Raw genomic sequence first — 54,035 nt, forward strand, 5'->3', positions numbered from 1 at the left:
CTCTACTATTGTATTTTTGAATTCCTCTGTGTATTGTTTTTGACCTCTTGCCATTATAAACACATCCTTCTCTTATTTATATTTTAATGTGTTCGGCTTTTCGTGTCTACAGTATTATACTAACACCAATTAATGGGTTAAATGTTTGCTAATGTATTAACAGTAACCATGAGAATAAAACTGATTCCACCTTTAGCAGCTATCTACCTTTTTTCTATATTACTATCCCATCACAATGATCTACTTCATGTTGAATAATTTGAGCAATCCATCCTGAGTATTTTCCCCTTTGCTTCTTAAATCTCGAATCAAAATACTCTACTTCTATCTCTTTGAATCTATTAGTTTTTCTAACACCTATAAGTGAAAGACATCCTTCTTCTGTTTCATATTGACCCGATTTATTTACTATCCTAGGATTAATCATCGGAACGTTCATATCCCCCATACTGATCACAATAATTCTTTTTTTGACACCAATCATATTAGCTGCCATTCCTACACAGCCTTCTCTATTTGCTTTAAGCGTATCAAGCAAATCCTGTATCACCTGAGCATCTGCTTTTGTAGCAAGTTCTGATTTTTGATTAAGAAAGAATATGTCTTTCATAATTGATCTAACCATATGTTATCTCCTTTAATATTTGTCTTTTTTATTATGTTCTATTCTATACCTACCCACATATTAATACGTGGTCGTAGTAAAAGCTATAAGTTTTTACTTTCTACTATATAATAAAAAATGCTTCCAGATAAAATGATGGCTATGTCCCCCGAAGTTTCAAGATATTTTACTCGTACATCTCAAATTGTGTATGATGTTTTGTGAAAAAGTCTACTTTAGGTTCTAAAAACTTTAAGTTATGCTTATCAACATCTTCTATGAATGCATTATAATCCTCAAAGATGTAGGTCCAATCCCAAATTTTTTCATTTAAATTCATAAACTCCCTTATCTTTTCACAACCTATAGGTGCAAATGAATGCAATAAGGTTATTGCTACTCTTATGGCATAGAAACTATCCATCAATAGTTGACTTCTTAATTCTTCATTTTGGTCTTTATCTACAAGCTTACTACTATTCACCCAATTTTTATTAGCAGTTCTAATATAATCATCTAATATATCCGTTAGTCTATGGAAATCATGCTTATACATCTTAATCTCAAAATCAAGTATTGCCTCTTTAGATTTTTCTATAACAGAAAGGCTAATTGTTCCCTTAGGTATCTTACTTTCATAATATTTTTGTGCTGTATAAAAACATGAACGAACTAACTTATTTAAAATATTCGTCAATAAATTGCCTTCCTTTAGAACCATATCTATACCTTCATAAAAGGTATTGTCTCCCATTTTCTTTGGTTTAAAGCTTGCACCTTTATTTGCGAGTCCTAAACTTATAAAATGCATTCTAAGTTGTTCAGGAGTATAATAATCTAGTAGTTCTGAAGCACTAGGAGGTTTAATATTACTGCTACTACTTGCCTTTTTATCCATAAATAATAAATGATTGTTAGCTATAATATGTGGCAACTGAAATTCACCTTCCTTTGGATCTATTACTGGATCATTGTTTTGTAGAGCCATAAATAAGGCTGATTCTGCTATGCTATAAAAATAAATATTGTCTTCTCCTATAAACTGAAACACTTTACTATCTTTAGACTTCCACCAAGATTCCCATTGATTTTCAGGATTAGGCACAGTTTCTAAATAAGCTTTAGTAAAGGAAATTGGTGCCCACAAGGACTCAGGCCATACCCAAAAGGTTGCCCCTGACATGCCTTCCGCCTCAGGAACTGGAACTCCCCATTCAATATTACCTGAAATTCGAAACGGAACTAAGGCTTTTCCCGTTCTAAACTTTAAGCCATTTTGTGATAATATAGTTCTTGATTTCTCTCTTAATTCAAAGTTTTCAAAAACTATAACTATGGAATTTTTGCCTTCATCCACTACAGTATGCTTTGGCAATTTACTTTTCATGCCTTCAAATATATCCATCTGATTTCTAGTTATATAAATTACCGGTTTCTTTAAAAATTCACTTATTGTATTAATTAAATATTTTCTACTCTCACCCTTATCTTTTAAAAGCTCCAAATAATTTTTTAATTTTTCCGTCCAATTTTCCAACCTAAAATACCAATTTTCAATGGACTTTAATTTTGGGGTTTCTCCTGATAAAGCACTAATTGGATCAATTAATTCATTGGGCATATATTGATGACCTAATCCACACTCATCCGCATAAGCCTTTTCTGAGGAACAACCCTGCACAGGACATTTTCCTACAACTTGACGCCCATTTAGCAAAACATCAAATTTTTCATCATAAAATTGCTCCGAAAACATCTTATTTATATAACCTTTATTATATAAATCTTCAAACACCATTTTTGATACTTCTTTGTGTACTTCCCCAACTTTTCCAAGTGCTGAAGCCCCATATAAATCCAAACTTATTTGGTATGCATCCAATACTTCCTTTTGCTTTTCATGATAAAAACACACAAACTCCTCTATGTCTCCACTAAATAAATTCCCTTCTTTTGCTTTACGGTAACTTTCTAAAATAGGTGAACCATAACAATCAGTGCCCGATACAAAAATAACATTTTCACTACCTATTCTATCCCTCATAAATCTAGCAAATATATCAGCATGGACAAACACCCCACCAATATGACCAAAATGCAATGCCTTATTACCGTAAGGCATACCTGCTGTTATAACAGCTCTCTTTGGAAAAGTTGGCCTTTCTATAACCTTCTTATATTTCATTGAATCATTGTTAATCATTTAGACACCATCCTTTAATTATTAGTAAAAATAAAAAAAACTCCCACCCCCAAGATTCTACAATCTTAGGGACGAGAGCAATATTCGTGGTGCCACCCTAGTTTATTAATACGTTACCATATTAACCTTTTCGAGTACGGTAGAATTAATACATATACTCTAGTTCTATAACGTGAACATACGTCACTTCCTCCCCTTAAGAAAGATTCGGAGTGAAGCTCAAAGGCTTGTTTCAATAGACAATTCTTTGCTCCATTTCAGCTACAGGAGCTCTCTTTAAAAGAACTTATCTACTTACTCTTCTTATCACAGCAATTTCTATATTATTTTTACATTATATTACTTCATGAGATTAAAATCAATAGGAAAATTTTTGATTTTCGATCCTCTAGGTAGAGCCCTCATAACCACCTTTTCCCATGGGGTTCCTATTACTTGGTCCATGACAGCTATTGCTCCACGGTCATCCTTAGTTCTAATTAATCTGCCACAACCTTGTTTTAACTTCAATCCCATTTCAGGGTAATCAACGGTTATAAGTGGATTCATCCCCTCTTCTTCTGCTTCTTTGCGCCTCATTTCAATCAAAGGGTCTTGGGACGGAAAGGGAAGCTGCCAAACTACAACGAGAGATAAAGACTCCCCGGGCACATCAATTCCCTCCCAAAAGGTAGAACCTACTAATACAGATGTAACTTCCGCACGAAACTTTTGGACAAGGTATCCTCGCTCACCTTTATCCTCCCATAAAACTTCAAAAGGTAGCGCGTATCCACTAATTTCTTTTCTTATTTTCCTGACTTCCTTCAAAGAGCTCGCAAGTATCAGCGCTCTTCCTCCATTTTCTTTCAGCAACCATAGTAATTGTTTGATTTTGCGTGAAAACTCGGCACGGTCAGTAGCCTCAAATGATGGCTGATTTAAATAAACCACAACCTGCTGCTCAATATCAAATGGACTTCCAACCGTTGATATTGCTGGATCTTTTAAACCAAGAGTCCTCATAAGATAACCAAAATCCCCCTCATCACTTAAAGTTCCTGAAGTAAACACCACAGGCAATTTTTTTAAAAATAAATGTTTATCTAGCATATTGCTCAAATTCCGAGGAACTACCCAAAAGCTACCATCTGCCCTATCTACCCAAGTAATAACCTCTCTACCTTTATTCCTCCCAAACCTAGCCAAGGCTGTAATTGATAGTTCTATTTGAATTTCAAAGGTATGTAACGTGCTTTCTGGTATCGCGTCTATGTATAGTTCTTCCTCAATTTGTATCTCTAAGAGCAACCGATCTAGTGCCTTATGAAAAGTATCAGCTGCTTTCAGAAGTATATCATCGGTGCGAACCGCCAGACGCTCTGATTGCTCATCATCTATTACGTTTTGGTTAAGTTTTTTAAAAAAGTTAGAAGTGGCCTGGTCCAAGGCATTTGCAATTACAACCAGTGAAGTTCTTGATCCCTGGATTTCCTCTATGGAAAGGATAATATTATCAATATCCTCTTTATGAATTTGTCTTCCAGCACCCATGGCTGCCGGCAGTATGACTTTATGACCTTCATCAAAAATCACCATGGAGTAATCTGGAATCATAGGCATTTTACCGTCTGCAATTCTTTCATCCCTTGTCCACAGGTCCTGAAAAAAGATACTATGATCTGCAATAATTAAATCCTTGGAAGATCTGTAATGTTCCCTTACCTTAACAAGCTTACAAAAGCCCCTTCTGGGACAGGCATCACAGGGCATAGTATCATCCCATCCAATCTGTCTCCATACACTATCGGATATATTCGGCATTTCTGAGCGTTCACCTTTTGTAGTCCTGGCTAACCATTGATTAATCTCATCAGAGGCTGTCGCATCGCCAAACACTCCCCCTATTCCACTAACTCTCTCATCACAAACATACTGACGAGGATCCTTTGCCATTGGCGCATCTATTTCTAATCCCAATATTCGGGAAAGTGTTTGAATATCTCCCTTTGGCCCTGCCAGCTGTTCCTGAAGTGCTGTTGAGGCACATGCAATTACTACAGGTTTTCCGCTAAAACTAGCGTAGGCAATTGCAGTGAGTAAATAGGCGAAGGTCTTTCCGGTACCTACCTCAGCCTCAGCCAGATGAACTTTTTTATTACAAACTGCATCAGCAAGCTGAAAAGCAGTATATATTTGCTCATCACGTATCTCATATCCGTGTTTCGGAAGAATATCGTAAAAAACATCGCCAATCCAATCCATCAATTTACTTGGAAATTCTTTTTTTGTTTTATAATCAAAAGGGAGCCCTATTTTCTTATGCAAAATTTTATCCTCCTGTTATGCTATGGAATACCATAGAAAATATTATTCGAAAAATCACTGTAAGTTATGTACATGCACATAGTTTTTCTTTATATACTAAAGATAAACACCCTTACATTCTAAACTTTTTCAATAAGTATTATAACATTAACAACGGAGAAAAAAAAATAAGGTAACTGTGACTTGGAAAAAACATCAATTCCACTTCCAATTAAGTTCTGTTGTATGTACAAATTTTTATAGAACAAGTTGAAAAAGAAGGAGTAATTATTTATGAGAAACCTTGATTTTAAGTATATGAATTTGAAAAAGGCATATGAAAACAATATTATATCAGATGAATTAGTATGGATTAATTTATTAGAAGATAGAACTTCTACATCACATATTTATAATGAAAGTTAGAATTGTTAATCTAGGTAGATGTGGTATCTGAAAGATGCTTGTGAAAGCTCCGAAAAAAGGCATGTTTTTTTAATCTTATATCAGCAGCATGAAAAAAGCACCCTATATTAGGCTGCTTTTATAACACTCTACTTTACTAAATAGAATAATAAATCAAAAATGAAAGCTTTGCAACAATTTCTTGTAGAAAATTCAGTCATACAAGCTCTTAATTTTAACGACTTTCCTTCTTAAATGTCGTTAAAAAGGTATATACAAATTTTATAATTTCCTATAAAGTAAAAAATACTAGATAATCTAGTATTAACAATTTTCTATTCTGCGGTATATACGCGCAACGCTATCATATTTTTAATTAAAGTTTATACTATTACTATATCCAAAAAACTCTGACTTGTCAAGATAAATTTAGCATTTTTACAAAATAATGAGATTATATAACCTCTATAGGTTTTAGAGTTCTATACCTTCTTACAGTGATTTTACATTTTCACTCTAATCTAATAAAATTATATTTACCGGAATCTGTCTTCGATTAAAAATCAAACAAAACTTTAGGAGGTGAGGCTCCCATGCCTGCATACAATCATGCTAATTATAATGAAGAGCTTGAAAAACTAGACTATATCAAGAATTATTTAAGAAACTATAACGAGAAAATATCGGGCCATAAACTAAAAATTGATAAAGAGGTAGATTATGGTAAAAGTCATTATAACTCAGATAACGCAGAACAGTTTAATGAATTAATAATAAACACAGCACTTCAGGATAGTATGAGTAAAAAGCTCAAAGATGTTACAAAAGGTCTTTCTAAACCTTACTTTGCAAGGGTAGACTTTAATGAAGAAAATAGCAATAAACAAGGAAAATATTATATAGGGAAGATGTCCCTTATGAGAGAAGAGGACCACGAACTTATAATATTAGATTGGAGAGCGCCACTTGCTTCTTTATATTATGAAGGTAGGCTTGGAAATGCATCATATACCTGTCTTGATGGTGAAATAAAAGGAGATATAAAATTAAAAAGACAGTACACCATAGAAAAAGGTGAGCTTAAAGAAATTTTTGATGTAGATATAACAACAAATGATGATTTCCTTCAAGCAGCCCTGGGCTCGAATAAGGATAACAGATTAAAAGACATAGTATCCACAATACAATCAGAGCAAAACAGAGTTATAAGAGCTGATATGTGGAACCCACTTATAGTTCAAGGTGCAGCTGGAGGAGGAAAAACCACTATCGCACTACACAGAATAGCCTATCTAATGTATACTCACGAAAAAACTATAAGGCCCAAGGATTTCATGATAATAGCTCCAAATAGATTCTTTCTAAGCTACATTTCCGATGTTTTACCAGAGCTCGGAGTTGAAAATGTAACTCAAACTACCTTTGAGGATTTAGCCTTTGAAGTAATAGGTAAAAAACTAAAGTTAAATGAGCCTTATGAAAAACTCTCAACAATAATAGAAAACTATTCATCAAAGGATTCAAAACGCTCTAATAATTTAATTAAATCCTCCACTTTTAAATCCTCTTTAGAGTTTAAAGATATGCTTGAAAAATATATAAACCTTTTAGAAAATAATTTTATCCCTAAAATAGATTTTAAAATTCATGACTTCGTACTCTTTTCTTATAAAGAGCTTAACAGACAATTTTTGTATGAGTACAGTAATTTACCATTTATGAAGCGCATCAATGAGATAAAGAAAAGCTTAGTAAATAAAGTTAAATATGAAAAAAATAAAATACTGGATCATGTTGAATATCAATATGATATAAAATTAAATACTGTGCGAGACCAAATGCCTGATTGTCCTAAAAGGCGCGAAAAAATAATATTTCTTGCAGATGAACGTGATAATTTGCTTTTGAATATAAAAAAAGGTCTTAAAACCATGATAAGAGATTACATCTCTAAAATAACCACAAGTTCCGTACTAGACTACTATACTGATTTCTTAAGCTCCTTAGAAAAGTTCACTGAAAATACTTCTTTAAATGAAACTATGAAATATTTAAAAGATTACTCTCTTAATAACCTTTTAGATAAAACTGTAGAAATGGAGGATTTATCCCCCCTAATGTACCTTAAGCTTTCCATCTTCGGACTTGAGGATAAGATCTCTTTAAAACATGTAGTTATAGATGAAGCTCAAGATTTTAGCTTATTTCAGCTTTTCATACTTGAAAAAATAATAAACAGCGGATCTTTTACTATCTTAGGGGACTTATGTCAAGGAATATACAGTTACCGTGGAATAAATGACTGGAATGATATATCAAAATATATATTTGCACAGAACTCTTCAACTCATCTTTCCTTAGAACAAAGTTACAGAACTACCGTAGAAATAATGAATGCAGCAAGCTCAGTTATTGGAAGTCTTAATGACCCTCGTCTTCCAAAAGCTAAACCTGTGATACGTCATGGTGATGAAGTAACAGTTTATGAAAAAAACTCTTTAAAAGAAATTGCTGCTGATATAGAAAATAGAATCATTGAAATGAAGGAGGAAAACTATAAATCAATGGCTATAATTTGTAAAACACTAAAGGAATGTCTTGAACTGAAAAAATTATTAAAACAAGACAAAAATATATCAGTAATAACAGGTAAAGAAAAAGATTATTCTGGAGGAGTAGTAATTATTCCTTCTTACCTAGTAAAGGGACTTGAATTTGACATAGTAATAGTGGCTAATGCTTCAAAAGAAAATTATACCGAAAGGGATTTAGACGTAAAACTTCTATATGTAGCTATGACAAGACCACTTCACAAGCTTTATATTTATTCTGTGGGAGATAAATCAAAAATGCTATCCTTTTGACGCTCCTTGATGTACTAACAAAAGTTAATGGGGAAGAAAAGTAAGTAGAAAGAGGATAATCCGCTAGAATGCATTATTTATGGCATTTTAGCGGATTATTTTCTCACAGAAGGTTCTCCTAGCTTTCCTGCTTATTAACTACCCAATGGCAATATTATTCCAGAGTATGATTTGTTGCACCTGAAAATGAAGAGACATCTGACAAACTTCAATTACTATAGTAAAATAAATATGAAACTTAAAATCAAAATAATTTATATGCAAAGGAAGTATACAATGAGAGAAAATATAAAAATGCGATATCCAAGATATCTTAAAGAATTTAAATGTATAGGTGGGAAATGCACAGATAGCTGTTGTATTGGATGGGATATAGATATTGATGAGGTCACCTTCAGGCAGTATTATAAAGTTCAAGACAAAGAAATGAAGCTCATGTTACAGAAAAATGTACATATTAATGATTATTACCTAAGCCCTGATGTAGATTATGGAAAAATAAAATTAAAAAGTGGGAAACGGTGTGCCTTTTTAGATGAAGAAAATTACTGTATAATTCATTCTAAAATTGGAGAGAAATATCTTTCAAGTGTTTGCACATCTTTTCCTAGAATAACAAATAAAGTAGATAGGTATTATGAAATATCCCTTGATGTAGCATGCCCCGAAGCTGCAAGAGTTCTTTTATTAAAAGAAGAAGGAATTGAATTTACGGAAAGTTACGAGCATTTAGGAAAACATATATTATCAAGTGATATTGAAACTACATCTACAGAATATAATAACTCACCCCTTAAATATTTTAAAGAAATTAGAGATTTGAGTATTAAAATAATACAAAACAGAGAATTTAATTTAAGTGAAAGACTGTACATATTAGGTGATTTTATAAATACAGTAGAAAAAGAACTTAAACATAAGTTTAATGATGTACCTACATTTATTAAACAATATAATATGAATTCAGTTAATGATTCTTATGAAAAAAATCAATCAAGTTATATTATGCAGATGGATTTTTTCAAAAAGATGATGGGTTTCTTAAATGTATCTAAAGAAGTTGAAAGTCCTTCTTTTAAGGAATATACTAAGCAAATTATAAGTGGATTCAAGTTTGATGAAGGAGAAGACATTATCAAATACTCTGAATTGCATGTAAAAGCATTTGAATATTATACTGAAAATTTTATAAATAATAATAGCTATATTTTCGAAAATTATTTAGTGAATTTTATGTATAACTACATGTTCCCATTTAATGAATCGGAATCAATATTTGATGGATATATTTTGCTTTTAGTAAGATACTCATTTATTAGATTTTATTTAGTTGGGAAATATCTATGTAATAAGAAAGATAACAAAAAAGATATGGTTGAATTTATCCAGTCTTTCTCAAAGACCATAGAACATCATACAACATATTTAGTTGATTCGCTAAATTATATAAAAGAAAATAAATTGGATAATATGGAATTTGCTAAAAAACTTCTATAAAAAATACCTATAGGCTAAACACTTTTTTAAAAATGTCCAGTCTATAGTTACCATTATAAACACAAACTTCCAGTTTATGTCATGACCTCGGGGGACGTTACAATAACTGGAAGTTATTGTTTGCTATTGAGTAATAAAAGCAAAAGGATTAAAGCATTAATGCCTTAATCCTTTTCTTTTCATTTACGGGTATCTGTGTAACCTATATTAATAGTTAATTTTTCTTATTTATCGCTTAAAGCTTTTTTAAGGGCTTTAATTTCATCTTGGTGTATTTGCTTACTTTTGCTATCTCTTTTCTTATCATCTATAACTAATTGGGCCTGTAAGGTTTTAATTTGTCGCTTTATTTCGTCTTTATCTTTTGGAATTTCTAATTTTGACATATATTTGACCTCCTTTAAATAATCTTATATATATCTATTCTGCATTTGAAAGTTATTTCCTTGTAAATAGTCATTTTTTATTAGATAAATATAATAAGTAATTAATTAAAGTGAACTACTCATATTTTATATATCATATTTCCTAGTGTCTGAGATCCACAAGTGATTTGAGTCCACCATAATAACTTGGGTGAATGAAGCAACTTTTTCAATATCCAAGTCATCATCGAAACATTTTATTCACTCACTATTATGTCACGACCTCTTGGGACGTAACAATAGAAAGTAAAAACTTCCAGTTTTTACTATGACCTCGGGGAATACGTTATGGCTTCTTAAACAGTACAACTCCGCTACCCATAAAAGTAATTGTATCATCTTGAATATAAGCCGCACAACCATCCGGCAATGCGATTGTGCCATATGACTGCGCTGAATACTCTTGAATCCTATTTCGTTTATAGTTTGTATTATCATAATCCCCATTCCCATAATGACAACAAATGTTAAAACCTTTTACCAAATTTAGTCCTGTTGAATCTTCAAAGCCAATAGTGTTTTCACTATCATAGGTTGTACTCGTTATATCTTCACTAAAAATAATGCTTCCTGCTGATAAGCCATATACAAATCCACCTCGATTTATAAAATCAATGAGCTTTTTATCAAATCCACTCTCTTTTATTTCCTTCAAAAGCTTAAAAGTGTTGCCACCTCCGATATATATTGCGGTGTATATATCGCTTATAACTGCTTTGTTCAGGTCAATGCACATTTCTATATTGAAAATTCCATATTTATTATAAGTGCGTTTGAACCATTCAAAGCGTTGGTCGTAATTAGTTTCTTTATCAGCGACTGGTACATATAATACTGTTCGACTTAAATCAATTTGAGAAGCAAAAAATTCGTCAAGTGTGACAACGCCTTCGGCGTTGCCTCCTGATAATAATAATTTCATTTCGTATCCCTCCACAAATATAAATTAACTAAATTAACCACTCAAACCAATCATCAAATGATTATTGAGATTATATACATAATAAACTGCAAGAAATTACAAGTCAACAACTTTTACATAGTCTTGAAATTGTGACTTTACGGTGTTTTTAACTCCCAATGCCAACGGCCACACAAACCGTAACCTCAGTCCGTGTGCTACGTTTACCATAACCCTTATTCTCTCTATCGAATGAATAAAACTCACATAAATGCCTAAATTCCGCCACTTTCAAGAGTACATTCGACATAGTCCTACCACGCACTCTACGTGGCCCGAGTTGCCATTATTGATGTCAGGGTTCTCGGGAACATATCAATCAAAATATGGATTCATCACATAGCCCGCTGGATATGCCTCGATATAGTCCTCAAGCGGTGGAAAGTGTGAAAGCACATTATCTACAAAATCATAAAGATGATCAATATCATCCAAAAATTCCTGTGGAGTTCCAATATCTCTGTATCTGAACGAATGAATTGCATTCCTTTTATGCTGTACCGATGGGCTCTCCCTTTTCAAAGTGCCCCGAACGTTTAATCGTTCCATCCGGTCGATACCATTCCCAATAAGCATCAGGCTGATCATTTACCATCTTGCCCTTAGACCAAATAGTGGACCCATTTGCATGGTATTTAATCTTATACCCATCAATAACATCCAATTTCTTTTCTTTAACGCCGTTAGGATGAATCAGGTCACATTTTTCATTGTCCATAGCTTAAATTGCTCCTATTCTGATAATCATTTTACTAATATTTTCTCATATTATTCCCATTCATTTTTAATTACTCATACATGCTGTTCCACAGACTTTATAAAGACTTACTTATATTCTTAGCAAATTCGCTATGCTTCGCCCATTTATTTACAAAGACCTCGAGGAATATGAACACATACATAACTCCCTGTAATTATTTAAACTTCTATAACCTATAATTCTACATTAATTTCCAATTACCTCTAAATACAGTAACATTTCTGTAAATTAATACAAATCAATTGTTCCAATCAATTAGAGAAATCATACCATAAATTTCTGTATGAAATAAGCTTTTTAAGTTACATATAAATTACTTTTAATTGCAAACATAACTCGGAACTTCTCACTCTAAATTCTCATCAAATATCACATTTTTCCTAGTTGTCGCTCTATTGCCTTTTTATAGGTTGCCGGTGCGACCTCGTAGGAGATAACTGTAAGTTATTTTCATTAATTGTATACAACTGGTATATTTTTTTATTAGAAAGGAGAACAATGATTCAAGCAGATCAGCGTAAAGAATGGAGTCTATTATTTTATAAAAATGATTTCCAATCACCTCTTACTAAAGAAGAAGCCGGTGGGATTGCTGCAGCACACCTTGATTTTTCGTTTAAAGAAAAAGGTATTAAAGGTCATTTTAATATGGTATATGAACCAGAGCTAGAGTTGCCTGAGCATATGCTTCATCTTAGGATATACAATATAGTGAAAATCACAAGGAAACGAGGAGATGTTAAAAATGTCAAGATACGTACATGTATGCTCCAAAGCGAAGAGAATCCGACAACACCAGCAATTGCAGAAGTCATACTGCTATTTATAAATAGAGACAATCCAATTAGTGATACTCCTGCAACTAAAAAAACAGGCCACACTTTTTTACCAAGGTAGTATTCTGTTTTTATTACTATTGGATGAAAAATACCGATTATTGCGAAAGCAATTATTCCTATTGTTATACCTTGAAAATTCATAATCATACCTCCTTTTTAAAAAATTCTATATATATAATATTATAACGTATATGGATATTATTATAAATATTATTTACAGGCTATTTAATTTCTCTTGTAATCTTCTCAAATAGTCTAAGTTAAATTAGCAAACATAAACTTCCAGTTTATGTCACGACCTCGGGGGACGTTACAATAACTGGAAGCTATTGTTTGCTTTTTAAAGAAATTTCCTGATTATTTTATTTAATAATATTCTTCAACATCAAAACGGTCTGCATTCATTATCTTATTCCATGCAGCTACAAAATCTTGTATGAACTTTTCCTCATTGCCATTCGATGCATATACCTCAGCAACTGCGCGAAGTTGCGAGTTTGATCCAAATATAAGATCAACTCTTGTTGCTGTCCATTTCCTCATCCCTGTTTCTCTATCAAAACCTATAAATTTTTCTGTGCATTCAGGTAACACCTTCCACTGGGTATTAATATCAAGAAGGTTTACAAAAAAATCATTTGTAAGACATTCTTCCCTCTCTGTAAACACGCCATCCTTTGATTGTTTATAATTAGTGTTTAACACACGCATACCACCAATTAATACTGTCATTTCTGGAATAGTTAGTGTTAATAATTGTGCTCTATCAATTAACATTTCTTCTGATGTTACTGCATATTTATCTTTTATATAATTTCTAAATCCATCTGCCTTAGGTTCAAGTACACTAAATGCATTTATATCTGTTTCCTCTTGGGTTGCATCAGTTCGTCCTGGAGTAAAAGGAACAGTACTATTGTACCCTGCATTTTTTGCAGCTTGTTCAATACCAACACATCCACCTAATACAATAATATCAGCTAAAGAAACGTTCTTCTCCTTTGAATGTGACCTATTAAAACTCATTTGAATTCTTTCTAGGGTATTTAAAACCTTGCTGAGCCTTTCCGGCTCATTAATTTGCCATTGCCTTTGCGGCTTTAGGCGTATTCTCGCCCCATTTGCCCCTCCACGCTTATCTGAACCACGAAATGTTGATGCAGATTCCCAAGCTGTTGTAATAAGTTCTGATATTGGCAAGTCTGAATCTAAAATCTTTTTCTTAAGCTCTAAAATATTCTTGTTATTAATCAATTTATAGTTAATTTTTGGCACTGGATCTTGCCAAATAAAGCTTTCTGTTGGAACTTCTGGTCCGAGATATCTTGATATTGGTCCCATATCTCTATGGGTTAATTTAAACCAAGCTTTGGCAAAATCCTCAGCAAATTTTTCTGGATTTCCTAGATAATTCATTGCTATCGATTTGTAAATAGGATCATAAATAAGTGCTAAATCTGCTGTGGTCATCATAGGTCTATGCTTTATTAATGGATCATAGGCATCAACTACCATATCCTCTTCATCTACATCTTTAGCTAACCATTGGTATGCTCCTGCAGGACTTTTGACTAATTCCCACTCATATTTAAATAATGTTTTTAAGTAACCCATTGTCCACTTTATAGGTTCTGCTTTCCATGCACCTTCAAGCCCACTACTTATAGTATCTGGGCCCTTACCAGTTTTATAGCTATTTTGCCACCCCAATCCTTGCTGCTGAATAGGTGCAGCTTCTGGCGCTGGTCCAACATTTGAAGGTGATGCAGCACCATGACATTTACCAAAAGTATGTCCACCTGCAACAAGAGCAACAGTTTCCTCATCATTCATTGCCATACGAGAGAATGTTTCCCTTACATCACTAGCTGATGCCTTAGGGTCAGGATTTCCATTTGGTCCCTCTGGATTTACATAAATTAAGCCCATTTGTACAGCAGCAAGAGGATTTTCAAGTTCTTTATCATCTTTATTACGCTCATCCCCAAGCCATTCTTTTTCACTACCCCAGTAAATATCCTCCTGTGGTTCCCAAACATCCACTCTACCACCACCAAAACCAATTGTCTTGAGTCCCATAGATTCTAATGCGCAGTTACCTGTCAATATCATAAGGTCAGCCCAAGATATTTTATTTCCATATTTCTTTTTAATTGGCCAAAGTAAACGACGTGCTTTATCTAAACTTATATTATCTGGCCAGCTATTAAGTGGTGGAAAACGTTGCAATCCTTGCCCTCCACCTCCTCTACCATCACCAACTCTATAAGTTCCAGCACTATGCCAAGCCATACGAATAAAAAATGGTCCATAGTGACCATAATCAGCAGGCCACCATTCCTTAGAATCTGTCATCAAGTTATATAAATCATTCTTTAGTTCATAATAATCTAATTTCTTAAATTCCTGCGCATAGTTAAAACCTTTAGACATAGGATTGCTTAGTTCTGAGTTTTGACGAAGAACATTAAGCTTAAGCTGCTTTGGCCACCAATACTCATTAGTTGTTCCCCCACCTGCAACTCCTTTGCTTGTTCTTCCTGTCATTGGACATTTCCCTTCTAACATAACACTATCCTCCTCACCCTTCTTCTTTACCTACCTGCACACCTACTTAATCTATATATACACAAAGGTAATGTAGCCTATCTTATATAAATACTATTACTGTAAATTATATAAATATATAACTAGTAATATGAGTGAATTGATAAACAATATTGGGTAAGTTATCTGATTTGATTAGTAATTATTACACTTGTTTATTATGTAGTTATAAACTATTGCGTCTTCTTCAGTAATACCAACCTGTCCATTTATTCTGACTAAATGCTCATTAATTTCTTCATTTATCAAATCCTTGACCAAGAAGCCATCCACCTCTTAGGTGGTGGTACTTCAGAATAATAATAGTAATACCTATTGACATTAGAGCTAGTCCAAGGTTCATTATTTACTTAGATGAATTTTAATGATTCTATCAATAAATATTACAAAAGGGGAATACAATCATGAGCGGATATAACGCAGTATTAGCAAGAAATACGGAAAATGCTCCAAAAGGTATCGGTCCATATTCACAAACTGTAGCTTTCTCTCATTACAATAATCTTTCAGCTCAATTACCTATCGATCCCAAATCCGGTAAATTGGTAGCTGGTGGTGTAAAAGAGCAGGCGAAGCAGTGCTTTAAAAATATCAAGGCAATTCTAGACAGCATCGACCATGTTATGAGCGATGTTGTTAGAATCACTGTATTCGTTAAGAATATCAAAGATATTGATGCTGTAGACGAAGTTTATAAAACATTCTTTACAACCTATGTTCCTACAAGGACGATAGTCGCAGTTGCAGCTTTGCCTATGGATGCTTTGGTGCAAATTGAAGCACTTGTTTCAAACGGTGAAGGTACAATTCCAAACGCACCACAAGCAGGGGACCTCATAAAGCTTACAAATAACACGGCAAATGCGCCAACAAGTCCTCTATCTACGCAAACTGTAGCTTTCTCTCATTACAATAATATTTCAGCTCAATTACCTATTGATCCAAAATGTGGTAAATTGGTAACTGGTGGTGTAAAAGAGCAAGCTGGACAGTGCTTAAAGAATATCAAGGCAATTTTAGAAAGTATCGACGTTCCTTTTGACGATATTGTCAAAATTAATATCTTCCTTAAAAACCTCTCGGATATTGAAGCCGTAAACGAAGTTTATACAACATTTTTCCCAGACTCAGCTATTGCCAGGGCCGTAGCCTATGTCCCTGCACGAACAATAGTTGCAGCTTCAGCGCTACCTATGGATGCTTTGGTACAAATTGAAGCAGTGGTGTCACACGGAGATGGTACACCTCCACAAGCTGTTGAAGACAGGCATGGACTCATCATAGATGCAAACAATACGGAAAATGCACCAAAAAATTCTCTATATACACAAACTGTAGCTTTTTCTCATTACAATCATCTTTCAGCTCAATTACCTTTAGACCCAAAAACTGGTGAAATGGTAGCTGGTGGTGTAAAAGAGCAGGCAAGGCAGTGCTTAAATAATATCAAGGCAATTATAGAAAGTATCGACCACGTTATGGACGATGTTGTTAAAGTAAATATCTTCCTTAAAAATATCGCAGATATTGATGCTGTAGACGAAGTTTACACAACTTTCTTCCCAAGCGGTGTTCCTGCACGAAGAACAGTTGGCGTATCAGCTTTACCTAAAGATGCTTTAGTCCAAATCGATGTAGTTGTATCAAACGCTGAAGGAACACCTCCAAGAGTATAACAGGCATTTGTTTGTAAATACAGGAACTATCAAAGTTACTTGTTAATGCCGGCGGTTAATGCGAAATCATAAAAAAAGGGAGCTGAAAAAGTTTTTCAGCTCCCTTTTTTTTCAATGAATGTGAATATGGGGTACAGCCGACATGCATGTAAAAGTAGGCCACATACTGGAATCAATTAATATCATAGATTTCACATTTTTTTATGGTATGTCTCTCCACATTTTGAGTTTTCTTCTAAATTTGGTATACTATATATAATCACATACACAAGGGGGGAAACATTATGTCAATCAATAGTCAAAGAGAATTTGAACTTTTAAAAAAAATTGGTTTTGTACGAACCAGTGGTTCAAAAGAAGAATTAAAAGCTGCAAACCTTCTAATTGAGGAAATATCTTCAATAGGCTGCACGGGCCACTTAGAAGATTTTAAAGTTCCTACTTCTAATATTAAGAAAGCAACACTTACGGTAGTTGAGCCTTATGAAAAAGAATATGACATTACACCATATAACTGCTCAATTAGCACACCTGAAGGTGGAGTAATTACAGATTTTGTATATATAGAAGATGGGCTTGATGCAAATTTAATAGACCTTAAAGGAAAATTTGTACTTATAAATATGGGTCCAGATCCTAAGCTTTATAAAAAACTTATAAAAGCTGGTATCGCTGGTTATATAACCATGTGTGGTACTGCCATGGATGATGAAGATAAAACTGATATTACTGTAAGTAAAATGCGTGAAAAGAATACGAAGCACGGAAAAGTACCTGCTATAAATATGCGTATGAAAGACGGCTTCCATATGGTTCATAACAAAGCTTCTATGGTGAAAGTAGAACTAATTACTGAAGATATTGAACTTACTTCACATAATGTTGTTGTAACCTTAGAAGGCACAAAATACCCTGATGAGATAATATCTTTCGGTGCTCATTATGACAGTACTCCTTTCAGTACTGGTGTATATGACAATGGTGCTGGCTCAGTTATTATAATGGAACTTCTTAGACATTTTAAAGAAAATCCGCCAATTAGAACATTAAAATTTGTATGGTATGGTTCTGAAGAGGTTGGACTTCTTGGCAGTAAAGCTTATTTAAAGGCTCATGAGGAAGAACTACAAAAACATCTTCTAATGATTAATGTAGACGTTGCGGGCTCCATTATCGGAAAAGAGAAGGCCCTAGTTACCGCGCAGCAAAGCTTGATTGATTATATTGATCATATGGCTAAAATAAAAGGCTTCCCGCTTAAGGTAGAACAGAGCATATATTCAAGTGATTCCACAGCCTTTGCAGATGCAGGGATTCCGTCCCTTACATTCTGCCGTTTTGCACCTATGGGTGGAGCATTCATCCACAGTCGTAACGATGTTATGGATTTTTTAAGTGCTGAGGCCTTAGAAAAAACTACCATAATAACGAAAGAATTCAGCGAATCTATTGTAAATTCACTAGTATTTCCAATTGAAAGAAAGATTCCAGATAACATGAAAAAGGAATTAGATAAATACTTTGGCAGGGAACCTGAAAAAGAGGATTCAGTTAAATAATGGACAAGTTCATCTTGTTGTATGACTTTGTAAGGAGATTTGACTTGAACTAAGGATACTTTGTTATAACAAAGTATCCTTTATTACTTTCCTTGTCATTAGTATTATTCGCTTCGCTCGTAAATACCCCCGTTGGTCATGAACAATCTCATTGTATATGAACTAAAAAAATAAATATATCATATTGACACTGCCACTACTGCGTGATACTATATAGTGGTAGTAAGTGATACTGAATATCGGTAATACTAGATAGTGAAGAGGTGATCCATTTGGAAAATATTACAGAAATGCTAAAAGGGGTCCTGGAAGGCTCTGTTCTTGAAATCATCAGCCATGAGGAAATATATGGTTACGAGATTACTAGGAGGCTGAATGCGCTTGGATTTTCAGATGTTGTGGATGGGACAGTTTACACCATTTTGGTGCGGCTTGAGAAGAATAAACTCGTGGACATAGAAAAAAAACCATCCGATATGGGACCGCCGCGAAAGTTTTTCAAGCTCAACGACGCGGGACGTGAGGAACTGAGGAGGTTCTGGGAAAGATGGGAATTTGTATCATCAAAAATTAACGAGTTAAAGGAGAAGAAAAAATGAATTTTTGGGAAAAAATTACGGGAAGCGACATGACTAAAGAATTTGAAACTTTTGAATCGCGAGCCAAAAAGCTACCGGCTGATTATCAAGTGGCATGGGAAAAAATTAAAGCTAATCTTTGGCCGCACTCAGATTTCACCGGTCGCAACCTCATGCCAATTCTTGACGGTGTGCTTGGCCTGCTCGAAGAAACGGCTGCGGACGGTCAGAGTGTAGAAGAGGTTTTGGATGACGATATCAAAGGCTTCTGCTTAGCGCTGGTGGGCGAAGAAGGGGCAAACTCTTTTCGCGACAAGTGGCGCAAACAACTCAACAATAATATCGCTAAAAAATTGGGTAAATAGGGGGATAAAATGAGAATACAAGATATCATCGAAGGTAAAAAAGAGTGGCGAGCGCACGTGGCGCGTGTCAAAACGCTCCCGAAAGATTATCAGATTGTTTATAAAGAGATTCAAAAATATCTCTTTAAGGTGGGCCCTGTTGAGCTAACGGTCGGGATAGGTTTACTCTCGGGGATTATCGATCTTTTTGAAGAGGGCGCGGCCCTTAGGAAAAGCGTACTGGAAGTGACAGGCAGTGATGTAGCGGCTTTCTGCGACGATCTAATCAACGATTCAAAAACTTACGCTGACATCTATCAAGAATCTGCTAACCAAGAAGTTAACAAGGCCATGAAAAAGTTTACGGATAAAACAAAGTAAAAGGAAGATATGGGGATGGTAGAGTGTATAAATACGAGTGGATATTATGCCCGGTGTGTGGCAACAAAACAAGGGTCAAGGTACGTGATGATACGGTGCTTGAAAACTTCCCACTATTTTGCCCGAGGTGTAAACAGGAAACGATAATCAATGTAAAACAACTGAATATATCAGTTATTAAAGAGCCAGACGCTAAGATGCAGAGCCGATAATATGTGAGTGAAATCACAGTTGTTGGCTCTTTTTTTATGATAACTACTCAAGCTGCATAAAAAGGATTAGACGGATATTTGAGTAAGGTTACTATATTGTAGAGGAGGAAAATAAAATGAAAAAAAATATCATACAAATTAAAGGGGTAAAGAAATCTTTCAAAGATGTAGAAGTACTCAAAGGAGTAGCTTTTGAAGTAGAGCAGGGAGGTATCTTTGTATTACTAGGTTCCAATGGAGCCGGAAAAACAACGATGATTAGAATCATGGCTACTTTACTTAAGGCAGATGCTGGAAGTGTTGTGATCAATGGTTTTGATATTGAAAAAAATCCAGGGAAGATTAGAGGTTCTATCAGTCTTACTGGTCAGTTTGCTGCTATTGATGAAATTTTGACTGGACGTGAAAATCTTCAAATGATAGCAAAACTTAGACATCTTAAAAATCCAAATGGAGTAGCAGATGAGTTAATTAATCGTTTTGGTATGTCAGAGGCTGCAGACCGCAGAGTGGGTACTTACTCAGGAGGTATGAAAAGAAAAATTGATATCTCAATGAGTCTTGTGGGAAATCCAAAGATTATTTTCCTAGATGAGCCAACGACAGGTCTTGATCCAGAAGCACGTTTAGAAGTTTGGAAGATTGTAAAAGAGTTATCAACTGCAGGAACTACAGTATTCTTAACGACTCAACATTTAGAGGAAGCGCAGCAACTTGCAGATAAAATCGCCATTCTTCATGGTGGAAAAATCATTGCTCTAGATACACTAGAAGGATTGAAAAAATTATTCCCACCTACAAAAGTTGAATATGTTGAAAAACAACCTACATTAGAAGAAATATTCCTAATAATCATTGGTAAAAAGGAGGAGAAATAAATGGAATCTACAAATAAATATTTTTTCAAAGATATGAGTGTTATGTTTGGACGTTCTATGCGTCATATTTTTAGAAGTATGGATACAATTATTACAGTTAGTATCACACCAATTGCAATGATGTTATTATTCGTTTATGTATTTGGTGGTGCAATCGAAACAGGTACAGAAAATTATGTTGATTATCTATTACCCGGTATAATGTTAATGACTATTGGTAGTGGGATCGCATATGTAGCGTACCGTTTGTTTACAGATAAACAACGTGGTATCCTTGAACGTTTTCACTCTATGCCTATCGCTCGTTCTACAGTTTTATGGGGGCATGTATTAACCTCATTAATTTCTAATGGAATTTCTATAGTAGTGATTATACTTGTTGCATTATTAATGGGTTTCCGTTCCTGCGCAGGAATCTTAGAGTGGCTCGCGGTGTTTGGAATTCTTGGGATCTTTACACTTGCTTTGACTTGGATTGCTGTAATTGCAGGACTTGCTGCTAAAACACCAGATGGTGCAGGCGCATTCGCATACCCAATCATCTTCTTACCATTTATCAGTTCTACCTTTGTACCAACAGATACTATGCCTTCAGCAGTACGTGCTTTTGCTGAAAATCAACCTGTAACGCCTATCGTAGAAGCTATTCGTAATTTATTAGGAGTCCAACCAGTAGGAAATGATATCTGGTTTGCCCTTGCTTGGTGTATAGCAATAATGGTTGTTGCTTATATCTTTGCAATGAGGATCTATAAAAAATTATAAGCTATCTTTATATAAGTACATTTATTTTAGAAGTTGTTTCGCCAAAAGGTTATTATATCAATAACCTTTTGCGTAATTATATAGATACTATGTTTTCACGCATGTGGAAACTATAATTCTGATGACGAATAGTAATGGACAAACTTGGTAACTTACTTATACAATTTTAGAATCTCGCTTTGACTATCAATATAGATTTTTAAAAGCTCTTTTAAATCATCAGTTTTTTCTTTTTCTGTTGAAGGCTCATTAGGTTTAAGTCTTTCCAGAACTTTAAATTCAAAAGATTTTTCTCCATAAGTATCCCAATCCACTTGTAACTGCTTTAATTTATACCTGCCAATACTTAGCTTAAATTTAATTGATTCAAAAGGCTTATATAAATTCACTGATATATCTACTAAAGAATATCCAGTAATAGTATTATATATTTGAATTATACCCATTTCTATTTCTTGCTGCTTATAGTTATTTATAAGTTCTTTCTTTTTAATATTGCTCATAATATTCCTCTCACAATTCTTATAATATTTACTGCCGTTACTGGCTCTGATTAAGTATTCGTAGTCTACCAAGTAGAGAATTCAGATTTATTGTCATGGGCAATGGGCTAAGCTATTTTGCAAAATTACTGCCTCACTCACCAGGGCTGATCTCATCATTATTATTCGAATTACGAACTAAAAAAAACGTAATATTCTAAACTGAATTTTACGGTTTTTGACAAGACCGAGTAACTTTCAGAATAAATATCTACATTATTTGATGGATGCTTTATATCTCTTCTATCAAATCGCAGTTACTAGCAACTTGTATTTCGCCCTCTAGATCTCGAATTTTTTCTCTATATACTTTAATTGCAAAGTACCCAGAAATTATTAAAGAAACTACTTCTGATATTGGAAACGCTATCCATATTCCAGCTAATCCAATTAATTTACTTAGAATAAATGTCAATGGTAATAAAATAATAATCTGTCTTGCAAAAGATATAATAAGGCTTACTTTTGCTTTGCCAAACGCTTGAAAAACCGTAGAAAGAACTATTGATATCCCAGAAAACACAAAACCTATACTGATAATTCTCAAACACTCAATCCCTATTGCATCCATCTGTGGTGTACTGTTAAATAGCATAAGCAGTTGTCTTGGAAATATTACAAATACAGTCGTACCAATAAGCATTATGGCGCATGCAAATATGCAACCATACTTGACAGCTTCCAGTACCCGATGCTTATTTTTCGCGCCATAATTATAGCCAACTATAGGCATGATCCCCTGTGTCAAACCGAATACAGGCATATATATAAAAGACTGTAATTTGAAGTACGCACCAAATACTGCAACAGCAGTTCCAGAAAATCCTGCTAAAATCAAATTGATACCAGATACCATTACGGATCCCAATATTTGCATAAACATAGCCGGAATTCCAACTTTGAATATTTCACCTGTAATGTTGCTACTATAATGAAATTTCTTTAAATTTAATTTTAGTCCATTTTTGTTTCTAAGTACGAGTTTAAGTGCATATAGCATGGCACTTATCTGTCCAATAACCGTTGCTATTGCTGCCCCCTGCACACCTAATTCAGGAAAAAATAACAATCCAAAAATTAGAATTGGATCAAGAACAATGTTGGTTATGGCACCTAATAATTGTATTCTCATAGAACTTAACATGTCACCAGTAGATCTTAAAATATTCATACACACTTCTGATATAATGCTACCAAATGAAAACATCATAATAATTCTAGTATACTGTACTGCATAATTAATAATAACAGGGTCGTCAGTAAAAAGCTTAGAAAACATTTGGGGTACAAATACCGAACAAATCGCTAGGATAATCCACAATATAATACCTATTGCAAAACCATGTTCCGCCGTGTTTATTGCATCATTTTTGTTCCCCGCGCCTAGCTTTCTTGACATAAATGAGTTAATCCCGAGGCCTAGCCCCACAAATATTGATACTATTATTAATTGTATTGGAAAAGCTATGGATAAAGCCGTAAGCGCCTGCTCTGATATTTTTGCTACAAATATACTGTCTACAACATTATATAGCGCTTGCACAATCATCGACAACATTGCTGGCAATGACATTTTTATAATCAGTTTCTTTATATCCATATTCCCTAGTTTATACATATTTTCTTTCATTGTTAATTCTCCTTCAATTTGGTTATATTATCTACCATTTTGGCTAGTATACTTCTTATTTTTTCAATATCAGCATTAGAAATGTTATCAATAAGAATACCTTCCCATTCTTTCAAGACTTCTGTAATGCTAGGAAATATATTTGTTCCCTTATCGGTTAGATATATACCCTTTTCTCGTCTATCACTTTCACTAACTACTCTATTAACATAATTATATTTTTCAAGATGGGTGATTATTTTTGTTATAGTGGCCTTATTAAATAAAAACAATTCATTTATTTCGGTTAGGTTAGCCCCGTTATTACCCCTTAAAAATAACAATACTTCCGCTTGAACTTTATTTAGATTGTATTTTTTTAGCTTAACATCTACAAAATTATTTTGATTTCTATATAATATTGAAATATTTCTTCCTATTATTTTGCGCATATCTTCCTCCTAGAATAATAGTTGCCTAAGAAACTATTATACTTCATACTAGTTTCTTAGGCAACTATTATTTGCAGCAATCAATATAAGTAAGGCGTCCCGTTGTTCCACCAAGGGCACCAGTTTTCTACTGTGATATATTAGATTTCTCTTTACAAAAATACTTTATTGCCGAACCAATTATTACCCCCAACCATAAAATCAAACTTGTTGCTAATAAATATTTTCTATGATTTGACGAATAACTTAGCACCCCTATAACTGGTATACATGAAACTATAGCCTAATTAAAAATGCAACTTCAACAGGGCATTCAGTCAAAATAACTGAAGGTCTATTGAAGTTACATATAAATTGGTGATATTTGCAATGTCGAATGTTTATAAAACCAAAATGTAGTAATTTTAAGTTTTTAGTATATTAGATTTAATTTCAACTATAACCTCAATATATATGACTCTATAATATTGAGGTTTTATCCATTTTTTTAATTAGGGCCTTAATTGTAAGTTATTTGAAGGCTAACTTGATGACATTGCCCCCGGGGGACATGAACAAATTGTTAGCAAGTAGCAATTGGGTCACTTCATGACTTTTATATGGATCCAATACCTATTTGAACCCCAGATTATAGAGGATGATATAAGCTTTCTATATAATTCTTTTAATCAGTAAAACGTGCTATCAACCTTAACGTACCGAAAATTGGTATTACAATAGATAGTACGATACGAGCAGTCTTATTATATACTTTGTATTTCCACATCCAATATAACCCTAACGGCCAAAAAGCATATAAAATTCCCACTACGAAAAGTGGATTACCATACGTTCTAACTTGTTTTACTTTTGTACCTGCCTTCTCGTTATAAATCTCTTCCTCTTCGTAATAAGATTCTTCGTCATTTGCATCAACCTCTTCCTCATTATAAACGCCATCCTGTTCATCATAAGAGTCTTTATAAGTATTATAGGATTCTTTCCTCTCATAAAAAGGATCCTCCTTTTTATTGTATGGTTCTACCTTCCTGTCATATGTTGGTTGTTCTTGTGACTCTTGATACCCTACTGTAGGATTTTCAACGTAAAGACCATTATTTCCCTTCTTCTTCATTTCTATTCCCCTTCTATAATAGTCCGCATTCTATATGAATGTTTTTGCTCTCATCTAATATAATTTCTTTATCATACCGAACAAAATATATTTTACTTTTAAATTTTATACTTTTCAGTTTCTTATATACATCGTCATTAGCATTATTGCTATCAATACTATTACAAATATTTCATATTTATTCTTTATTATATTTGAAATCTCGCTTTAAAAAAAATTATAATAATCACGGTTATTATCCCTTGCGAAAAATAATGTAGCAAATATAAGCTTCCAGTTATAAAACTGTTAACAGTATTTAATGCTAATAAAATTAAGCCAGCCATCATCAGACACAGTAAGCCACCACCATGTGACACAAAAGTGTTTCGGCATTTTTATTATAACATGAAGATGCACAAAAATGTAATACAACAATGAATCATCTGGATACTTAATACCTTTAGACTAAGCTCTATATATACACCTTATGTCCATGTACTACGCATCCTGAGAATTAGACGACGTAACTATTGATATTGGAGGCACGAACAAGGGTCTTTGAAAATTGAATAATATGGTATTAAAAATCAAAATATGTACTATTATAGAATTCTATCTTTGTATAAATATGTATAATATGATATAATTTATATAGAGTTAGGTTGAATTTGTAAAATATATCGAAGCAAATGAACCCATATTAATGATTAATGGTGGTTTTAAAATATCAGTTTTATGTTTATGAATAAGAGGAGGTGATATTTTGGCTGTTTTTTACTATGGTTCGATTATTGCAGTAATGTTACTGTATGGTAACACCGTTTCTATTATGAAAAAAGTAAAGAGTGGAGAAAATACAGAATTAAATACTGCTGTAGGGTGCATTTTAGCAGCATTTATTTTATTATCTATTTTTAATATAACTATGGGTTAGTTTCCATAGTTATATTGAAGATTACTTCGCATGTTTCTTCTTATGCGTCACAACTAATAAAACCGAATAATCCCTTAAAAATACCGTATTATTCAATTGAATTTTACGGCATTCTTACGTCGCAGTTCAAAAATATATTTCGTTGTAATTCAAAATAAATTATCCCCCATATCTAATACACTCACTTTATAATATTGATTTTATCTAATGTTTTTATTTAGATTCTTACTTTCGATTTCCTATTGTATGCAAAGTATTATTCATAATACTTTACACTTTATGTTATATTATGTTGATATATCTAAGACTACTATAGTTTCATCTTCTTATATATAAGTATGTATTTACAATAGATATATTAATAATATCTATATATAACCAAACAAACTTAAAGTAAAAAGAGGCTTCCCTTAATTCACTTTTTAAGAAAAGTTTGAATTAACGAAAGAGTTTCCTAAATTAAATGCAGATCAAACGGAGCATTTTCTAAAATCACATCGTTCTATAAGAACCTATCAATTTGAGTAAATAATTAGCATACATCTGTAACTTTTTTATAAAAACTTGTAATAAATAAATATATGTACACTAACCAAATGCTTATATATCCACAATAAAGTGCAATTTTTATACTTTTAGGAAGCCATACATAAACAAATTCCCATGATGGTCCCCCATAAAACATATATGGAATTAGATATAAACAATAACTTAATCCAATAATGAAAATCAAAGATAAACTAATTTTAAAAATGCTTCTTATAGATTTTTTATAATACTTTCTTTCTTTTCTCAATATCTGTCTAAAAGTTTTAAGCATAAAATATAAGGTAATTAGAAGCATTACATTTGCAATACATATAATTAAAATAGAAATAACATCAGTATTTTTATTTAAATCCATTATATCTCTGCTATAATCTTTTCCTTGCAATATTCCATAAATACCGTCTGCAACTGCTGCTACATATGACGAATTAATATTGGAAAGCACTGCAACTCCAATCTTTTTTTCTGGGTTATACACTATAAATGAAGAATAATTAGGATTCCCTCCTGGATGATAAATTACTACATCGTCTTTTTCACGAACATACCATCCACTAGCATAGTACGAGCCACTATCTGATTCGTCTTTTTTAGGTTTATGAGAATCTTCAATTAACTCTTTACTAAATTTACTAGCATCGAATGTTCCCATTTGAATTTTAAGCCACTTTGCCATATCTTCAGCATTAGATATAATATATCCAGCTGGCTTATTCCCTCTATAAACAGGAGCATCATATAAACGTGCCTTTAAAAATTCAATCTTATATCCTTGTGCCATATATTCATTAACAGTCTCATTTCTATATAAGTAGGTATTGTTTAATCCCATTGGCTTTATAATATTTTCTTCCATATACTTTTCATATGTTACTCCTGTGACTTTCTCAATTATTAGTCCTAAAACATCATAATTGATTGTTGCATATTGAAATTTTTTTCCCGGCTCACTATCCAGTTCTACATTTGTTAATGTTTTTACAGTTTCCTCAAGTGCCTTATCATCATTAGAAATTGGTATCTTATTTATTGTTTTCTCAGGTATTCCACTTGTCTGATATAATAATTCTTCAATGGTTATTAAAGCAACCTTACCTTGATACTTCATCTTAAGCCAAGGAATATATTTAATTACTGGATCATCAATTTTAATTAGTCCATTCTTTTGTAAATTCAGGATCCCTAACGCGGTAAATGCTTTACTATTCGAGGATAATTCAAATAATGATTTAGAGGTAACTGGCTTTTGCCTCTCTATATCCGAATATCCTAAGCCCTTTTGATAAATAGTTTTATCTCCTTGAACTATAACTATAGACATTCCTGGAATTTTACCCTTTTCCATCTGCTTTTCTATAAATTTTTCTGTTTTTAATCTATCATTGCCTGATAGTTGATTTATTTCATTATTATCATTACCTAAAGAGTAGCTTTTCAAAGGTAATAAACTTACACTAATAAAAATACTGAAAATTATTAATAATCTATTTGTTTTTTTCATATACGATTGCTCCTTGTATCAATTTAATTAATCTTTGTATCTTTGAGTAGCCTATGTTAATAATTTAATATAACTGATGATATTACGCCTTAAAATGTATCGTCTACAGATTTTGAAGCAAATTCACTTCGCTCATAAACACCCTCGAGGGTCGTGAACAAATTGTGAACACAATTTGTTTTGCTAGGTGTATAGCAATAATAGTTGTTGCTTATATCTTTGCGATGAGGATCTATAAAAAATTATAACCTATCTTTATATAAGTACATTTAGTTAAAATGATATGCTTTATATAACATTGTAGATCGTATTTATATAGGACATATTAACGGCATAGGATCCTATGCACTATCAGTACTTGCTATCACCTTTCCCATATCAGTTATTATAATGGCCTTTGGAATGCTTGTTGGTATGGGTGCTAGTGCACTTATATCAATAAGACTGGGAGAAAAAAACAAAGAATCTGTAGAAAACATTTTAGGAAATGCACTAATACTTATAACTATAATAACATTAATAGTTAGCCTTCTTGGAATTTTATTTTTAAATAAATTTTTAATCTTATTTGGGGCAAGTGAAAATACCATCCCTTATACAAAGGCATATATACAGATCATACTTATGGGGCTGTTTTTCAAAACATAAGATTTTAAGACAAGTTATAGTGCTAATCCCCCTTATTCTTATACTTCCCATATTTTATAAGTTAGAAGGATTGTGGTTTTCACAACCCTGTGCAGATATGATTACAACGGCACTAACAGCATTTTTTCTGTGCAAGAGCATTAAAAAATTTCAATATACAATATATTAGAAAAATTAAGCTTAAATATAAAAATAAGCTATTCGCTTGCTAATCAAGATAATACAGGCATATGGATTGTAATTGCATATGACACTGTAAATAATTAATAGCAAACAACAACTTCCAGTTATTGTTACGTCCCCCTAGGTCGTAGTAAAAACTGGAAGTTTTTACTTTCTAATGTGAGTGTCCCATTACCAATATTATAAATGTAACTTTTAATTTTCGTTGCCAATATATTCCATCGTGTGAGATAATAATTATTAATCAGATATATATGCAGGTGTGGAGAGTTATTTACTAAATAAATAATCCCATAGTGTGTTAATGAATGTTCAATAGGGATTGGCCATTGCTTGAGTATGTAATATTAAAGCTTATGATAAATATATACTACAAAACTAAGTAGACAACCTAATTATTATATTGGAGGGTGTTATATGTTAATTAACAGAAAAATCGCTGGAATGTTTATCATGGTAATTTCCATTATCAATTTACTTATTGGATGTACACAAAGTAGTCCTGAATCTGTTGATGTAAAAAACATTAGCTATTTCAAGGAGTCGGATATACAACAGGAAAATATTATGAATCAACTGAAAGAACTTATTTCTGATAACTACAAGGGAAGATTAGCAGGATCTGAGGGGAATGCTCTAGCTGCTCAATATATTGCAGACAGTTATAAAAAAATAGGTCTTGAAAATCCAACAGGCTTAGACAATTATATGCAAAATTATAAACAGCCTACAATTTTGTTGAAGGATAAACCTGTACTTCAGATAATTGACAACACTAATAAAACACTTGTAGATTTTGACTATGCCGAGAATTTTGTGCTTCGTAGAATGCAAAGTAAAACTTCTGAAATTGAACTTAATGCACCTTTATTTTTGCCTGATTCAACTGAAAATCTACACGGGATGAGTGGCAAACTAGAGGGCAAGGTACTTCTGATACCTTCCGAATTAAGCTGGATGACCGGTAGTCCAGAAGGCCCTGTTGACTTGGCATCAATTTATGGTGCTAAGGCAGTTATTTGTGAATTTGATTTATCTAACAACATGAGCGGAATTAAATATCTAAAGGTCACACCATTTATGGCTTACAATAATAGCTCTAATTATCGCCCTTTTATTTTTGTAGATAGCGATACCTTTTCAAAATTAGTTGAAGCGGAAAAGTCAAATAAACATATTTATTTTAGCAGTAGCTATAAATTTGATAAAGACACAAAAGTAGCAAATGTCATAGGATTAATTCCAGGCTCTGATGCAAAATTAAAAGATGAATATATTATTGTTGGTGCTCATTTCGATCATGTTGGAGACAATATGGATGGAACTTATAACGTGGGAGCCCTAGATAATGCGTCAGGCCCTTCGGCAATGCTGGAAATAGCTAGGATTATAAGAGAAAGTAAAGTAAGGCCAAAGAAATCAATCTTATTTATTGCTTTCAATGGGGAGTCTAGCGGTCAATGGGGATCTAAATATTATGCAAGAAATCCAATTTATCCAATGGATAAAGCCGTAATGATAAACTTGGATATGGTTGGGTCAGCTAGAGAATTACCACTACTAATTGCTAGTCCAGAGAATAAAAGCAGCACTGAAAATAATGTTCTCAATAATACCCTTGCGGAGTATGCAAAGGAACTTTCTATAAACTATACTACCGGAAATGCATCTGGAAGTGACCATGTAAGTTTTGCTGCAAAAGATGTGCCCTCAGTACTGTTAACCCATCCTGATTTTGAAAATGGATATCATAGCCTATACGATACTATTGATAAAATAAGTGGCAGTAGACTTTCAGAAGTTGTGAAGTTAGTATTATACTATATAGAAAAAAAAGCTTATTAGTAAAATTTAATCAGTAGTTCTGATTTCTAAATGAACATGAGTAAAGATGGAGGCAAACAAAATCTTATTACAATCTTTGTATAAAAAATAATCCTTGAATTTTCAATTCGGACAGACAAAGATTTAGAAGAAAGTATGAATTATTATTATTATTATTATTATTATACTTCACAAATATATGACTTGATTAGTGAGGGAGTAAGTGATTTGCATTGCAGAGGAACTAATGCTAGAGTATGGATTTATGGAACATGTAGGTTATCCTAAAGACTTAACGAATGAAATGATGCTTAGTTCTAAAATTGAAAAACAAAAATGATACTGAAATTAAAATCACAGTATCTTTTTTTCTTCATATAAAAAGTAAAGGTCTATATAAAACACATAGACCTTTATTTTTGATGTGTAAATGTTATTTAAAGACTGTTGTGTGTTCCATCACAGAATGGAGGATTTTTAGTATGCTTACAGGCACATAGAACTTTGTCTATCAGCTTTCCCATGAGTTCTTCGATATTTCTGCTTAGTATGGCAATATCCTCCTTTTTTGCATCATCAATGTGAATCCCAGCTGAAACGGTGACATTACACAACCATTTGGAACTAAGACGCAGTGCGATGCTGCGAGCCAGTTCATCTTCTTTATGGCCTGTAATGCAGATTACACTGACGCTTGCCGAATCGCTGCCGTCTCCTGTCAGGCTTTTTCTTGGAACAGCAACTGCAACAGCACCGATATGAGGCACATCTCCTCCAAAAATGCATATAGAAACATCCTTACCGCAAAACAATGTATGGAGACAGACTTGATACTTTCCTTCTCCAGCGTTCAAAGAAATTTCTTTCATTCCAGTTTCCTCCTTTATGATAAAAGTACCCTAATTCACTGTTTTTTCACGTCCAAGTGTAAATGCGTAAAGTACAACTAGTACAACGATAAAAAATATAGAAACAGAATATATTGCATTTGCTATCCCTTGTTTTTTCTTACTCACTTTACTTACTGTAATTGTCTGAAGTGTAGGTGTCAAGAAACCATATGCTGCTCCATAGAATACTGCTGCAACAAGAAGTAGTAGGGTGCCGTTTACTATAGATAGAAGATAAAGTCCAATCATACCGCATACTGCCGCTGGATACATGATAACTTTATGACCTATCCTATCATATATAATACCTGAAACTGCTTTTGATACCAATAGTACAATAGCTTCTTATCATTAACGTTTTTTACCTGAAGGAGTGGTCTTTCCGCACAAATTCTGTAATATAGTAAATAAAGAGATATTGTAATATAATTTATTTAACCAATTCTTTAAATATATTGACATCCCTTCTATAAACATTTTCACTAAAACTTTCACTTATTTTAAGGCTTGCTTGTTTGTAGAAAATAGATGGTGCATTACTTACTACATAATAATACACATCTCCTTTGTTATAGATGGGATTTTCTAGAGTAGTAAAGATTGTACCTTCAATAGCTTTACCAGCATTTGCAGCAGCATCAATTATTAAACAGTTTTTCTTTAAACTTTTTTGATGTTCTAAAGATAGTATGTGCAAGCCAGTTTTATCAATCTCAATACCATTTATTATAATGTCAAAGCTTTCACGTTCTTCGATAAACTCGTGCATAGTTTTTCTATAAAACATTCTTACGTTATTATTAAATTTTGAAACAGCACAAAATGCTCCTTGAGAAACGTTCCCGCAACCTAACACTGCTATATTTGTACTGTGATCTGGTATCATACCGAAGCTTAATAATGCATGTAAAACAGCAGAATAGCCAGCAATAAAACTGTTCTCTTTGATAAAATTTGGTTTGATCCAATCGATTAATTTTATCTTATCTTTGTAATAAACCTGAGGGTGAATATTGTCCAAATCTACAATCGTTAGATTTTTTAAATTAAATTGTGCTTCCATAAAGCCTTTGCCAGATCCGTTAGGATGGGTCCAACCAATAATCATTTGATTTGGTCTTATATTTCTATAGTCATCTTCTAGGATACATTTAAGTGAAAAAATTGCAGGACAATCAGAAAAAATAGCCTCACGTGAGGCTATTTTACATCCTACCTTCTCATATTCATCATCACTTATATTCAGATTAAGTCCAAAATTATGTTCAATCACAATGTCATTTTCAAAATTATTTACATGAGTAGGCAATAATGCAACTCTTTTTTCACCAGAATAATGGGGAATAATAAATCCTAATTTCATACACTCAGTCCTCCTCGTATAATATTCAATTAACTAAAAAAAACAGTATGTTACATTCGTTTTTTTTAGATAGTATTTAGTTTTAATTATAATTCTTCTATTTTAAATATAATTATGATCTATGCCCTGATACCAGCCCTATGATCAAGTGATAAATTTATATTAAAGATAAGACAAGCTAAAAAAACTGATACTAATTATACTAATAAAATCCTTAATCCATAATCTTTCTTTATCCACCTTAATCACTCCTATATAATTTCTATGCGACTTATCTATTATATCACTTTGTATTATGCACAACTAATTGTGTTTTGCACAACTTTGATGCATAATTGTAATATCACTTATTTTTTTAGGAGGTAATCGTTTTTATGGACTGTAATCAACTTAAATATTTTCAAACACTGTCTAGTATTTGCAATTTTACAAAGGCAGCTGATGAACTAACTCTTTCACAATCTGCACTAAGTCGATCAATTTCTCGACTTGAAGACGAATTAGGAGTCCCATTATTTGAGCGAAAAAGCCACGGTGTAGTCTTAAATCGATACGGTGAAGTTTTCCTTAAACATGCAAATCAAGCTCTGTGGGAAATAGACAAAGCAAAGCAAGAAATTAACAATATGGTGGATCCCTTTCACGGTAACATCTCACTTGGATTCATTCAAACACTTGGTTCAAGTTTTATACCTAATTTGATTAGTGAATTTCAAAAACAAAAACCAGGAATAGGATTTCAATTAACTCAAGACACCACAAAGAAAATTCTGAGTCAAATAGAGTCGGCAGAAATTGATGTTGGTTTTTGTGCACCGCAAGAACCAATCAAAAATCTAAGTTCTTTTCCAATCATGAATGAAGAATTATTTTTAATTGTTCATAAAAACCATTGGCTTGCTGACAAAGAGGAAGTCAATTTGTGTGAAGTAGCCACTGATCCCTTTGTCCTTTATAGACCTGAAACTGCACTGCATGATGTTGTTCAAACACTGTGCCTTGATGCTGGGTTCCATCCCACAATGTCTTTTGAGGCTTTTGAAGAACGGACCGTTGCTGGGCTTGTTGGCGCAAATCTTGGTGTTGCACTAGTCCCCTTCCTACCAGGACTTGATATGCAGAAAATTTCACTTATTCACGTCCGTAGCCCTCATTGTCTAGTAAAAATTCAAATGGTTTGGCGAACAGGTGGATATATGTCACCTGCTTTAGCAAATTTTAAGTCCCATGTTGAAAATACCATACATTTAACCAAATAATAAACATAAGTTGTCCATTCAATTCCCAATTAAGATAAGTTAGAAAGTAAAAATCTCCAGTTTTTACTATGACCTCGGGGGACGTTACAATACCTGGAAGTTATTTTTTGCTAGGAGGCATAGGTACAGTGTATAACGCCAGAAGAAATGAGTGTCTTAATGTATTTTGGCACAGTAAATACTAGAGATGTAATGGCTACCCTTATGGATTTTACAAGAAATAAGTAATTGTTAATTTATCAAAATAAGGTTAGTAAAAAGGGGTTTCTTTAATAGTTAGGATAAATTTAGTTTAACTGAAATAGAACCATTTACCTAATAGATTATGCTTATTTATAATTATTTTTCGGTCCTTTATCCATAACTATTTCTATGTTACCGTCAGCAGCCTTCTTTAACTTTGGTCTGTTCTCAGAACCTGGAGTACTGTACATTTCAATAGGTTTTATTATGACCCCGTCTGGCGTATTTAATAACATGCCTGGTACACAGGTGTATATTCCATTATTATTATTTGCATTTTCTGCGGAAATCGTAACTTCTGTACCTGCGTTGTTATCTATGCACATAGATACTTTATACTTGTGGAAAGAACCAGAACCATTTGACTGTGCAGAGTAAGCTACAGGAACTACTGCAATAATATCGTCATTAAAACGTATTTTAATTATCTCTGTTTTGCTGACTTCTTTTTTTGCCTTGCCCCAACCTAATTTTTTATCTCTCCCTATATCTCCCATATGCTCTACAGTACCGTTATCGAAATTTTGTAATACTGGTACACCTTTAGCACCAAACATAGCTACATCAATTTGTTTACCAGACTTAGTGTATACTAGTGCATAAATATCATAGTCTGTACCAGAATCCCAAGAAACTGATGCTATTATTTGGGTAGTTTTTTCAATTAAAATAGGCTTCTCGCCTTTGGATAAATTTACTTTACCACTGGTCTTCTTAAGGTCAACAACTGCCTTCACAGGTTGTACAGACTTAACAGGTTGCACAGGTTGTTTTTCTTCTGCTTCTGCTTCTGCTTCCACTTCTACTCCATAATTTAAACATAATCCATCTAGACCTGCTGCGAATCCCTTCCATACTGCCTTAGCTTTTGCACTTCCGTTTCTTAGATACAATTCCGTAACAACTATACCATTTTCAGTTGTGAAACTTGAGGGTATTAGCTGAATAATGTCACTGCCTACGTGTATTTCAGCTTTTAAGTTTTTCACACTTGCAAATCCAGTGTCGTTTCCCTCTGTCAAAGTTACAGCTATTTTAGTTATACCTCCTGATGACTTGCTTAAATCAAAATCAATTTTATGTATTTTTGTACTTCCGCTGTCTACAGAAGGAATAAATGTAGCTATACCATTTGGTCCTTCCATCTGGTTGTAGAATACTATTCCACTATCACCTAATACTTTTCCTGCGTCTGTCACAAGAAAAGCTGTTAAAGATACATCTATATTTTTGTCTATATCATGTGTTACAATAACACAGCCTTTTGAAGAACTAAGAGATGTGTTACCACCTGTTTGTAACTCTTGGATCATATATATCCACCTTTCTTTTGATAAGTCTTGATAATTGAAACTTATAATAATGCCTTATATTACATCTTACTATGAACTGTATAGATATGAAAGGGTTTTCATTTCATTTACAGGTATCTGTGTGAATTATATTAATAGTTAATATCTCTTATTTATCACTTAAAGCCTTTTTAAGGGCTTTAATTTCATCTTGGTGTATTTGGCTTACTTTTCCTATCACTTTTCTTATCATCTATAGGTAATAGGCTCTGTAAGGCTTTAATTTGTCGCTTTATTTCGTCTTTATCTTTTGGAATTTCTAATTTTGACATTTATTTGACCTCCTTTCAAATAGTCTTTCATATATCTATTCTGCATTTGAAAGTTGTTTCCTTCTAAATAGTTGTTTTTCAGCAAATTCATCACTCTTTTTTCATACTCTATTATTTAATAACCCTTTCAACTTACTTGAGTTATTTATAGTTTTAAACATAGCAAGAACCTCATTTCCAATAAACTCAACTGACTTATCCATATAAATTTTATCCACCAATTTATAAATATATCTATCTTGAAAATTCAAGTCATATTCTAGGTATCTATATTTAACATTTCCTGACTTATCAAAACCTAGAGATGAAATTATTTTAAGTATCTCTTCCTCATATTCCTCGTAGGGCACATAATTCCCCTCAGTATCTACAAGCGAAAGCGAAGCATAAATATGATTCTCACACAAAGCATTGCCCACTAACAATCTTACGTGAAACTCTTTATAAAAGCCTATTAAATAATCAATGTAATACTCTCCATCTTTTATTTTTTGATTTATTGTTAAATAATATATAATTAGTAGCAAAACAAATTGTGTTCACAATTTGTTCACGACCCTCGAGGGTGTTTATGAAAAATAGAAAAAGGCTGTCTCACCAGTGAATTTTCATCACTTCTAAGACAGCCCCAAATAGGATTATCTGACTAGGTTTTTCATAATTAAAATTGCAATGCTCAAAATTAGCACAATACCTCCTGTTACAACTAAAGTAACAATTAAAAATGGAGGAACATACCTATCATAAGATTGTATGCCAGTAATTGACGTAGCACCAAGAACACAACCAAATATACTAAGCATTACAAACCTAAAATGACCTACCTTACGCAAATATTCACTTCTTTTCTCCTTCATTATTCTAACCTCCATATTGTTTTAATCCTATTAACTCAAATATAACTAAATTAAATTATAGATGCTCCCGACTTTACGCTTTTTTCACCAAAATTGCTCATACTTTCAACTCCTTTTTCTAAAAATATATATTTAAATTAATGGGATTACTTATTATTAATAATGACTTTTACAATATTTCCTCTTTAAAATATTTCTATTAAAGGGTTTTCTGGTTTATGCAAACCGTCACAATAAGTAGGGTTTTTATATTGGTACAATTCTATGTCACAAAAGTCTTCTGAAATGTCGTTAAATAGAATTCGTTATATACTGATTCTACCTTTTTTTATTGTGCTAAAAAGACATAGTATGTGTTTGATTGAATATTTTAAAGTTCTATTTTAATCTCTGAATGGTGCCATTAGTACATTACGAATCAATAGGTTACTTAATCACCTATCAAAATTAAACAAATAATCATTGCAGTGGTGGGGTATGTAAAGCCTTACACTCCCTTGTTGCTGTTAAAAATTTTCCTATAAATTAAATTTCCAAATCGAATTGGCAAAGCAAGAAACGCTCCCATGGACGCAACTACGTTACCAACAAATAATGAAGAAAGTGAATCTATTAGTGAATTGTCATTAACAAGATAGGTCCAAGTTGAAGAAGGTGGCTTTATCCGCTCTTTTAAGCTAATAAGTCCCTGCTCTGATATATCTAACCCTTCAAAATCTTGTAGGATTCTCTTTTGTATCTCTTGCTGTAGAACCTGAAATACGCTACCTGCTTCAATTTGAAATTCTTGCAACGGGTTTTTACGACTTAGTATGCTTAACTTTACTCCATCTTGAAGATACGCTACATGAGCAAGATAATCAGCCCAAACTTCATTAATATTATATAATGCTACTTCTTTTTCAAGTTCATTTACTGTATCTTCACTAAAGTAGTTAATTAATTTTGTAAATAACTGTGGCTGCTCTAGGCTTAATATGTTAAAAGGTAAATTATCATATACTACTTCCATTCTCCTTTGGTGAACAACAAGTCGTTGATCTTCTATGAAAGAGGAATACTGCCATAATGCTCTTCGTAAATCTGAATCCTGGCCCTGTATAACTCTCTGCACATGATCTATTTTGCTTTCTATTCTGGGACTCATCAAGGGTTCTTCCTGCACCTTTGGTCTAATTACCGCAGGTATTAATTTATCGATACCATATCTTTTGATGAGGTCATCTTCAAGGCTTATAAAGAATTTTGACATGCCAACATCACCCTGACGTCCACTTCTTCCTTTAAGCTGCTTATCAATTCGTTTACTCTCGTACCTATTAGTACCTATTACATATAATCCTCCAAGGGAAGCAATCTTATCTCTATTAGCTCCATCTAGGCCCCCAAGTTTTATATCCGCACCTCTACCAGCCATATTAGTTGAAACAGTAACTGCATAAAGAGTACCCGCTTGTTCAATAATATGTGCTTCAAGTTCATCATTTTTTGCGTTTAAAATTTTATATTTGACGCCTAGCTTGTTTAATTCCTCAGCCAAATATTCTGACTCTGCTACACTACACGTACCAACTAAAATAGGCTGTCCTGTGTCATTTACTCTTTTGATTTCTGAGCACAAAGCCTTGTATTTGGATTTTTTGTGCGTAAATATTACATCTGGATAATCGATTCGCTTGCAAGGAATATGTGGTGGAATTACTAGCACATCCATATCATAAAGCTCTGTAATTTCATTCAAGGAGTCCATTGCTGTACCAGTCATCCCTGCAATTTTTTTATAAAGCAAAATGAAATTCTGCAAAGTTATTTGATTCATAATACGTCCCCTTGATCGGATGCTAATACACTCCTTAGCTTCAAGTGCTGCTTGAATTCCGTCAGGCCAACGTCTATTCTCAGCGATGCGCCCGGTAAACTTATCTACCATTTCAATTTTACCTTCTCTAACAATGTAGTCTATATCTTTCGTAAGTAAGGCAATTACATGAAGAATATTATGTACCTCGCCAAGTAATTTAAAGTTTTCTTTTGCATATAAATTTTCACAGCAAAGCATAGTTTCTACTCGTATTAGTCCTTTTGGGGTCAAAAAGGCATTACTTTTAACTTCATCCTTGTCATAGTCTACTTTAGGTTCCAGCCCCCTAATAACTTCCATTGTTTTACCAAGAGTATCTTCTTCACGGTCCCCGTCTGTTGCAATAACTAATGGTATCCTAGCTTCATCGATCATTATCGAATCCGCCTCATCGACTATGGCAAAATTAAATGGACGTAGCATAATTTCACTTTTTTTAAAGCAAAGGGAATCCATTAAATAATCAAATCCTGCTACCTTGGCAGTTACATATGTAATATCACAGGCATAAGCCTTCTGCTTTTCACGCCTTTCCATAGTTTCCTGTACGAAACCCACAGTTAAACCAAGCAATTCATATACAGGTCCCATCCAAGTTGCATCCCTGCGCGCTAAATAATCATTAAAAGTAAGTATATGACAACCACGACCTGTAAGTGCATTTAAGAATGCAGGAAACACAGCGGCTAAAGTTTTCCCTTCGCCGGTCTGCATCTCTATCAATCTTCCCTTATGCATAGCTATTCCAGATATCAGTTGCTCATCGTAAGTAAATATTCCTAGTACTCTTTTAGCCGCCTCTTTTGCAAGTGCAAAGGCTTCTATAATTATGTCATCCAAAGATGTACCGTCTAAAATCTTACTCCTGAGCTCATGTGATTTATTTTGAAAATCTGTAATATTAAGCGAATCAAATTTAAGCCGATTTATTTGTTCTACTATTTTTTTATACCTATTATATTCTGACTTTTTGATTAAATTATGAAATTTTTTTCTAATGCTAATGGACATATGACTCACCACTCTTTCAATATAAAATAGTTTGATGTTCTATTATTAAAAAGCAAAAGATATTTATTTGAATCCAATTTTAATAATTGGTTTTTAAGATCTGTGGTAGAACAACTCGTTTCATTTCTTAAACCGATTTTTTGTATTTGCGTATACACATGCAAAAATAACAAGACCAAGAATTGCTATTAATCCCACAACTGGCAACCATAAAATATTATAAATTCCCCCCAGTGCAAAACAAGGTATAATAAGTGCTATTACAATAATTATTTTACCCATAAATTTTGATAATTCAACAGAATTATATTTGTCTTTTTCCTCTTTGGTCATAGTGTTATATCCTGCAATAAGGAAAGCGCCTTTACCACATAATAATACAATTCCCATAGCAATAAAAATTAAATCAATTATAGCCATTACTATTAATCCAGAAATATCATTTCCTGACATAAAAATTTCCCCTCCCATTAGATAAATAATCTTCGCTTAATAATATGCTTATTTTGTTAAGTTTCTTACATTTTCTAAATCTTCCGTTACTCTATTATTTAAGTTTCCTCAAACTATAATTCTGCATTAATTTCCAATTTCCTTTATATAGTATAACATATATGTAAAGGAATACCATTTCATTTTCTCAATCAATTAGAGAAAGCCTACCCCATAGATTTCTCTATGAAATAAGCTTTTATTGTAAGCCACAGCTTGCCTTGCTTGGTATTATACTGATGAATGGTAAACGATAATTATTAAATTTTTGCAACAGATAATAATGGCAGCATTTCATCATCATTTATTGAAGAAAAAAGTATTTCACCTCAATTTCCATCTAATATTCACCTATATATGCATGCTCAACTTTCCAAAAGTCTTCAACCTTAACTAATGTTATCTGCTTTTTATGTTTTACCATTTTCACTTTGTTATCTGCTATTGATGTTTGAGTTAATACTATATCATAATAATATACCTTAGTTGGATTTGCTTTATCTTCAGAATCTTTTTCAAGTTTTATACTTTTTACATCTACATAATATTTTTTTTCACTGGCTTCTTTAATTCTTCCATAAGCCATTTTTGATGCTAAAAGTTCTTTGTATGCTGCGTGGGTCATTGATCCACTAAGCTCTCTACTAGCATTAAATATGTCACGTTCAAGTATGGTACTATCTTTATTACCTGCTACTATCTTATTGTACAAAGCGATATCATATTTATTAATTTCGTAATACAAATCCACATAATTTTTTATAACTGTTTCAACTTGTTCGTTTTCCATGTCAGCACCTGATTTTATATCATAAATACAAACTCTCCAACCGTCATTTACTTTACTTGCAACTATTCCCTTTTTAACTATTACATTTTTCGCCTTATTATCAACTAAAGATGTTTGAACCAGCTCTACAATGTAATCAAATGTCTTAAAATCTTTAGTTTTATTCTCAGTGAACTTTTCAAGTTTTATATTTTTTATAGCTACAGAGTACTTGCCTCTACTAGCATCTTTAATTCTTTCATAAGACACCCTAGTACCTATAATTTCTTTATAAGATTCGTTATCTAATAGTGGCTTAAATCTGACAGAAATAGCTTCAATTTTCTTATTGGTAATACCTTCCTCTATTTTTCTATAAAGGTCTATGTCCTCTTTAGATATTGTATAATATGTTTTTATATACTCGTTAATAACACTTTCAGCACTAGTATAAATTACATTCTTAGAAGTACACCCAGAAAAACTTAACATACTAAAACTTACTAAAAGTAAACAACAAATATTAGTTAACTTTTTTATAATTATCACCCCTCATATTATTAGACGATTAAATCACCTGAAAAGTTACTTTATTTACATAAGTAAAACTCCCAGTTTTCACTATAATCTCAGAGATGTCAATCAGCACTATTTTATTATTCCAATCAATTAGAAAAAGCCTACCTCATAGATTTCTCTCTGAAATAGACTTTTGCAGACTTTCAAGTCCACTATTTAGAAAGTATAAATAAAAACTTGATGTTTGCATTAAATTTTCAAGTTTTGTTTTACTCTATTCTCTAATTGTTTAAAATTAAATAAATTTATTTATTAATAACAAACAACTGGAGTACCTGCCTCTATATTATTAAATATTGTCTTTGCTACATCGTATGGTGAATTTATACAACCATGGGATCCGCCTGTCTTATATAGCTCTCCCCCAAACTTATCTCGCCAGCTTGCATCATGAATTCCTATTCCTCCATTAAAAGGTAGCCAATAATTCACAGGAGCAGCGTAGTTCTCACCTTTAAGGGTTGCATTTCTTTCCTTATAATCGATCTTATAAATGCCCATGGGCGTTCTAGTCTTATCAGATCCATCATTACCTGTAACAACATCCCCTTGTGTTATCAGCACTCCGTTTTTATAAAACCACATGTGTTGCCCTGAAAGATCTATTTCTACATAGGTATTTCCAATATCATCCTTGCCACGAGATAATGCGGTTTGATAATATGCTGGTTCTTTTTCTATAGATTCCCCTTCCATTATCATGGAAATTAAATTTTGGACTTCTTTAACCTTATTAATGGCCCATCCATAACTACCGCCACCAATATTAATTACCTTTCCCGATGATGTAACAAAACTTCTCGTCTTAGCAACTGTATTATATTCACTAGCAAGTACTTCCATATAGCTTTCAACTTGTTTTTCATTAAATGTGACTTCACTATCCTCATCAACTGTAACCCACTTATTTATTGTAGAACCATCTAAAATTTCTTTATCTTCCCCAAAAATATAGGTAATCTTTGAAGATACATATTTGTTTAACTTGTCCCTTGTGGCAACTACCTTTGGAGATTTTGAAGTATATGTTGGCTTAACATAGTAGTTAATTGACTCCAAATCTATTGTTGTTTCACCCTTAGTCATTGCATCTACGGCATTCTTATATAAAATGTCTTTATTGCCCTTGTTTCCAATGACTTCATCCACAATCACATAACTATTATCTATATACTTATAGCTAGCATTTTTAGGTTCAATCACCTTACTACTATCAAAACAAGAAAGCTTATCCACTTGTTCTTTTAATAAATCTTTATCATATTTAACTCCTACTATCATTTTAGAATCTTTTGTATTAAAAACTGCTGAAATCCATTTATAAGGATTCTGCTTATCTTTAAACTCCTTAAACTCACCATTCATATCATACTTTAAGCCAATTTCTTCTCCTCTAATTTGTTCATTTATACCGCCTCGTTCTTTTATGTTTAACTGATACTTTTGAATCTCAGATGCCATTTGTTCATTTACGACTTCTACACTTTTACCTGAAACACTAATGCTATTTATTGTAGAACCAAAATAAAAATGATTCATAAAATATATTGCCATCCCAAAGTATATTATAAGTAAAGTACAAATAGAAATTATAATACCTAAAACAATTTTCTTACGCTTTTTTATTGACCTTATTGTTGACTTTTCTACCGCAGTTTCCATAATTGCACCCTCTCTTTTCTTAATCTATTATACCTCAAAACAGTCTTTTAAGTAACATCACTAGTATTATCCTAATGCCTATATATTGATTTTTTTCTACATAATAGATTCTAATTATATTTGCATAGTAGTTAAAGATTCTCCTATATCCTAAACTTTCGCCGCTATAACCATTTAACTACAGCAATTATTTTTTTATTAGTATTTTTTTATTAGTATTTTTTTTAATAATGTTCACATTATATTCTAATTTATCTAAATCTATTTCGCACCAAAATGTTTTCAATAATATTAACCTCCATTTGCTCTGTAAACTAACCTTAATTAATTATATAATTTAAATGTTGCAGAGTTATATCAAATTTGTTACAACTTAGTATTAATACATTACATATGCGATTATATAACAGTAAATATTACTTTATAATCTTTTTAATATAACAGAGTAGATGGAAATAATGAACCGACCTTTATAAAAATATAATGTAGGTAAGTTTGTATTCACAAATCTACCTACATTTTTTTCATTTCTGGTTGAATTGCACCCATTTTAGCTGTCTATTTAGTTTGTTTAATAGTTAAAGGCAACAACACTGACTTTATTATAACTGTAAAAACAATTATTGCCAGGCCATAGGATATATTATTAATTGGTATAATTATATGAATACCGCTGTGTATAAAGTAAAAAAACTTTTCAAGTGGAGCAATTAAAAAATTTAAATTCAAATACAAAACCTCCCAAGTACTTATTTAACTAGGTTAAGTGTAAGGTAGCCTACCCTAGAATTCGCAGTTCAAATTCCTTATTGCAACAAGGACATTTAACTGTATGCTTTCCCCTCATTCGTGGCAAACGAAGTACCTTCTTGCAATGTGGACATTTGCGAAAACGATGCGTTTTAATTTCTTTAATTCTGCGAATCGTCAAAGAACCTTTTGCGCGAGCAGGTTTCCAAATCCTCATAAACTTTTCATTTTCCATACGTCTTTTGTAAACATTTCTAGATAACGTTCTGAAAATAGTATAAACCAGAACAGCAGACATAAAAATGCTAATAACAGTAGAACTGATAAAAGTATTAGCAACTATCAAAACGAAATATGCCCCAATCAATGCAATATACAGTTGGTCTGTACCATACCTACCATACATAAACTTTGTTAACTTATTTTTTAAATTCCCCATTTTACTCACTCCTCATTAATACGGTCGTCCTAAGCTTTCTTTGCTGCAATTATGGACGGAATTAGGCCTGCCATAAAACAAACTATCATACTACTAATAACAAGCACCATACCACCCACATAAATACACTACTCTATTATTTAAGTTTCCTCAAACTATAATTCTGCATTAATCTCCAATTCCCTTTATATAGTGTAGCATATATGTAGATAAATACCATTTCATTTTCTTAATCAATTAGAGAAAGCCTACCCCATAGATTTCTCTATGAAATAAGCTTTTATTGTTACTTCTATTTAATTTTTCACTCAGTCTGCTATGCATATCTTATTTCCTCTAATTGTTTCACTAAAGGGTTTGGAATTCTAGGTTTTGTCCACTCTGGTTTAAAATTAAATAAATTTATCTTCTATTAGTAACAAATAACTGGAGTACCTGCCTCTATATTATTAAATATTGTTTTCGCTACATCGTATGGTGAATTTATACAACCATGTGATCCGCCTGTCTTATATAGCTCTCCACCAAAATCAGTTCGCCAGCTTGCATCATGAATTCCTATTCCTCCATTAAAAGGTAGCCAATAATTCACAGGAGCAGCGTAGTCTTCACCTTTAAGGGTCGCATTTCTTTCTTTATAATCGATCTTATAAATGCCCATAGGCGTTCTAGTCTTATCAGATCCATCATTACCTGTAACAACATCCCCTTTTGTTATCAGCACTCCGTTTTTATAAAACCACATGTGTTGCCCTGAAAGATCTATTTCTACATAGGTATTTCCAATATCATCCTTGCCACGAGATAATGCGGTTTGATAATATGCTGGTTCTTTTTCTATAGATTCCCCTTCCATTATCATGGAAATTAAATTTTGGACTTCTTTAACCTTATTAATGGCCCATCCATAACTACCGCCACCAATATTAATTACCTTTCCCGATGATGTAACAAAACTTCTCGTCTTAGCAACTGTATTATATTCACTAGCAAGTACTTCCATATAGCTTTCAACTTGTTTTTCATTAAATGTGACTTCACTATCCTCATCAACTGTAACCCACTTATTTATTGTAGAACCATCTAAAATTTCTTTATCTTCCCCAAAAATATAGGTAATCTTTGAAGATACATATTTGTTTAACTTGTCCCTTGTGGCAACTACCTTTGGAGATTTTGAAGTATATGTTGGCTTAACATAGTAGTTAATTGACTCCAAATCTATTGTTGTTTCACCCTTAGTCATTGCATCTACGGCATTCTTATATAAAATGTCTTTATTGCCCTTGTTTCCAATGACTTCATCCACAATCACATAACTATTATCTATATACTTATAGCTAGCATTTTTAGGTTCAATCACCTTACTACTATCAAAACAAGAAAGCTTATCCACTTGTTCTTTTAATAAATCTTTATCATATTTAACTCCTACTATCATTTTAGAATCTTTTGTATTAAAAACTGCTGAAATCCATTTATAAGGATTCTGCTTATCTTTAAACTCCTTAAACTCACCATTCATATCATACTTTAAGCCAATTTCTTCTCCTCTAATTTGTTCATTTATACCGCCTCGTTCTTTTATGTTTAACTGATACTTTTGAATCTCAGATGCCATTTGTTCATTTACGACTTCTACACTTTTACCTGAAACACTAATGCTATTTATTGTAGAACCAAAATAAAAATGATTCATAAAATATATTGCCATCCCAAAGTATATTATAAGTAAAGTACAAATAGAAATTATAATACCTAAAACAATTTTCTTACGCTTTTTTATTGACCTTATTGTTGACTTTTCTACCGCAGTTTCCATAATTGCACCCCCTATTTTCTTAATCTATTATACCTCAAAACAGTCTTTTAAGTAACATCTATTAGCTACATAATTAGTTTTACTAGCTGCCCCTTAATATATTCATTGTCCAGTGTGGCATTTTTTAGCTTATTCAAAATTATTGGTACAGTAAAAAATATATTAAGGTTTAATTGAATTTTTAACTACAGCTATTGTTTTCTTGAATAAACTTTTTAAATTCCGTAAAGGCTAATTCACTCGTATTTACAAACAAACGCCATTTTAATTACTTCTCTCTACATTTTAGTTAGTAACGATAATAGTTATTATCGTTACTAACTAAAATGATAAATGAAAAATGAAAGCTTTGCAACAATTACTTCTACAGTAATTATGAATATTAATTCATGTAGTAAAATTAAAGCAAGTAAAGTAACGACTTTCAATTTTTACTACGACCTCGGTGTACATACAATACTGGAAGTTATTGTTTGCTTTAAACAATACAAGAATACAATATACTGCTGAAAGTTCATTTGATTTTTCAATAAAAACATGGTATATTATTTATTAAGTGAAAAATTAAATAATGAGTTCAAATAAACGACACATGTTGTGCTTTGCACGTAAATCTGATTACGGTTTACGATACAAAATAACTATATGTGTTTTTTTTGTTGTCTAAAAGACGGCAAAAGTTATTTGAGCTTTATTTTTTGCGTAAAATATACTAAGAAAAGGGGAAATGAAGTATGGAATTTTACATGAATTTACCAAGAAACAAAAGGGATTTCGCGTTATTTTTGGCAGTTATTTCAATTATATCAGTTAATATAATTGCACCATTGATTACTTGCTTTGAAGTTGGCTTTCATATGTATGTATGGGCAGATGCAATAAAAATAATACCTTTTATTTGGATTTGCGTGATTGTCTTAGTTTTAATAACATATAAACCTGCTGAATGGTTAACGTCTAGAATAGTAGAGGAGGGAGACAGTTTTAGTTCGCATATTGTTATAAATATTTTATGCACGGTATTTTTAATGTCAATATTTTTGACTGTGATTGGTACATGGATAGGAACCAGGCAAGTTAATATGGAGCCAATTCGTATGTTCTTTTATAAGTGGCCACGTAATTTTGCAATTTCCTTTGCAGTAGAGTTATGTATTGCACAGCCAATAGCAAGAGCGGTTATGCTAAAAATACATCAGATTAAAGATTCGAAAAATATATACGAAAACTAATTAGACTGCTTCGGCAGTCTTTTCAAGAATGTTCATGAACAAATTATAAACACAATTTGTTTTACTAATTTGTTTTACTTAATGGTTAGATGCAAAAAGGGTATAGAACTTTTTCTTTATAAGAAAGTTCTATACCCTTTTTATTCTTTTTTATTACTTTTACATTTCTTTACTGTCGTAGCTAAATTGCCATCCAATATCAAACTTATCTGTTAGGCTACCGTAACACTTGCTCCAGAATGTTTCTTGAAGCTCCATGTCTACAGTACCTCCCTCTTTTAGTTTATTAAATAAGGATTTAATTTCATCTATATTCTTACTGCCTACTACAAGAGTTATGTTATTTCCGTTGGTAAAAGGAGTACCCGGAAAAACATCTGAAAACATAACATTGCTTCCAGCAATATTAAGCAGTGCATGCAACACAAGATTCTTTGCTTCTTCTGAGATAACAAATTTTGGGTCAGGTGGAGTCTGCCCGTAAGTCATAATATGTGGTTTTTCCGTTCCAAAAGCCTGCGCATAAAACTCTACCGCTTGGCGGCAGTTTCCATTAAAATTAATATAAACACCAATTGCCATTCGCTTCACTCCTAATTTAAAATTATTAATTATGATTTATTTTAATATTATATCACAAAAAATCCTGTTAATTCATCACAATTTTTAACATTCAATTTCCTCAGTGAGCTTTATTATCTCATCAATTATATTACCAATATGCTCTATTGTATCAAGCAATGGTTTTTCTGTGGTTATATCTACTCCAGCCATTTTCGCAAGCTCTACTGGTGTTTTAGTTGATCCTGCTTTAAGTACAGCTATCCAATCATCTATAGCTGGTTGTCCTTCACTTAAAATCCTCTTGCTAACCTCTGTAGCTATGGTAAGTCCTGCACTGTAAGTATAAGGATAAAGTCCCATGTAATAATGAGGCTGTCTCATCCAAGTAAGTTCCGCTCCATCAATTATTTTCACGTCATCTCCCCAGAATTTTTCAAGTACACTTCTTTTTATTTCATTAAGTTTTGTAGCCTGAACGCTTCCGCCCTGATCAATTATATTGTATACCTCTCTTTGATACGCTGCTTCTAAGAGGTGTGTTACAAAGTTATGATAATAAGTATGTCCTATCATTGAGGATAAAACCCATCTCTTAAATCTAGGATCATCATTAACTTTCATAAGGTAATTTGCCATGAGCATCTCATTCATTGTAGATGGTGCTTCTACGAAATATGTTGAGACCTCTGTATCAAATATATTTTGGCTTTTATTACATAAATTGAAGTGTCCTGCATGCCCAAGCTCATGTGCTAGTACAAATACCTCTGCCATTTTTTCAGCCCAAGAAATTAAAATGAAAGAATGGCTTCCATAAGGACTTGCACAAAAAGCTCCTGTAGATTTGCCCTTGTTTTGTGCAAAGTCAATCCACCTTTCATCATAAGCTCTTTTAACCATCTCTATGTAATCTTCACCGAGTATAGATAATGCCCCCTCAATATATTTCTTAGACCCTTCCACTGTTATATTAGGCTCATAGCCTGGATCAACTGAAACCTTCAAATCCGCAAAAGTCATTTCTTCTATTTTATGTATCTTCGCAAGAAGCTTCGCATACTTTCTCATGTGAGGTGCTAACTTCTCCATAATTAAGTCTATCTGCCTGTTATATAACTGCCTATCTACCTTTTGAGAGAATAACAAACTGTCTATAACGGAATCAAACCCTCTAAGCGTTGCCATTGTTTTTTCCTTTTGTACTTGAGTTTGATAAGCTGCTGCTACAGTATTCTGATATTCCCTTAATTTAGAAGAGAAAGCTTCAAACGCAGCTCTACGGACCAATGCATCATTTTCATATTCCCATTCATCTTCAAAAAGTCCAAAACTAAGTGGATGCTCCACTCCGTCTACAGTAAAGTTATCGAAATTCATATCCGCAAGCTTAGCTCGTTCATAAATGCTATAAGGGGCTTCTAATGTTCCCGCTAAAGCAGCTAATACTCTTTCTACTTCTGGATGAAGTGCATGTGCCTTATCTCTTTTTATATCATTTAAATAATTGCTATTTTCCTTTGACTCACTTATTGCATCGTCAATAATTCTTTCATCAGCTTGTATAATTTCGCTTTTTACAAAGCTCAGCCTGCTGTCAATATCAGATGCCATATTCATATATTTCATAGCTCTGTCTTGGTTTTCATTGTTAGTATGATCCACTGAAACTGCAAGCTCTGCGTAAGATCCTGTAAGGTATGAAATCTCGGCTATCTCTCTCATTTTATTCAAACATTGATTAATATTGCTTGCTGTATTCAGCTTTCCTTTATAATTTTTTTCTACCTCAAAAGTAAGTTCTTGAAGCTCTTTTCCAGCTAAATTATACTGCAGCTCTGTTGCATAAATAGCAGATAAATCCCAAGTAAGTGATTGCTCTACATCTTTTCTATCCTTTAAAGTTTTTCCCATTTTAAAGCCCCCTTTTGTATTTTGATTGGTATTATTTATATTTTATACCTTATTATTGGTTTAGTCTATAGACCAATGTATGTATTGTGAATGTTACATATCATCCATTAAATATTCTCAAGCCTCACCGATGTTATAGCTGTTAAAACTAACTAGTTTTAATGCTTAACGTTGTAAATTCACATAATGTTGTCGCTACCCCTTACGGAATACTGGCCGAGATGATGATTGTAAATATTAGTGATGATCATCACCCCTTATATCTTCTAAATGAATAATGAATATTATAACGTTAACTGTATTATCAATTTTGATTATAAGTTCAATTTTATATTTCTTTTGGTACAAATAATTTACGAAAAACAAAGGCTTGGAAGTATCCAAGCCTTTAAGTTCTATTTTTTAATAATAGAATTAAGTATCTTTAAGCCTTTTTTTAATTCGTCAATATTATTAGGAGAGCAGATTGCAATTCTTACAGCTGGGATAGTTTTAGAATTTGCAACTGCAAATTTTTCTCCGCAATATACCAAAACACCATTGTATTTACATATTTCTTCAAATGATTGACCATCTACCCATTTAAGAGGTAATTCTAACCATCTAAATTGACTATATTTATTACCATATATTTTTTGATTTTTTAATATACGATCAGTAATAACGTTTCTTTCTACAATTCTTGCTCGTTTTTCTTCAATTATTTTTTCTGATAAACCTGACTCTATAAGTCTAGATATGATCTCAACATCAAAAGGCGATGTCATTACATTTACATTATTAATCCCATCAGAAATTAAAGCTTTTAGATTATTTGGAACTACTAAAAAAGAAACCCTTAAACCTACACATAAAGCATTAGAAACGCTAGAAATATATATACTTTGTTCAGAGACAATACTTGAGATAGGTACAAGATTATCTTGGGTTAAAAAAGAATAGCTAGCATCTTCTATGAATATTAGATTGTTATACCTTACAATCTTTGCTATGCTTATTCGTTGATTATTATTTAGAGTATACGTTGTAGGATTATTACAATCTGACATAATGTATAACCCTTTTATGCTTTCATTTTTACAAAGCTTGTTAAAAGCTTGTAAATTCATTTTATTATTTGCATATGGGATAGGAATTAGGCGGATACCTAACACGTTAGCTAAGGATTTAAAACCAGGATATATGTATTGGTCGGTTGCAATCTTATCTCCACGTTGAAACAGAGACATTAGTATTATACATAAGGCATTTTGAAGTCCTGAAGCAATCATTATGTTATCAATATCAGCATTTAAATTGAATCTTTGAAGCCATTTTTGAGCATTTATTTTATGAGAAATTCTTCCCAAAGGTTCAGAATATTTTAAAAGATTGTTTATATCTTTTTTCTTTAAAACCTCATTCATTACATCAATGACATATTTATTTTGCTCATACGGAGGATGAGATGCCCCCATATCAATACAATTAAGCGTAGGTTTTATATTTAACATCGGGGAAGAAACCTGTACATCTGAAGAAATATAAGTACCTTTACCTGTCGTACCACTAATAAGTCCTTTTAATTCGCAAATCTTGAAGGCTCTAGTTACAGTACTTAAATTAATATCTAGAAAATCGGCTAATTCTCTCTGAGGAGGGAGTTTATCACCGGGGTTTAAAACACCTTTCCTAATATCTTCTTCTAAAATAATTGCAATAGATTTATAAAGTGGTGACCTTAAATTAATTTTATTGGGAGTCCATGACATTGGATAATCTATAAATGAGTTTACAGGCATAATTACCCCTCCAAAATATTGTATTGCATACAATATTATCATTGATTGCATACAATCTCAACAATATAATATAACTAATAAGCTTACCGTAATACAAAAGTACTTTTGTAAATGAATAAAATTTAAGGAGAGATTACTTTGGTGAAAAAAATTCTTTTATTAGGAAATTCCAAATTGTATGAAATGAGTCAGCTGGTAGATAAAGAAGATATTAATTATATAAAAGAAGTAATAGTTGATTTACATGATACCCTTATTAATTTTAGAGAGCAATATGGAAAAGGAAGAGCAATTGCAGCACCTCAAATTGGAGTTCAAAAAAGAGTGTTATATATGTATATAACAAAACCAATAGTTTTTGTAAATCCAACATTGATCTTTGATGATGATGATTTTATGGAGGTATTGGATGACTGTATGTCATTTCCTGAACTATTAGTAAAGGTGAGGCGTCATAAGAGATGTAGGGTTCAATTTAAGGACATAAATTTTATTGATAATGAAATAAAACTTGAAGGAGATCTGTCAGAATTATTTCAACATGAATACGATCATCTTGACGGAATTCTTGCCACAATGAAAGCTATAGATAATAAATCTCTATGTTTAAAAAGTCAAGAATCTGTTTTTAAAGGAGACTGATAACATGAGAAATAAAAAAAAGAAAATTGGAATACTTGGTGGTATTAGTTTGGCTTCCACAATTCAGTATTATAAAACAATTACAGATTTGTATTATGAAAAATATTCGGATTATTATTATCCTGAAATATTAATTAATAGCCTTGATTTTCAATATTTTACTGACCTAGAGAACGAAGGAAAGACTGAGGAATACATAGAGTATATAGAGAGAGGAGTTAATTCCTTAAAAAATGCAGGAGCAGATTTTGTAATAATGGCTGCAAATTCTCCCCACTCTGTGTTCCATCAAGTAAATCAAAATGTAGATATTCCAATGATAAGTATTATTGATACTACAGTACAAAAGGCGATTGAATTGAATTTAAAAAATGTACTATTAACTGGCATAAAATATACTATGCAAAGCTCTTTTTATCAAGACGGGTTTAAGAAAAATGGTATTGAAGTTATCATACCAAGTGAAGAACATCAAAATGAAATAAATTCAATTATTTTTAATGAACTTGTAGTAGACAATATATCTCAAGAAACAAGAATAAAGTTTAAAAAAATAATTGACCAATATGATGTTGATGGTGTTATCCTCGGATGTACAGAATTACCTTTATTATTAAAACAACACGATTCGCATATTACATTATTAGATACTCTTACACTTCATGCAAGGGCAACCTTAGAATATTCTCTTGGAGAAAAACTATAATTTCCCAAAGTCTAAGATAATGATTTATTAAAGTGAAGACTATTTATATTTAATGTGGTGTATATAGACAATGAAACATATAACTTCAAATTTAAGATATATGTTTAAAATAGATTATAGTTAGAATAATTAAAGAATGGCATATAGCCTCAATGTGAATGCAACCCAAATAAATAAACCCCACATCCTTAGATGAGGCCACTGAAAAAATGGTTGTTTTTTCAACTGGGTTCCTAATTTGAACAAAAAAAACATGAGATATCCATATTTTTGGATATCTCATGTTTTATATTTTTATAATTAAGAAGAAATAGGCCTATTTCAATCCTTTTAACTTAATTATTCTCTTTAGGTTCACAGTAAAGATTGACAGTGCACCTTGCATTTGCATGCTAA

The 54,035-nt window shown here is 32.5% G+C and carries 49 protein-coding genes and 1 other annotated feature; of the genes, 18 read left to right on the forward strand and 31 right to left on the reverse strand.

Features of this window, described 5'->3' with window-relative positions:
* Positions 1-214 precede the first annotated feature (214 nt).
* From KPL50_RS21415 to KPL50_RS27745, 3 genes are all read right to left on the reverse strand, one after another.
* The gene (locus KPL50_RS21415) at positions 215-625 is read right to left on the reverse strand and encodes a peptide deformylase (RefSeq protein WP_216300577.1); all 411 of its coding nucleotides are present in this window, start codon (positions 623-625) and stop codon (positions 215-217) included.
* Positions 626-791: 166 nt separating this feature from the next.
* Entirely contained in the window at positions 792-2,807 is a 2,016-nt protein-coding gene (locus KPL50_RS21420) for a class I tRNA ligase family protein (protein ID WP_253200751.1), read from the reverse strand.
* A gap of 64 nt (positions 2,808-2,871) precedes the next feature.
* Positions 2,872-3,126 (reverse strand) — a binding site (T-box leader).
* Between the two features lie 20 nt (positions 3,127-3,146).
* Positions 3,147-4,685 carry an ATP-dependent DNA helicase gene (locus KPL50_RS27745; protein ID WP_309245205.1) on the reverse strand — a complete coding sequence of 513 codons (1,539 nt, stop codon included), beginning with the start codon at positions 4,683-4,685 and terminating at the stop codon, positions 3,147-3,149.
* 702 nt (positions 4,686-5,387) lie between these two features.
* Here KPL50_RS27745 and KPL50_RS21430 point away from each other — a divergent pair.
* The 3 genes from KPL50_RS21430 (at position 5,388) to fliB (ending at position 9,859) form a co-directional block, all read left to right on the forward strand.
* Positions 5,388-5,519, forward strand: coding sequence for a nucleotidyltransferase substrate binding protein (locus tag KPL50_RS21430; protein ID WP_216300578.1), 132 nt, complete (start codon positions 5,388-5,390; stop codon positions 5,517-5,519).
* A 572-nt stretch (positions 5,520-6,091) separates the two neighbouring features.
* Positions 6,092-8,362, forward strand: coding sequence for an RNA polymerase recycling motor HelD (helD, locus tag KPL50_RS21435; protein ID WP_216300579.1), 2,271 nt, complete (start codon positions 6,092-6,094; stop codon positions 8,360-8,362).
* A gap of 276 nt (positions 8,363-8,638) precedes the next feature.
* Positions 8,639-9,859 (forward strand): flagellin lysine-N-methylase, encoded by a 1,221-nt coding sequence (gene fliB / locus KPL50_RS21440; RefSeq protein ID WP_216300580.1) that lies wholly within the window; start codon positions 8,639-8,641, stop codon positions 9,857-9,859.
* Between the two features lie 224 nt (positions 9,860-10,083).
* Here the strand turns inward: fliB and KPL50_RS21445 are convergent, their stop codons facing one another.
* The 6 genes from KPL50_RS21445 to KPL50_RS27595 all read right to left on the reverse strand — a co-directional run bounded on the left by KPL50_RS21445 (position 10,084) and on the right by KPL50_RS27595 (position 15,712).
* Positions 10,084-10,245 (reverse strand): hypothetical protein, encoded by a 162-nt coding sequence (locus KPL50_RS21445; RefSeq protein WP_185732826.1) that lies wholly within the window; start codon positions 10,243-10,245, stop codon positions 10,084-10,086.
* A gap of 325 nt (positions 10,246-10,570) precedes the next feature.
* Entirely contained in the window at positions 10,571-11,221 is a 651-nt protein-coding gene (locus KPL50_RS21450) for a Type 1 glutamine amidotransferase-like domain-containing protein (RefSeq protein ID WP_216300581.1), read from the reverse strand.
* Positions 11,222-11,735: 514 nt separating this feature from the next.
* The gene (locus tag KPL50_RS21455) at positions 11,736-11,963 is read right to left on the reverse strand and encodes a hypothetical protein (protein ID WP_216300582.1); all 228 of its coding nucleotides are present in this window, start codon (positions 11,961-11,963) and stop codon (positions 11,736-11,738) included.
* Between the two features lie 731 nt (positions 11,964-12,694).
* Positions 12,695-12,991: a DUF4491 family protein gene (locus tag KPL50_RS21460; protein ID WP_309245206.1), complete on the reverse strand. Its 297-nt coding sequence runs from the start codon at positions 12,989-12,991 to the stop codon at positions 12,695-12,697.
* A gap of 219 nt (positions 12,992-13,210) precedes the next feature.
* Entirely contained in the window at positions 13,211-15,412 is a 2,202-nt protein-coding gene (katG, locus tag KPL50_RS21465) for a catalase/peroxidase HPI (RefSeq protein ID WP_216300584.1), read from the reverse strand.
* A 174-nt stretch (positions 15,413-15,586) separates the two neighbouring features.
* A complete protein-coding gene (locus KPL50_RS27595) occupies positions 15,587-15,712 on the reverse strand; it encodes a hypothetical protein (protein WP_290443278.1) in 126 nt (41 codons plus the stop codon).
* A 143-nt stretch (positions 15,713-15,855) separates the two neighbouring features.
* Between KPL50_RS27595 and KPL50_RS21470 the strand changes: the two genes are divergently transcribed.
* From KPL50_RS21470 to KPL50_RS21505, 8 genes are all read left to right on the forward strand, one after another.
* Positions 15,856-17,127, forward strand: coding sequence for a RidA family protein (locus tag KPL50_RS21470; protein ID WP_216300585.1), 1,272 nt, complete (start codon positions 15,856-15,858; stop codon positions 17,125-17,127).
* 284 nt (positions 17,128-17,411) lie between these two features.
* Entirely contained in the window at positions 17,412-18,686 is a 1,275-nt protein-coding gene (locus KPL50_RS21475; RefSeq protein WP_216300586.1) for a M28 family metallopeptidase, read from the forward strand.
* Between the two features lie 272 nt (positions 18,687-18,958).
* Positions 18,959-19,285, forward strand: coding sequence for a PadR family transcriptional regulator (locus KPL50_RS21480; protein WP_164959805.1), 327 nt, complete (start codon positions 18,959-18,961; stop codon positions 19,283-19,285).
* Positions 19,282-19,629: a DUF1048 domain-containing protein gene (locus KPL50_RS21485; protein ID WP_216300587.1), complete on the forward strand. Its 348-nt coding sequence runs from the start codon at positions 19,282-19,284 to the stop codon at positions 19,627-19,629. Before KPL50_RS21480 ends, KPL50_RS21485 begins: the two co-directional genes overlap by 4 nt.
* A gap of 9 nt (positions 19,630-19,638) precedes the next feature.
* On the forward strand, positions 19,639-19,989 hold the full coding sequence (locus KPL50_RS21490) for a DUF1048 domain-containing protein (RefSeq protein WP_216300588.1): 351 nt from the start codon (positions 19,639-19,641) through the stop codon (positions 19,987-19,989).
* A gap of 23 nt (positions 19,990-20,012) precedes the next feature.
* On the forward strand, positions 20,013-20,201 hold the full coding sequence (locus tag KPL50_RS21495; RefSeq protein ID WP_216300589.1) for a cysteine-rich KTR domain-containing protein: 189 nt from the start codon (positions 20,013-20,015) through the stop codon (positions 20,199-20,201).
* Between the two features lie 116 nt (positions 20,202-20,317).
* Positions 20,318-21,079, forward strand: a complete 762-nt coding sequence (locus tag KPL50_RS21500) for an ABC transporter ATP-binding protein (protein ID WP_216300590.1) — start codon at positions 20,318-20,320, stop codon at positions 21,077-21,079.
* Positions 21,080-21,844: an ABC transporter permease gene (locus tag KPL50_RS21505; RefSeq protein WP_216300591.1), complete on the forward strand. Its 765-nt coding sequence runs from the start codon at positions 21,080-21,082 to the stop codon at positions 21,842-21,844.
* Between the two features lie 152 nt (positions 21,845-21,996).
* On the opposite strand, the gene KPL50_RS21510 is transcribed toward KPL50_RS21505, so the two are convergent.
* From KPL50_RS21510 to KPL50_RS21525, 4 genes are all read right to left on the reverse strand, one after another.
* The gene (locus KPL50_RS21510; RefSeq protein WP_216300592.1) at positions 21,997-22,347 is read right to left on the reverse strand and encodes a GIY-YIG nuclease family protein; all 351 of its coding nucleotides are present in this window, start codon (positions 22,345-22,347) and stop codon (positions 21,997-21,999) included.
* 271 nt (positions 22,348-22,618) lie between these two features.
* Positions 22,619-24,016 carry an MATE family efflux transporter gene (locus KPL50_RS21515; RefSeq protein ID WP_216300593.1) on the reverse strand — a complete coding sequence of 466 codons (1,398 nt, stop codon included), beginning with the start codon at positions 24,014-24,016 and terminating at the stop codon, positions 22,619-22,621.
* Between the two features lie 2 nt (positions 24,017-24,018).
* Entirely contained in the window at positions 24,019-24,447 is a 429-nt protein-coding gene (locus tag KPL50_RS21520; protein WP_216300594.1) for a MarR family winged helix-turn-helix transcriptional regulator, read from the reverse strand.
* 664 nt (positions 24,448-25,111) lie between these two features.
* The gene (locus KPL50_RS21525) at positions 25,112-25,561 is read right to left on the reverse strand and encodes a hypothetical protein (protein ID WP_216300621.1); all 450 of its coding nucleotides are present in this window, start codon (positions 25,559-25,561) and stop codon (positions 25,112-25,114) included.
* 745 nt (positions 25,562-26,306) lie between these two features.
* Between KPL50_RS21525 and KPL50_RS21530 the strand changes: the two genes are divergently transcribed.
* The gene (locus tag KPL50_RS21530; protein ID WP_216300595.1) at positions 26,307-26,477 is read left to right on the forward strand and encodes a hypothetical protein; all 171 of its coding nucleotides are present in this window, start codon (positions 26,307-26,309) and stop codon (positions 26,475-26,477) included.
* 532 nt (positions 26,478-27,009) lie between these two features.
* Here the strand turns inward: KPL50_RS21530 and KPL50_RS21535 are convergent.
* A complete protein-coding gene (locus KPL50_RS21535; protein WP_216300596.1) occupies positions 27,010-28,527 on the reverse strand; it encodes a serine hydrolase in 1,518 nt (505 codons plus the stop codon).
* A 333-nt stretch (positions 28,528-28,860) separates the two neighbouring features.
* Between KPL50_RS21535 and KPL50_RS21540 the strand changes: the two genes are divergently transcribed.
* Together KPL50_RS21540 and KPL50_RS21545 are read left to right on the forward strand one after the other, a co-directional pair.
* The gene (locus KPL50_RS21540; RefSeq protein ID WP_375372954.1) at positions 28,861-29,175 is read left to right on the forward strand and encodes an MATE family efflux transporter; all 315 of its coding nucleotides are present in this window, start codon (positions 28,861-28,863) and stop codon (positions 29,173-29,175) included.
* Positions 29,176-29,775: 600 nt separating this feature from the next.
* Positions 29,776-31,203, forward strand: coding sequence for a M28 family metallopeptidase (locus KPL50_RS21545; RefSeq protein WP_216300597.1), 1,428 nt, complete (start codon positions 29,776-29,778; stop codon positions 31,201-31,203).
* 416 nt (positions 31,204-31,619) lie between these two features.
* Here KPL50_RS21545 and KPL50_RS21555 read toward each other — a convergent pair whose 3' ends face one another.
* From KPL50_RS21555 to KPL50_RS21565, 3 genes are all read right to left on the reverse strand, one after another.
* Positions 31,620-32,051: a CDGSH iron-sulfur domain-containing protein gene (locus tag KPL50_RS21555; RefSeq protein ID WP_216300598.1), complete on the reverse strand. Its 432-nt coding sequence runs from the start codon at positions 32,049-32,051 to the stop codon at positions 31,620-31,622.
* Positions 32,052-32,081: 30 nt separating this feature from the next.
* Positions 32,082-32,402 (reverse strand): MFS transporter, encoded by a 321-nt coding sequence (locus tag KPL50_RS21560; RefSeq protein ID WP_216300599.1) that lies wholly within the window; start codon positions 32,400-32,402, stop codon positions 32,082-32,084.
* Positions 32,403-32,502: 100 nt separating this feature from the next.
* Positions 32,503-33,435 carry a N(5)-(carboxyethyl)ornithine synthase gene (locus KPL50_RS21565; protein ID WP_216300600.1) on the reverse strand — a complete coding sequence of 311 codons (933 nt, stop codon included), beginning with the start codon at positions 33,433-33,435 and terminating at the stop codon, positions 32,503-32,505.
* 374 nt (positions 33,436-33,809) lie between these two features.
* Between KPL50_RS21565 and KPL50_RS21570 the strand changes: the two genes are divergently transcribed.
* Positions 33,810-34,694, forward strand: a complete 885-nt coding sequence (locus KPL50_RS21570; RefSeq protein WP_216300601.1) for a LysR family transcriptional regulator — start codon at positions 33,810-33,812, stop codon at positions 34,692-34,694.
* Positions 34,695-35,023: 329 nt separating this feature from the next.
* Here KPL50_RS21570 and KPL50_RS21575 read toward each other — a convergent pair whose 3' ends face one another.
* The 11 genes from KPL50_RS21575 to KPL50_RS21620 all read right to left on the reverse strand — a co-directional run bounded on the left by KPL50_RS21575 (position 35,024) and on the right by KPL50_RS21620 (position 46,803).
* Positions 35,024-36,250 carry a TerD family protein gene (locus KPL50_RS21575; protein ID WP_216300602.1) on the reverse strand — a complete coding sequence of 409 codons (1,227 nt, stop codon included), beginning with the start codon at positions 36,248-36,250 and terminating at the stop codon, positions 35,024-35,026.
* 185 nt (positions 36,251-36,435) lie between these two features.
* Positions 36,436-36,561 carry a hypothetical protein gene (locus tag KPL50_RS27600; RefSeq protein WP_290443281.1) on the reverse strand — a complete coding sequence of 42 codons (126 nt, stop codon included), beginning with the start codon at positions 36,559-36,561 and terminating at the stop codon, positions 36,436-36,438.
* 101 nt (positions 36,562-36,662) lie between these two features.
* Entirely contained in the window at positions 36,663-37,088 is a 426-nt protein-coding gene (locus KPL50_RS21580) for a hypothetical protein (RefSeq protein ID WP_216300603.1), read from the reverse strand.
* Between the two features lie 111 nt (positions 37,089-37,199).
* Positions 37,200-37,418: a hypothetical protein gene (locus tag KPL50_RS21585; RefSeq protein ID WP_216300604.1), complete on the reverse strand. Its 219-nt coding sequence runs from the start codon at positions 37,416-37,418 to the stop codon at positions 37,200-37,202.
* Positions 37,419-37,905: 487 nt separating this feature from the next.
* Positions 37,906-40,290 (reverse strand): accessory Sec system translocase SecA2, encoded by a 2,385-nt coding sequence (gene secA2 / locus KPL50_RS21590; protein ID WP_216300605.1) that lies wholly within the window; start codon positions 40,288-40,290, stop codon positions 37,906-37,908.
* A 120-nt stretch (positions 40,291-40,410) separates the two neighbouring features.
* Entirely contained in the window at positions 40,411-40,743 is a 333-nt protein-coding gene (locus KPL50_RS21595) for a DUF3784 domain-containing protein (RefSeq protein WP_216300606.1), read from the reverse strand.
* A 379-nt stretch (positions 40,744-41,122) separates the two neighbouring features.
* On the reverse strand, positions 41,123-42,043 hold the full coding sequence (locus KPL50_RS21600; RefSeq protein ID WP_216300607.1) for a hypothetical protein: 921 nt from the start codon (positions 42,041-42,043) through the stop codon (positions 41,123-41,125).
* A gap of 339 nt (positions 42,044-42,382) precedes the next feature.
* Positions 42,383-43,792 carry a L,D-transpeptidase family protein gene (locus tag KPL50_RS21605; protein WP_216300608.1) on the reverse strand — a complete coding sequence of 470 codons (1,410 nt, stop codon included), beginning with the start codon at positions 43,790-43,792 and terminating at the stop codon, positions 42,383-42,385.
* 558 nt (positions 43,793-44,350) lie between these two features.
* Positions 44,351-44,521, reverse strand: a complete 171-nt coding sequence (locus tag KPL50_RS21610) for a hypothetical protein (protein ID WP_216300609.1) — start codon at positions 44,519-44,521, stop codon at positions 44,351-44,353.
* Between the two features lie 49 nt (positions 44,522-44,570).
* Positions 44,571-44,981: a hypothetical protein gene (locus tag KPL50_RS21615; RefSeq protein WP_216300610.1), complete on the reverse strand. Its 411-nt coding sequence runs from the start codon at positions 44,979-44,981 to the stop codon at positions 44,571-44,573.
* A 412-nt stretch (positions 44,982-45,393) separates the two neighbouring features.
* The gene (locus tag KPL50_RS21620) at positions 45,394-46,803 is read right to left on the reverse strand and encodes a L,D-transpeptidase family protein (protein ID WP_216300611.1); all 1,410 of its coding nucleotides are present in this window, start codon (positions 46,801-46,803) and stop codon (positions 45,394-45,396) included.
* Positions 46,804-47,537: 734 nt separating this feature from the next.
* Between KPL50_RS21620 and KPL50_RS21625 the strand changes: the two genes are divergently transcribed.
* Entirely contained in the window at positions 47,538-48,035 is a 498-nt protein-coding gene (locus KPL50_RS21625) for a hypothetical protein (RefSeq protein WP_216300612.1), read from the forward strand.
* A gap of 159 nt (positions 48,036-48,194) precedes the next feature.
* Here KPL50_RS21625 and KPL50_RS21630 read toward each other — a convergent pair whose 3' ends face one another.
* From KPL50_RS21630 to KPL50_RS21640, 3 genes are all read right to left on the reverse strand, one after another.
* Entirely contained in the window at positions 48,195-48,617 is a 423-nt protein-coding gene (locus KPL50_RS21630) for a VOC family protein (RefSeq protein WP_216300613.1), read from the reverse strand.
* Positions 48,618-48,701: 84 nt separating this feature from the next.
* Complete coding sequence (pepF, locus tag KPL50_RS21635; protein ID WP_216300614.1) at positions 48,702-50,510, reverse strand: oligoendopeptidase F; 1,809 nt, start codon at positions 50,508-50,510, stop codon at positions 48,702-48,704.
* 395 nt (positions 50,511-50,905) lie between these two features.
* Positions 50,906-52,291, reverse strand: coding sequence for a PLP-dependent aminotransferase family protein (locus KPL50_RS21640; protein WP_216300615.1), 1,386 nt, complete (start codon positions 52,289-52,291; stop codon positions 50,906-50,908).
* A gap of 138 nt (positions 52,292-52,429) precedes the next feature.
* On the opposite strand from KPL50_RS21640, the gene KPL50_RS21645 reads away from it, so the two are divergent.
* Positions 52,430-52,933, forward strand: coding sequence for a peptide deformylase (locus KPL50_RS21645; protein WP_216300616.1), 504 nt, complete (start codon positions 52,430-52,432; stop codon positions 52,931-52,933).
* Between the two features lie 4 nt (positions 52,934-52,937).
* On the forward strand, positions 52,938-53,639 hold the full coding sequence (locus KPL50_RS21650; RefSeq protein WP_216300617.1) for an aspartate/glutamate racemase family protein: 702 nt from the start codon (positions 52,938-52,940) through the stop codon (positions 53,637-53,639).
* Positions 53,640-54,035 lie beyond the last annotated feature (396 nt).

Origin of the sequence: Clostridium sp. CF012 (genome assembly GCF_018861755.1) — a bacterium.
In the GTDB taxonomy this organism is placed as follows: Bacteria; Bacillota; Clostridia; order Clostridiales; family Clostridiaceae; genus Clostridium_AD.

Excerpts from the sequence above, each read along its gene's own strand:
- KPL50_RS21415 (WP_216300577.1), bottom strand. The coding sequence starts at position 625 with ATGGTTAGATCAATTATGAAAGACATATTCTTTCTTAATCAAAAATCA.
- KPL50_RS21420 (WP_253200751.1), bottom strand. The coding sequence starts at position 2,807 with ATGATTAACAATGATTCAATGAAATATAAGAAGGTTATAGAAAGGCCA.
- KPL50_RS21430 (WP_216300578.1), top strand. The coding sequence starts at position 5,388 with ATGAGAAACCTTGATTTTAAGTATATGAATTTGAAAAAGGCATATGAA.
- helD (WP_216300579.1), top strand. The coding sequence starts at position 6,092 with ATGCCTGCATACAATCATGCTAATTATAATGAAGAGCTTGAAAAACTA.
- fliB (WP_216300580.1), top strand. The coding sequence starts at position 8,639 with ATGAGAGAAAATATAAAAATGCGATATCCAAGATATCTTAAAGAATTT.
- KPL50_RS21445 (WP_185732826.1), bottom strand. The coding sequence starts at position 10,245 with ATGTCAAAATTAGAAATTCCAAAAGATAAAGACGAAATAAAGCGACAA.
- KPL50_RS21455 (WP_216300582.1), bottom strand. The coding sequence starts at position 11,963 with ATGGACAATGAAAAATGTGACCTGATTCATCCTAACGGCGTTAAAGAA.
- KPL50_RS21460 (WP_309245206.1), bottom strand. The coding sequence starts at position 12,991 with ATGATTATGAATTTTCAAGGTATAACAATAGGAATAATTGCTTTCGCA.
- katG (WP_216300584.1), bottom strand. The coding sequence starts at position 15,412 with ATGTTAGAAGGGAAATGTCCAATGACAGGAAGAACAAGCAAAGGAGTT.
- KPL50_RS21470 (WP_216300585.1), top strand. The coding sequence starts at position 15,856 with ATGAGCGGATATAACGCAGTATTAGCAAGAAATACGGAAAATGCTCCA.
- KPL50_RS21475 (WP_216300586.1), top strand. The coding sequence starts at position 17,412 with ATGTCAATCAATAGTCAAAGAGAATTTGAACTTTTAAAAAAAATTGGT.
- KPL50_RS21485 (WP_216300587.1), top strand. The coding sequence starts at position 19,282 with ATGAATTTTTGGGAAAAAATTACGGGAAGCGACATGACTAAAGAATTT.
- KPL50_RS21490 (WP_216300588.1), top strand. The coding sequence starts at position 19,639 with ATGAGAATACAAGATATCATCGAAGGTAAAAAAGAGTGGCGAGCGCAC.
- KPL50_RS21500 (WP_216300590.1), top strand. The coding sequence starts at position 20,318 with ATGAAAAAAAATATCATACAAATTAAAGGGGTAAAGAAATCTTTCAAA.
- KPL50_RS21505 (WP_216300591.1), top strand. The coding sequence starts at position 21,080 with ATGGAATCTACAAATAAATATTTTTTCAAAGATATGAGTGTTATGTTT.
- KPL50_RS21510 (WP_216300592.1), bottom strand. The coding sequence starts at position 22,347 with ATGAGCAATATTAAAAAGAAAGAACTTATAAATAACTATAAGCAGCAA.
- KPL50_RS21515 (WP_216300593.1), bottom strand. The coding sequence starts at position 24,016 with ATGAAAGAAAATATGTATAAACTAGGGAATATGGATATAAAGAAACTG.
- KPL50_RS21520 (WP_216300594.1), bottom strand. The coding sequence starts at position 24,447 with ATGCGCAAAATAATAGGAAGAAATATTTCAATATTATATAGAAATCAA.
- KPL50_RS21525 (WP_216300621.1), bottom strand. The coding sequence starts at position 25,561 with ATGAAGAAGAAGGGAAATAATGGTCTTTACGTTGAAAATCCTACAGTA.
- KPL50_RS21535 (WP_216300596.1), bottom strand. The coding sequence starts at position 28,527 with ATGAAAAAAACAAATAGATTATTAATAATTTTCAGTATTTTTATTAGT.
- KPL50_RS21545 (WP_216300597.1), top strand. The coding sequence starts at position 29,776 with ATGTTAATTAACAGAAAAATCGCTGGAATGTTTATCATGGTAATTTCC.
- KPL50_RS21555 (WP_216300598.1), bottom strand. The coding sequence starts at position 32,051 with ATGAAAGAAATTTCTTTGAACGCTGGAGAAGGAAAGTATCAAGTCTGT.
- KPL50_RS21565 (WP_216300600.1), bottom strand. The coding sequence starts at position 33,435 with ATGAAATTAGGATTTATTATTCCCCATTATTCTGGTGAAAAAAGAGTT.
- KPL50_RS21570 (WP_216300601.1), top strand. The coding sequence starts at position 33,810 with ATGGACTGTAATCAACTTAAATATTTTCAAACACTGTCTAGTATTTGC.
- KPL50_RS21575 (WP_216300602.1), bottom strand. The coding sequence starts at position 36,250 with ATGATCCAAGAGTTACAAACAGGTGGTAACACATCTCTTAGTTCTTCA.
- KPL50_RS27600 (WP_290443281.1), bottom strand. The coding sequence starts at position 36,561 with ATGTCAAAATTAGAAATTCCAAAAGATAAAGACGAAATAAAGCGACAA.
- KPL50_RS21585 (WP_216300604.1), bottom strand. The coding sequence starts at position 37,418 with ATGAAGGAGAAAAGAAGTGAATATTTGCGTAAGGTAGGTCATTTTAGG.
- secA2 (WP_216300605.1), bottom strand. The coding sequence starts at position 40,290 with ATGTCCATTAGCATTAGAAAAAAATTTCATAATTTAATCAAAAAGTCA.
- KPL50_RS21595 (WP_216300606.1), bottom strand. The coding sequence starts at position 40,743 with ATGTCAGGAAATGATATTTCTGGATTAATAGTAATGGCTATAATTGAT.
- KPL50_RS21600 (WP_216300607.1), bottom strand. The coding sequence starts at position 42,043 with ATGTTAAGTTTTTCTGGGTGTACTTCTAAGAATGTAATTTATACTAGT.
- KPL50_RS21605 (WP_216300608.1), bottom strand. The coding sequence starts at position 43,792 with ATGGAAACTGCGGTAGAAAAGTCAACAATAAGGTCAATAAAAAAGCGT.
- KPL50_RS21615 (WP_216300610.1), bottom strand. The coding sequence starts at position 44,981 with ATGGGGAATTTAAAAAATAAGTTAACAAAGTTTATGTATGGTAGGTAT.
- KPL50_RS21620 (WP_216300611.1), bottom strand. The coding sequence starts at position 46,803 with ATGGAAACTGCGGTAGAAAAGTCAACAATAAGGTCAATAAAAAAGCGT.
- KPL50_RS21625 (WP_216300612.1), top strand. The coding sequence starts at position 47,538 with ATGGAATTTTACATGAATTTACCAAGAAACAAAAGGGATTTCGCGTTA.
- KPL50_RS21630 (WP_216300613.1), bottom strand. The coding sequence starts at position 48,617 with ATGGCAATTGGTGTTTATATTAATTTTAATGGAAACTGCCGCCAAGCG.
- pepF (WP_216300614.1), bottom strand. The coding sequence starts at position 50,510 with ATGGGAAAAACTTTAAAGGATAGAAAAGATGTAGAGCAATCACTTACT.
- KPL50_RS21640 (WP_216300615.1), bottom strand. The coding sequence starts at position 52,291 with ATGCCTGTAAACTCATTTATAGATTATCCAATGTCATGGACTCCCAAT.
- KPL50_RS21650 (WP_216300617.1), top strand. The coding sequence starts at position 52,938 with ATGAGAAATAAAAAAAAGAAAATTGGAATACTTGGTGGTATTAGTTTG.